Origin of the sequence: Sphingobium sp. SJ10-10 (assembly GCF_036038995.2) — a bacterium.
Classification (GTDB): domain Bacteria; phylum Pseudomonadota; class Alphaproteobacteria; order Sphingomonadales; family Sphingomonadaceae; genus Sphingobium.
This window is the reverse complement of record NZ_CP158132.1, coordinates 1361414-1419084: the sequence shown is the minus strand read 5'-3', so window position 1 is coordinate 1419084 and position 57671 is coordinate 1361414. Positions and strand designations below refer to the sequence as shown.

General features: G+C 60.1%; 49 protein-coding genes and 2 pseudogenes (2 of these 51 running past the window's edge). 33 read left to right on the top strand and 18 right to left on the bottom strand.

Annotated elements, in window-relative coordinates; all coding sequences use genetic code 11:
* Nucleotides 1-345: the 3' portion of a thermonuclease family protein gene (locus VVT58_RS06700; protein WP_327753670.1), read on the top strand. Its footprint begins 141 nt before the window's first position; only the last 345 of its 486 coding nucleotides appear in the window; its start codon lies off the left edge, out of view; the stop codon is at nt 343-345.
* A 160-nt stretch (nt 346-505) separates the two neighbouring features.
* A complete protein-coding gene (locus VVT58_RS06695; RefSeq protein WP_327753671.1) occupies nt 506-1270 on the top strand; it encodes a hypothetical protein in 765 nt (254 codons plus the stop codon).
* Between the two features lie 3 nt (nt 1271-1273).
* On the opposite strand, the gene VVT58_RS06690 is transcribed toward VVT58_RS06695, so the two are convergent.
* Nucleotides 1274-1474 (bottom strand): DUF5818 domain-containing protein, encoded by a 201-nt coding sequence (locus VVT58_RS06690; RefSeq protein WP_084677778.1) that lies wholly within the window; start codon nt 1472-1474, stop codon nt 1274-1276.
* A gap of 280 nt (nt 1475-1754) precedes the next feature.
* Nucleotides 1755-2399, bottom strand: coding sequence for a porin family protein (locus VVT58_RS06685; protein WP_327753674.1), 645 nt, complete (start codon nt 2397-2399; stop codon nt 1755-1757).
* Nucleotides 2400-2730: 331 nt separating this feature from the next.
* Between VVT58_RS06685 and VVT58_RS06680 the strand changes: the two genes are divergently transcribed.
* A complete protein-coding gene (locus VVT58_RS06680; protein WP_327753675.1) occupies nt 2731-4482 on the top strand; it encodes a sensor histidine kinase in 1752 nt (583 codons plus the stop codon).
* On the top strand, nt 4479-5066 hold the full coding sequence (locus VVT58_RS06675) for a response regulator (RefSeq protein ID WP_327753676.1): 588 nt from the start codon (nt 4479-4481) through the stop codon (nt 5064-5066). Before VVT58_RS06680 ends, VVT58_RS06675 begins: the two co-directional genes overlap by 4 nt.
* Before the next feature lie 518 nt (nt 5067-5584).
* Here VVT58_RS06675 and VVT58_RS06670 read toward each other — a convergent pair.
* Nucleotides 5585-6055 (bottom strand): Rrf2 family transcriptional regulator, encoded by a 471-nt coding sequence (locus tag VVT58_RS06670; protein WP_327753677.1) that lies wholly within the window; start codon nt 6053-6055, stop codon nt 5585-5587.
* A 104-nt stretch (nt 6056-6159) separates the two neighbouring features.
* On the opposite strand from VVT58_RS06670, the gene VVT58_RS06665 reads away from it, so the two are divergent.
* The 5 genes from VVT58_RS06665 to VVT58_RS06645 are packed head-to-tail and all read left to right on the top strand — an operon-like array spanning nt 6160 to nt 9490.
* Nucleotides 6160-6552, top strand: a complete 393-nt coding sequence (locus VVT58_RS06665; RefSeq protein ID WP_327753678.1) for a group III truncated hemoglobin — start codon at nt 6160-6162, stop codon at nt 6550-6552.
* 23 nt (nt 6553-6575) lie between these two features.
* A complete protein-coding gene (locus tag VVT58_RS06660) occupies nt 6576-6851 on the top strand; it encodes a DUF1971 domain-containing protein (protein ID WP_327753679.1) in 276 nt (91 codons plus the stop codon).
* Nucleotides 6852-6897: 46 nt separating this feature from the next.
* Complete coding sequence (gene hmpA / locus VVT58_RS06655; protein WP_327753680.1) at nt 6898-8109, top strand: NO-inducible flavohemoprotein; 1212 nt, start codon at nt 6898-6900, stop codon at nt 8107-8109.
* 11 nt (nt 8110-8120) lie between these two features.
* On the top strand, nt 8121-8435 hold the full coding sequence (locus VVT58_RS06650; RefSeq protein WP_327753681.1) for a hypothetical protein: 315 nt from the start codon (nt 8121-8123) through the stop codon (nt 8433-8435).
* Between the two features lie 56 nt (nt 8436-8491).
* On the top strand, nt 8492-9490 hold the full coding sequence (locus tag VVT58_RS06645) for a rod shape-determining protein (protein WP_327753682.1): 999 nt from the start codon (nt 8492-8494) through the stop codon (nt 9488-9490).
* A 96-nt stretch (nt 9491-9586) separates the two neighbouring features.
* Here the strand turns inward: VVT58_RS06645 and gdhA are convergent, their stop codons facing one another.
* The 3 genes from gdhA to VVT58_RS06630 all read right to left on the bottom strand — a co-directional run bounded on the left by gdhA (nt 9587) and on the right by VVT58_RS06630 (nt 12449).
* Nucleotides 9587-10936 (bottom strand): NADP-specific glutamate dehydrogenase, encoded by a 1350-nt coding sequence (gene gdhA / locus VVT58_RS06640; RefSeq protein ID WP_327753683.1) that lies wholly within the window; start codon nt 10934-10936, stop codon nt 9587-9589.
* Between the two features lie 88 nt (nt 10937-11024).
* Nucleotides 11025-11435 carry a nucleoside diphosphate kinase regulator gene (gene rnk, locus VVT58_RS06635; protein WP_327753684.1) on the bottom strand — a complete coding sequence of 137 codons (411 nt, stop codon included), beginning with the start codon at nt 11433-11435 and terminating at the stop codon, nt 11025-11027.
* Between the two features lie 270 nt (nt 11436-11705).
* Complete coding sequence (locus tag VVT58_RS06630; RefSeq protein ID WP_405053734.1) at nt 11706-12449, bottom strand: TerC family protein; 744 nt, start codon at nt 12447-12449, stop codon at nt 11706-11708.
* Nucleotides 12450-12681: 232 nt separating this feature from the next.
* On the opposite strand from VVT58_RS06630, the gene VVT58_RS06625 reads away from it, so the two are divergent.
* From VVT58_RS06625 to VVT58_RS06615, 3 genes are all read left to right on the top strand, one after another.
* The gene (locus VVT58_RS06625; protein WP_327753686.1) at nt 12682-12924 is read left to right on the top strand and encodes a YdcH family protein; all 243 of its coding nucleotides are present in this window, start codon (nt 12682-12684) and stop codon (nt 12922-12924) included.
* The gene (locus VVT58_RS06620; protein ID WP_327753687.1) at nt 12921-13211 is read left to right on the top strand and encodes a zf-TFIIB domain-containing protein; all 291 of its coding nucleotides are present in this window, start codon (nt 12921-12923) and stop codon (nt 13209-13211) included. Before VVT58_RS06625 ends, VVT58_RS06620 begins: the two co-directional genes overlap by 4 nt.
* Nucleotides 13212-13624: 413 nt before the next feature.
* Nucleotides 13625-14584 carry a TIM44-like domain-containing protein gene (locus VVT58_RS06615; RefSeq protein WP_327753688.1) on the top strand — a complete coding sequence of 320 codons (960 nt, stop codon included), beginning with the start codon at nt 13625-13627 and terminating at the stop codon, nt 14582-14584.
* 737 nt (nt 14585-15321) lie between these two features.
* Here VVT58_RS06615 and VVT58_RS06610 read toward each other — a convergent pair.
* Nucleotides 15322-20058 carry an autotransporter domain-containing protein gene (locus tag VVT58_RS06610; protein WP_327753689.1) on the bottom strand — a complete coding sequence of 1579 codons (4737 nt, stop codon included), beginning with the start codon at nt 20056-20058 and terminating at the stop codon, nt 15322-15324.
* A gap of 210 nt (nt 20059-20268) precedes the next feature.
* On the opposite strand from VVT58_RS06610, the gene VVT58_RS06605 reads away from it, so the two are divergent.
* Nucleotides 20269-21363 carry a LuxR C-terminal-related transcriptional regulator gene (locus VVT58_RS06605; protein ID WP_327753690.1) on the top strand — a complete coding sequence of 365 codons (1095 nt, stop codon included), beginning with the start codon at nt 20269-20271 and terminating at the stop codon, nt 21361-21363.
* A gap of 387 nt (nt 21364-21750) precedes the next feature.
* Here the strand turns inward: VVT58_RS06605 and VVT58_RS06600 are convergent, their stop codons facing one another.
* Nucleotides 21751-22383: a tyrosine-type recombinase/integrase gene (locus VVT58_RS06600; protein ID WP_119750059.1), complete on the bottom strand. Its 633-nt coding sequence runs from the start codon at nt 22381-22383 to the stop codon at nt 21751-21753.
* Nucleotides 22384-22631: 248 nt separating this feature from the next.
* Here VVT58_RS06600 and VVT58_RS06595 point away from each other — a divergent pair.
* The 4 genes and pseudogenes from VVT58_RS06595 to VVT58_RS06580 form a co-directional block, all read left to right on the top strand.
* Nucleotides 22632-23182: pseudogene (locus VVT58_RS06595) on the top strand (SDR family NAD(P)-dependent oxidoreductase); the annotation flags it as partial.
* The gene (locus VVT58_RS06590; protein WP_327753734.1) at nt 23165-23434 is read left to right on the top strand and encodes an SDR family oxidoreductase; all 270 of its coding nucleotides are present in this window, start codon (nt 23165-23167) and stop codon (nt 23432-23434) included. The pseudogene VVT58_RS06595 and the gene VVT58_RS06590, both read left to right, overlap by 18 nt.
* 10 nt (nt 23435-23444) lie before the next feature.
* Complete coding sequence (gene ygiD / locus VVT58_RS06585) at nt 23445-24293, top strand: 4,5-DOPA dioxygenase extradiol (protein ID WP_327753691.1); 849 nt, start codon at nt 23445-23447, stop codon at nt 24291-24293.
* A 48-nt stretch (nt 24294-24341) separates the two neighbouring features.
* Nucleotides 24342-24955: pseudogene (locus VVT58_RS06580) on the top strand (NADPH-dependent FMN reductase).
* Between the two features lie 405 nt (nt 24956-25360).
* Here the strand turns inward: VVT58_RS06580 and VVT58_RS06575 are convergent.
* On the bottom strand, nt 25361-26872 hold the full coding sequence (locus VVT58_RS06575) for a Fic family protein (protein WP_327753692.1): 1512 nt from the start codon (nt 26870-26872) through the stop codon (nt 25361-25363).
* Nucleotides 26873-27150: 278 nt separating this feature from the next.
* Here VVT58_RS06575 and VVT58_RS06570 point away from each other — a divergent pair, with 278 nt between their 5' ends.
* Together VVT58_RS06570 and VVT58_RS06565 are read left to right on the top strand one after the other, a co-directional pair.
* On the top strand, nt 27151-27549 hold the full coding sequence (locus VVT58_RS06570; RefSeq protein WP_327753693.1) for an antitoxin Xre-like helix-turn-helix domain-containing protein: 399 nt from the start codon (nt 27151-27153) through the stop codon (nt 27547-27549).
* A complete protein-coding gene (locus VVT58_RS06565) occupies nt 27549-28253 on the top strand; it encodes an RES family NAD+ phosphorylase (RefSeq protein WP_327753694.1) in 705 nt (234 codons plus the stop codon). Before VVT58_RS06570 ends, VVT58_RS06565 begins: the two co-directional genes overlap by 1 nt.
* 170 nt (nt 28254-28423) lie before the next feature.
* Here the strand turns inward: VVT58_RS06565 and VVT58_RS06560 are convergent, their stop codons facing one another.
* From VVT58_RS06560 to VVT58_RS06550, 3 genes are all read right to left on the bottom strand, one after another.
* Nucleotides 28424-29080, bottom strand: a complete 657-nt coding sequence (locus VVT58_RS06560) for a hypothetical protein (protein WP_327753695.1) — start codon at nt 29078-29080, stop codon at nt 28424-28426.
* A 120-nt stretch (nt 29081-29200) separates the two neighbouring features.
* Nucleotides 29201-29761, bottom strand: coding sequence for a hypothetical protein (locus tag VVT58_RS06555; protein ID WP_327753696.1), 561 nt, complete (start codon nt 29759-29761; stop codon nt 29201-29203).
* Nucleotides 29762-30146: 385 nt separating this feature from the next.
* Nucleotides 30147-32930 (bottom strand): UvrD-helicase domain-containing protein, encoded by a 2784-nt coding sequence (locus VVT58_RS06550; RefSeq protein WP_327753697.1) that lies wholly within the window; start codon nt 32928-32930, stop codon nt 30147-30149.
* Between the two features lie 396 nt (nt 32931-33326).
* Here VVT58_RS06550 and VVT58_RS06545 point away from each other — a divergent pair, with 396 nt between their 5' ends.
* From VVT58_RS06545 to VVT58_RS06520, 6 genes are all read left to right on the top strand, one after another.
* Nucleotides 33327-34667 (top strand): hypothetical protein, encoded by a 1341-nt coding sequence (locus tag VVT58_RS06545; protein ID WP_327753698.1) that lies wholly within the window; start codon nt 33327-33329, stop codon nt 34665-34667.
* Between the two features lie 73 nt (nt 34668-34740).
* Nucleotides 34741-35505, top strand: coding sequence for a hypothetical protein (locus tag VVT58_RS06540; RefSeq protein WP_327753699.1), 765 nt, complete (start codon nt 34741-34743; stop codon nt 35503-35505).
* A 164-nt stretch (nt 35506-35669) separates the two neighbouring features.
* Entirely contained in the window at nt 35670-36824 is a 1155-nt protein-coding gene (locus VVT58_RS06535; protein WP_327753700.1) for a hypothetical protein, read from the top strand.
* Entirely contained in the window at nt 36821-37741 is a 921-nt protein-coding gene (locus VVT58_RS06530) for a hypothetical protein (RefSeq protein WP_327753701.1), read from the top strand. The genes VVT58_RS06535 and VVT58_RS06530 overlap by 4 nt, the downstream gene beginning before the upstream one ends.
* A gap of 288 nt (nt 37742-38029) precedes the next feature.
* Entirely contained in the window at nt 38030-38572 is a 543-nt protein-coding gene (locus VVT58_RS06525) for a thermonuclease family protein (RefSeq protein WP_327753702.1), read from the top strand.
* A 220-nt stretch (nt 38573-38792) separates the two neighbouring features.
* Nucleotides 38793-39527, top strand: a complete 735-nt coding sequence (locus VVT58_RS06520; RefSeq protein ID WP_327753703.1) for a hypothetical protein — start codon at nt 38793-38795, stop codon at nt 39525-39527.
* A 580-nt stretch (nt 39528-40107) separates the two neighbouring features.
* Here the strand turns inward: VVT58_RS06520 and VVT58_RS06515 are convergent.
* Together VVT58_RS06515 and VVT58_RS06510 are read right to left on the bottom strand one after the other, a co-directional pair.
* Entirely contained in the window at nt 40108-40707 is a 600-nt protein-coding gene (locus VVT58_RS06515; RefSeq protein WP_327753704.1) for a hypothetical protein, read from the bottom strand.
* 20 nt (nt 40708-40727) lie between these two features.
* On the bottom strand, nt 40728-41144 hold the full coding sequence (locus tag VVT58_RS06510) for a hypothetical protein (RefSeq protein WP_327753705.1): 417 nt from the start codon (nt 41142-41144) through the stop codon (nt 40728-40730).
* 192 nt (nt 41145-41336) lie between these two features.
* Between VVT58_RS06510 and VVT58_RS06505 the strand changes: the two genes are divergently transcribed.
* The 4 genes from VVT58_RS06505 (at nt 41337) to istB (ending at nt 47735) form a co-directional block, all read left to right on the top strand.
* The gene (locus tag VVT58_RS06505) at nt 41337-41714 is read left to right on the top strand and encodes an excalibur calcium-binding domain-containing protein (protein ID WP_352000035.1); all 378 of its coding nucleotides are present in this window, start codon (nt 41337-41339) and stop codon (nt 41712-41714) included.
* A 128-nt stretch (nt 41715-41842) separates the two neighbouring features.
* Nucleotides 41843-45244, top strand: coding sequence for a TM0106 family RecB-like putative nuclease (locus VVT58_RS06500; protein ID WP_327753706.1), 3402 nt, complete (start codon nt 41843-41845; stop codon nt 45242-45244).
* Between the two features lie 261 nt (nt 45245-45505).
* Nucleotides 45506-47020 carry an IS21 family transposase gene (gene istA, locus VVT58_RS06495; RefSeq protein ID WP_176597709.1) on the top strand — a complete coding sequence of 505 codons (1515 nt, stop codon included), beginning with the start codon at nt 45506-45508 and terminating at the stop codon, nt 47018-47020.
* Nucleotides 47007-47735 carry an IS21-like element helper ATPase IstB gene (istB, locus tag VVT58_RS06490; RefSeq protein ID WP_327754306.1) on the top strand — a complete coding sequence of 243 codons (729 nt, stop codon included), beginning with the start codon at nt 47007-47009 and terminating at the stop codon, nt 47733-47735. Before istA ends, istB begins: the two co-directional genes overlap by 14 nt.
* A 253-nt stretch (nt 47736-47988) precedes the next feature.
* Here the strand turns inward: istB and VVT58_RS06485 are convergent, their stop codons facing one another.
* From VVT58_RS06485 to VVT58_RS06470, 4 genes are all read right to left on the bottom strand, one after another.
* Nucleotides 47989-48618 (bottom strand): hypothetical protein, encoded by a 630-nt coding sequence (locus VVT58_RS06485; RefSeq protein ID WP_327752080.1) that lies wholly within the window; start codon nt 48616-48618, stop codon nt 47989-47991.
* A complete protein-coding gene (locus VVT58_RS06480) occupies nt 48615-49139 on the bottom strand; it encodes a hypothetical protein (protein ID WP_327752081.1) in 525 nt (174 codons plus the stop codon). Before VVT58_RS06480 ends, VVT58_RS06485 begins: the two co-directional genes overlap by 4 nt.
* Before the next feature lie 206 nt (nt 49140-49345).
* A complete protein-coding gene (locus VVT58_RS06475; RefSeq protein WP_327752082.1) occupies nt 49346-49879 on the bottom strand; it encodes a hypothetical protein in 534 nt (177 codons plus the stop codon).
* A 178-nt stretch (nt 49880-50057) separates the two neighbouring features.
* Entirely contained in the window at nt 50058-52037 is a 1980-nt protein-coding gene (locus VVT58_RS06470; RefSeq protein ID WP_327752083.1) for a MobA/MobL family protein, read from the bottom strand.
* Nucleotides 52038-52550: 513 nt separating this feature from the next.
* Between VVT58_RS06470 and hsdR the strand changes: the two genes are divergently transcribed.
* The 4 genes in view from hsdR to VVT58_RS06450 are tightly spaced (at most 29 nt apart) and all read left to right on the top strand, a layout consistent with a single transcriptional unit that may run on beyond the window.
* Entirely contained in the window at nt 52551-54923 is a 2373-nt protein-coding gene (hsdR, locus tag VVT58_RS06465) for an EcoAI/FtnUII family type I restriction enzme subunit R (protein ID WP_327752084.1), read from the top strand.
* 20 nt (nt 54924-54943) lie between these two features.
* Nucleotides 54944-56509 (top strand): class I SAM-dependent DNA methyltransferase, encoded by a 1566-nt coding sequence (locus tag VVT58_RS06460; protein WP_327752085.1) that lies wholly within the window; start codon nt 54944-54946, stop codon nt 56507-56509.
* 29 nt (nt 56510-56538) lie between these two features.
* Nucleotides 56539-57654: a hypothetical protein gene (locus VVT58_RS06455; protein ID WP_327752086.1), complete on the top strand. Its 1116-nt coding sequence runs from the start codon at nt 56539-56541 to the stop codon at nt 57652-57654.
* A gap of 16 nt (nt 57655-57670) precedes the next feature.
* On the top strand, nt 57671 holds a 1-nt sliver of the coding sequence (locus tag VVT58_RS06450; protein WP_327752087.1) for a hypothetical protein. 794 nt of this gene lie beyond the right edge of the window; only 1 of the gene's 795 nt is visible here; the start codon is cut by the window's right edge — 1 of its three bases falls inside, at nt 57671; its stop codon lies off the right edge, out of view.

The window sequence follows — 57671 nt, the reverse complement described above, 5'->3', positions numbered from 1 at the left end:
TCCCGCACCTTTGCCCTCTGCCATACCGGCGGCGGCACCAATTGCGTGGTGGATGGCGATACGATCTGGCTTGATGGGGAGAAGATCAGAGTTGCCGATATTGATGCGCCAGAAACGCACCCGCCGCGCTGCCCAACAGAAGCAGAGTTAGGCGAGCGTGCGACGCGACGGCTTCACCAATTGGTCAATGCCGGGCCATTCACTGTGGCCACGCTTGATCGCGATACCGATCGATATGGGAGAAAATTGCGGGTGTTGACACGGGGCGGTCAGTCACTCGGTGATGTGTTGGTTAGCGAGGGGCTAGCCCGAACATGGAGCGGCAGGCGGGAGCCCTGGTGCTGAACGTCAGCGAATTCAGCCGCACGGGCATAATCGCCTGCCAGCTCAACCTTCATCTTTACGCTTAGGCGCTTATGACGACCTCAAGCCTGTGTTCGCCGCCAATCCGAAAGCCATCGTGTTTTCGGTCGGCGCAGCACCAAAATCATTAACGGGATGAACAATGATCGTGACACCGCTCTCACCAGCCGCCGCCGCTTTCCGTAACCGCGTTGAGGACGAAGCGGCCTTTCTCACGACGTGCGAAGGGGGCGACCCTGGCTCGCCCGAGAATCGGTCAATCTGGATGCTGGGAATCGAACCTGGCTGGTCCCTCGCCGACGAAGCCGCCGATACTAAGATGGAAGGTGAGCGAGCAGCAAAGTTGGAGGCCTACGCCGTCGAACTACAACTTGAATGGCCGTTCAATCGCAATGCTTTCAAGCTGCTCTGCGCGTTGGAAGGTGGGGATCCGGAGGATTTCCGCGCATTTGCGCAGCGCGCCCGTCCTTTCGAGCGCAGTTCGACCGGATATTTCAAAGCAAATCTCTTCCCTGAACCTTGCAACAAGGTCGGGGAGTGGGACGCACATTCGGCTGCAAAGACCGGCTTCACCCGCAAGGATGACTACCGCGCGTGGCTGCGGGAAAATCGCTTCCGGGTGATGAAAAGTTGGATTGAACACTGCCGACCCCGCTTGGTCATTGGCACTGGCCTGACCCACCTTGCAGATTTCCTTGAGATCACCGGTACACCCGGGACTCCGACAGTCCACACCATCACGGTGAACGGTCACGCGAAGAGATTACATGTCGCCACAAACGGGATGGTTCCCGTCGCCGTAATTCCTCACCTGAGCGGGGGACCCCACAGCCTGAACAGCAATGAAGCGATCAGACTGATTGTAGAGCAAATAAGAAGCGAAATCGGGGTTGAAAGTCCTGCTTAGGCATCACGCGGGTTCGATATGATCCACGGCGAGCAGATCGAACCCATCTCTTGTGCCGACCACTTTGACCCGCGTGCCCAGAAGATGCTTGTGCCGCTTCAGGATGTCCAACCGCCATTCTCCACCGTCCGGCACACGCAGGATTGGATAAAGACCGTTCTCCAGCAAGATGCCGGTTAGCTCGTGACGGGTTGGCCGATGCATGACGCTTTGTGCTCCCGATACTCAGGTCAAGAATTGGATCACAGCGTGATTTCTCGCTCAGAGAACCGCTGGACCGACTGTCGGCCTATTTTCCGAGGCCCACCATATGACCAAACGCCTTAATCTGGGCGTTTCGATCGGCGGAGTATGCCGCCCCCATTGAAAAAAGACTCCGCTCGACTGTGAAAAGCGGAGCCAGTCTGAGGAAATGCTTGTCGCGTGCGCAATGAAGAAAGGGGCGTTCGTCAGAACACCCCTTCCTGTTCATGCGGTTACGCGATCAGTAACGCCAGGAAATGCCCAGCGAAAGCTTGTTGTTGTCCACGCGGATGCCATTGGTATCCAGATCGCGGTTGAGGCCAGCGCTGCCATAATCTTCGATCAGATATTCAACGCGGATCGACGCCTGCGCGCCGACGCGCGTTTCCAGGCCTGCGCCGTAAACCAGGGCGTCCTGCATCGTCTTCGTGCCGTAGGTATCGACGCCGTCAAAAACCGTGGTCTTGAACTTGGTCGACTGCCAGCCGCCACGCGCATAAAGGGCGGTGCTGTCGGCGATCATTGCACCCAGGCGAGCGCTAAGGCCGAACGATTCGCGGGCCTTGACCTTGCCGCTGATGCTGTCCGTGCCGTCGTCAAGCTCAGCCGAAATGCTGGCGCCCGAGAAATTGGCGTTAGCTTCCACGCCGAAGAAGACGTTGTTCGACAGGGCATAGTCATAGCCGACATACACGCCGCCGCTGATGCCGTTGCCGCTCAGACCGTCGAGGTCGAGCGTGCCGATGCCGATGTCGGTGCCTTCGGCCTTCACTTCATACGCGTCGCGGCTGATCTGCGCGCCGATGAACGGACCGGAAAAGGTTTCTGCATGGGCGGAAGTAGCTCCGGCGACGATCGCCAGAAGCGTCAAAGAAATTTTCTTCATAGTTCCCCTGAATTGGTTCGCGGTGATTTTTTGTTTCGGTTGCGACCCGATGCGGCGGGTAGTCGAGCAAGCAGATCAGGTCAAGCTCACAGCGATAGTTTCGGTAAAACTGTTGTTTGATTACAACAGGTAAGCTTGCACGCGGCATGTGAGACTCACACGATGTGCGCCCTCGAAATTTTAGATCCAAGGCGGCTCGCTGCTGAACAACGGCTGCGGAAAAAGTGACCCGGCCGGATGGCCGGGTCAGGTAAAGGAAACTAAAGTTCCCTTCGGGTCGCAGGGGCCTGCTGGCTGAATTAAGCCATTTTGCCTATCCGGGTTTTTCCCGGTGCTGCTCGCCGGATGGATCGACCGGGCTCGGTGCCTGGCGCAGCAGGTGCGTTTGGCCGATGATTACAATGGCTTGATCTGCTCAATGTCTCCTCAGGGAATTTCCCTGCTTCACGACCTTCAACGAACTCGGCAAGGCAACCGCATGATGATCCCTTCAGGCCAGGCACGATATGATGGCACGCGGGCGCCAATGGCTGATTTGTTACTGTTGCTGGCCTACGGCTTCGGCTTCTGGCTGACACTGGGGCTGGCAGCCTATTGGGGCGGTAGAGGTTTTTATTCCGTCTGGTTCCCGGCTGCGGGCCTCCGTCTCGCCCTGCTATGGCACGCCGGGCCGCGCCTTACGACAGCAATCGCCGCCGTGGAAATCGTGGTCAATTTGATCATGGGGCGTTTCAATCCGGGCGCGCCCGACCTGGCGATGACGCTGTGGGGCATCTTGCGGCCAGTTCTGGCTTACGGTGGCGTGGTAGCTGTCATCCGCTGGCTATCCACCGGCAGAAGAGCGGGCGTCATGGCTCCTCCGATGCCCTTCGGACTTGCCGCCGTTGCCGCACCTGGGGTCGCAGCGTTCAGCGCTCTGCCAGAAGCACTGCTGCGGCCAGACCGAACGGCAGTTGAAAGCGTTCAGGATATCATGATCTCGCTCACGGCTTTTGCTGTCGGCGACCTGTTGGGCGTGCTGATCATCGCGCCGCCGCTCCTCTGGGTGGCCGAGACGATCAGCCAGCGCCGAAGCGGCATGATTGCGGCTTTCCGCGAATGCGCAATTCGCGGGAGCGCAACGCTGGAGGCTGCGCTCCTACTGGCAGGCGGGATCGCCACGACCTGGCTCCTCAACCGAATTGGACTGGGGTCCCAGCCAATGCCCCTCATCCTGGCTGTCGCGTGGATTGGTTTGCGTTCTGGGCGCTTTCCTGTGTGGGTTGCTTTGACAATCGTTAGCCTTCTTATCCTGCCGGAGACAGCAGGCGCGTTCAGCACAATTGATCGGCTGCACCTGCATCTTGACCTCGCGACCGTCGTGGTGGTCGGCTATCTTGCGGGCAGCTATTGCGACGCCCAGAAGCAGGCCCGCACGGACATCGAGCGGCGCGACCGGCTGCTCTTCCAGGCCGAGCGACTGAAGACCCTGCGTGCGATGTCGGTGGCAGTTATCCATGAGATCAGCCAGCCGCTATCGACCTTGGCGATCGAGGCGAAACATCTTCACGAAATCACGGACGGGGCCGACGACGAAATCATGCGGAGCGCTGCACTGGTGGATCGCAAGGCCGCGACATTATCCAACCTTGTGCGCCGCCTGCGACGGTTCGGCGGGGCGGCGGTGGACGAGCCGAGCGCGCTGCCGGTTTCGGCGCTGATCGAAAGCGTGGCCGCAATTGCAACTCCGGAAGCCAGAGATCAGGGTGCGTTGCTCAAGATCGGCCCGATCAATCCCGATCTTGTCGTGTTTGCGCAGGAGGTGGAACTGAGCCAGGCGCTGATGAACCTCCTGCGCAATGCCATCCACGCGGCGAATGACGGACAGGTCGAACTGACCGGCGAGAAGGAAGGAAAAAGTGTGCGGATCATGGTCACGAACCGCGTTGGAACCAGCCATCGCGCCAAGGCAGGCATGCGGGTCGGCGCTCTGGTTGCGCAGGCCATAGTGGAAGCGCATGGCGGGCATTTGGAAAAGGCGAAGGTTCATGACGGCGTGGCCCACGCTTCAATCATCCTGCCGCTTGCCGGAGACGATGCATGAACGCAGACGATCCCAAGGTCTACGTGGTGGATGATGACGCCGATCTGGGCGCCACCGTGGCGCGGTTGCTCTGTCGGCATGGCTTTAGTGCGCAGTCTTTCCTGGACCCGGTCCGGCTTCTCGATATTTATGCACCGGCGCCTGCAGCCTGCGTCGTCACCGACGTGATGATGGATGATCTCGATGGCTTCGGCTTTGCCGACCGGGTCCGAGTCATAGATCCGGCAGTCGCGATCATTTTCATGACGGCATGGCCGACGACCGCAAATGCCGTCGATTCGGTGCGTCGCCATGGAGGGATTGATTACCTTGAGAAGCCGCTTGATGAAGCGCGGCTGCTTGCTGCGGTCAGTGAAGGTGTGGATTGGTCGGTCCGGAAAAGACAGCAGCTCGCCCGCACCGCCACATTGTCTCCGCGCGAAAGAGAAGTGTTCGACCTGCTCGTGCAGGGTCATAGCAACAAGGTCATCGCTGCCATGCTGGAGCTCAGCCCTAAAACGGTTGAGGATCACCGGGCGTCGATCATTTCCAAAACGGGCGCTAACGGGTTGGCCCAACTGATCGCTCTGGCATCGCTGGACTAATTTTCATGGACCCACCCGCACGCTTCGGGCTTAGGCCGCGGACCTGGACGCCATTCTCATTAAAGCGCCGCTGGTGGAAGACGAGCTCATGCTAACCCTGAACCCACTTCTACAAAGCCGGACGCCAGCGTCATGACGACCGAAATCAAGGAGACGATATCGCGCGCCTCGTCGGGGCTTTTACTAGCGGGTCCGACAAAGATCCGGGGCTGGGGCCGATCTTCGATGACCAAATTGGCGTTCACCGGGCAAGCCTTAAATGGCAGGTCCCGCCAGGACCTTCCGGCGGCATCCGACCAAATTATGTCGTTCGCCAACCGGGCTTTGAACGGCAGCCTGTGCCGGAACCTGCCGCTGGCCCATACAATGCTGCCAGGAAGCAACGCGCCAATGCCGGCCGTTCCAGTGTGCCGATCATGATCCCGATAGTGGCCGTCCATTGTCTTTCAGACCTGGGCTACGGTGTTCGCCTTCGATGTCGGCTGCCCGTAGGACACCCAGCGTGATCGGCAGCCGATCTACGAGAGACGCGAAGGACAATCCTCAAGGTTTGCCGGAGCGGGACCGGATAGGTTTTTGCCGAACAATCGCCCGAATTCCTGGCGTTTGTCTGCAAGATCGCTGAGGGTGTAGCGGTCAAGTACGGCCAGAAATGCTGACAGCGCCTCTTTGAGCACACCCGTCATGCCGCATGCAGGTGCGATCACACAGCTTCCGCAATCGACAAGATCAAGCCCTTCTTCGGTATGACGGATGAGTATGCCGATATTGATTTCTTCAGGAGGCTTGCCGAGCCGAATACCGCCTCCGCGGCCGCGCACACTCTCGATATAGCCTGCACGAGCGAGATCATTGACCACCTTCATGAGATGGTTCTGAGAAATGCGATAGGCGTTAGCTATCTCCGCGATAGAGCACAGCCGTTTGTTGCGCGAGGCAAGGTAGAGCAGCGTCCGGATCGAATAGTCTGTGAACAACGTCAGTTTCATTTCGGGTCCAGCGCTGGTTCGGCCGTGCTATAATATGCAAATTGCTTGCATGTTTCAAACCGTCATTATAGATGCATCCTAGTTGCATGATTGGAGCCTGAGTCGTGGACACAGGGATCACCGAAGCAAATCTTGAGCAGCTGGTGACAGCTTTCTACGCTCGCGTCCGAGCTGACGCCAAACTGGGACCGATCTTCGACGACGCGATCGTCGATTGGCCAGAGCATTTGATCAAGCTTAGGGATTTCTGGTCATCGGTGATGTTGGGCAGCGGCCGCTATAAAGGCCAGCCTGTCCCCGCGCACTTCAAGCACAAGGATCGGATCACCCCAGCCCTGTTCCAGCGCTGGCTGGACCTGTGGAATAGGACCACGGGGGAGTTGTTGGAAGCCGATGCAGCCTCTGCCCTGCAAGCCAAGGCTGCGCGGATCGCCGACAGCCTTCAGCTCGCTATGTTCTTTCGGCTGGAGCGCGAGCCAGAGACGCATCAGCGCTGACGAGCAAAGAGGACTTCCTGATTATGCCTGCCCCTCTTCCTTATCGGTCCACGCCCGTCTTCGACCAGGACACGCTTCCTGTGGCGTTGCGCGCACGTCACAACACCAAGGCAGGGGTGTGGGGACTGGTACGTATAATCGAAGGCGAAGTGAAACTTACCTACCTAGACCCGCCTTTGGAAATGGTGCTGAGTCCTGACAAACCTGGCCTCGTACTCCCCCAACAGCCGCACTTTGTCACGCCGCTCGGTCCCATGAAGATGCAGGTCGATTTCTATGATCAGGCGCCCTGCCTCTGATCGGCTGAACCGCCATGATGTCCATGCTCAACAGAGAGGAATACTGATGACGCAGCCCCTAAGCGAACAGACCATCGCGCTCGTGAAGGCCACCGTTCCTGCGCTGGAAGCGCATGGCCTCGACATCGTGCGCGAAATGTATTCGCGCATGTTTCAGAACCCCGACATTCGCGACCTGTTTAACCAGTCCCATCATGGCGACAGCGGCTCTCAGCCGCGGGCACTGACGGGTGCGATCCTCGCTTACGCAAACAACATAGACAATCTCGGCGCGCTGGCGCCTGCGGTGGAGCGCATCGCGCAAAAGCATGTCGGACTTCAGATCCTGCCGGAGCATTATCCGCATGTCGGCGAAGCGCTGCTAGGAGCCATCAAGGCGGTTCTGGGGGATGCTGCAACCGATGAAATCCTGACAGCTTGGGGCGAGGCCTATTGGTTCCTTGCAAACATTCTCATCGCTCGTGAGGTCCGAATCTATACCGCACAGAAGGATACGACCGGGGGCTGGAACGGCTGGCGCGATTTCCGGGTCCAGGAGGTCGTTCGCGAGAGCAGCGTCATCAACTCTTTCATCCTCCGTCCGGCCGATGGCGGAGCAGTAATGGCGCATCTGCCGGGACAATATCTGACCTTCTGGCTCGAGATCCCTGGTCACCCACCGGTGAAGCGCAACTACTCCATCTCCTCGGCACCCAACGGGGAGACGTATCGCATCTCGGTCAAGCGTGAACCACAAGGGATGGCTTCCGGCTGGCTGCACGATGAGGTTAAGCAGGGCACCATCCTTAAGGTCGCTGCACCCGCTGGCGAGTTCTTCCTTAGCGAGCATGTTGAGCGGCCGGTCGTTCTGCTCTCCGGCGGCGTCGGCCTGACCCCGATGATCGCCATGCTGGAGTCGCTGGTGAAAAAGGGCGCCGATGTGCCGGTTCAATATATTCACGGCACCCATAATCGGGACACGCATGCGATGCGTGATCATGTCCGTGCACTAGCGGCCACCGGCAAGGCCGTTCAGGTGACGGACTTCCATCAGACACCCCTGGCAGGCGAAGTGGAGGGCCGCGATTACGATGCGGCCGGGATCATCACCGACGAATGGCTGGTCGCGAACACGCCAGTCGCCCATGCAGTTTATTATATCTGCGGACCGCGGCCATTCCTTCGCCACGCCGTCTCCACACTGTCGCTAGCGGGCGTGCCCTCCAGCCGCATTCATTATGAGTTCTTTGGGCCAGCTGACGAACTGCTCGCCGCCTAAGGATACCGGGAATGGACGACATTACCATAGCGCGGGCAGTCCACGTTCTGTCAGTCCTGCTGTGGATTGGAGGCGTCGCGTTTGTTACGCTCGTGGTAATGCCGTCCATCGCTCATGCCCATCCGTCTGATCGGCGGCTCGGCACCTTTCACCAACTTGAAGGACGTTTCGCGCCGCAAGCTCGGATTTGGGTGCTGCTGGCGGGCTTGAGTGGCTTCTGGATGATTTATCGCGGTCATATGTGGGACCGGTTCGCCGATCCTCGCTTTTGGTGGATGCACGCGATGCTTGGCATCTGGGTCATCTTTACAGCGATGCCTTTTTGATCGAGCCGCTGTGAAAAGGAAGGGACAAAGCCAGAGCGGCGCATTATATCGCCTCCATGTTTTCCTTTTCGTCGTGGACTCGGCCGGAACTTGCGATCGATTTCGGGACTGCTAATCTGCGGGTCATCACTCGCGATTCCGGTGTTGTGTTCGATGAGCCGTCGTTGTGCTGTTTTACGGATCTCGCGACCCTCCCTCGCTTGGTGGCGGCTGGAACGGCTGCTCAAGCCATGGTGGACCGAACCCCGCGCATGCTATCTGTGCGGCGCCCACTGCGGAGGGGTGTGCTGCAGGACATTCCTACTGCTACCGAATTGCTTCGTTACGCTGTTCCAAGGGAGCTGAGGCGAAAGCCCTGGCGCAAGGCACGCGCTCTGATTGGCGTTCCGGCGGACGCCACCCAAGCGGAAAGAGGGGCACTGTTGACTGCCGCTACCGATGCCGGCCTGAGCCCTGAACTGGTTCTGGAGCCTTTGGTAGCAGCTCTCGGCGCTGGCATTCGAGTGGATGAGCCGCGTGGCGCACTGGTTGTGGATTGCGGCGCCGGCACCACCGAAGTGGCACTCATCTCACTTGGAGGAATTTGCCTCACGCGTTCAGTCCGCGCGGGTGGCGCAGCGCTCGACCAAGCGATCACCGACCATCTGCATTTCCGACACAAGATTTTGATCGGCCGCCAGAGTGCCGAACGCATCAAAAAAGATTATGCCGCTCTTAACGTTGAAGCACGGTCAGACGATGGGCTTATCGAAGTCAGAGGGCGAAGCCTCGTGTCGATGTCGCCCCAATCAATGCAGATATCATCCGCCGAGATTGGGCGCGTGGTAAAAAAGCACGCGATGAAGATCGTTAAGGTCGTACGCGACGTTCTCAACGAAACCTCGCCGGAACTCAGTCATGATCTGTATTTAAACGGCATCCTGCTCACCGGCGGCAGCGCAGTTGTACCACGCTTGCCGCAGATGATAGAGCACGAGACCGGCTTGCCGGTGATCTTAGCTCAAGACCCGTCTCTCTGCGTGGCTCAGGGCTTGCACCACATCCTACAGGGCTAAGCGTCGGCCGTTCGGCGCTCGGTCAAGCGCATGGGTCATAGGTAGTAGGAAGATGAAGACAAAGCGTTGTCGGGCAAAGCCATCTCGCAGCTTCGATTAAATGACTCCCATGGCCTGCATCGCTTCTGCCACCCGGACAAAACCCGTGACATTAGCGCCCAACACATAGTTGCCCGGCGCGCCATAGGCTTCCGCGGTTTCAGCGCAACTATCGTGGATGCGGCGCATGATCACGGCGAGCCGCGCTTCGGTCTCCTCGAACGTCCAGCTATCGCGGGAGGCGTTCTGCTGCATCTCCAGCGCCGATGTAGCGACGCCGCCGGCATTAGCGGCCTTCGCCGGGCCGAAGAGGACGCCCTCGCTCTGGAAAAGCCGCACCGCTTCGGGCGTGCAGGGCATGTTCGCCCCTTCGCCCACGGCCACCACACCGTTGCGGATCAGCGCAGACGCATCGTTGGCGTGCAGTTCATTTTGAGTGGCAGACGGGACCGCCACGTCGCAGGGGATTTCCCAAACGGATCCCTTGTTGGAAAAATATGCGCCGGAGCCTTTCAGACCGACATAGTCCGAAATTCGTTGGCGCCGGACCAGCTTTATCTCCTTCAACAGGCCTAGGTCTATCCCGCCGTCGTCGACGATGAAACCTGATGAATCCGAACAGGCGACGACCTTGCCGCCAAACTCGTTGACCTTCTCAACAGCGTAGATGGCGACATTGCCTGATCCGGACACCACCACCCGCTTGCCGTCCAGGCTGGCGCCCTTGGTCTTCAGCATCTGGTCGATGAAGTAGATCGTGCCATATCCGGTCGCCTCGGTTCGGGCCCGTGATCCGCCATAGATCAATCCCTTGCCCGTCAACACCCCTGCTTCATAGCGATTAGTCAGTCGCTTATACTGGCCGAACAGATAGCCAACCTCCCGCGCCCCTACGCCGATGTCCCCCGCCGGAACGTCGGTATATTCACCCAGATGCCGATAAAGTTCGGTCATGAAGGATTGGCAGAAGCGCATGACTTCGCCATCGGACCGGTCCCTTGGATTGAAGTCCGACCCGCCCTTGCCGCCGCCGATCGGCATGCCGGTCAGCGCATTCTTGAAGGTCTGCTCGAACCCCAGGAACTTGATGATCCCAACATTGACGGACGGATGGAAGCGCAAGCCGCCTTTGTAGGGGCCAAGCGCCGAATTGAACTGGACACGGAAGCCGCGATTGATCTGAATCTGGCCGTTGTCGTCCACCCATGGGACGCGGAAAATGATCTGCCTTTCAGGTTCGCAAATGCGCTCAATCAGTGCATTGTCAAGATATTCAGGATGCTTTCCGATGACGGCGCCCAGGCTTTCGAGAACCTCTTCCACCGCCTGATGGAATTCGGTCTCTCCCGCATTCCGTCGCAGGACATCTTCATAGATGGGGATTAGCTTTTCATCGATGCGGGGCAAAGGGCAGATCCTATTCTAAGCTGAAAATGCAAGTACGTGCCGCGATCTTTAAATATAGAGTCGCAGCGTATGATGATGCCGTGTGCGGTTACTCTCGACCGCGCTGTGTGACTTTCAAAATGGTGAGCGGCCGCTGGCGCCCATTGCGGTCTGGCCAGTCGATGACATGACTTTCACTCAGGCCAATCAAACCTGCGCCCACCGGTGTCAGTATCGACATACGCCCTGCCGAAATATCTGCTTCGGCCGGATAGACGAGCTGCACCGTACGGCTTGTGCCGCTCGCGGCGTCCTCGAACTCGACCATGGAGTGCATCGTGACGACGTCGGCGGGAATCCGGTCAGCCGTGAAGGTAGAAGCCCGCGCGATTTCCTCCAGCAACAACTCGCCTGCTTGCGCGGCAGGCCCCGATGCATTGAGGGCGAGGTTGGTCAGAATATCGGCTTCGGTATTGATAAGGCGGACAACGGGACGTTTCGTCCTTGTTGGGCTGGACATAGCGCTGGCTTTCGAAAAGGAGGAGACGCGCGCCTAGACGGCGGGCGTTATCAGTCCATCGATGTGCCCCGAGTTCGAGGCATGCGCGCCAGAACCCGGGGCTATATGCCCGCGAGCAGCTGTCCTCCCTGGTAGCGAAAACGCGTAAAGTTAGTCGGCAAGTGCATCAAGGAAGGGTGGCAGACGGCGGCACGTGAGTCAAATGCTGTCCTCCGCGACTCTCGATGGGTGCCAACGACGGCTAAGCCGTTGGCGCGATAGAAGGCCATCCTAGTGAGCGTCCAGCTTCGGCCGCCGTCCCCGCGCCAGAATGTTGAGCGCCTCCACCGCCGCCGAAAAGGCCATGGCAGCATAGACGTAACCTTTGGGCACATGGACGCCGAACCCTTCTGCGATCAACGTGGTGCCGATCAGCAAGAGGAAACTGAGGGCGAGCATTACGACGGTGGGATTGGCGCTGATGAAATTTGCCAGTGGCGTCGCCGCAAAGAGCATCACGGCAACAGCGGTAACGACCGCGATCACCATGATCGCGATATTGTCGGTCATTCCGACGGCGGTGATGATGCTGTCGATGGAAAAGACCAGGTCTAGCGCGATGATCTGACCGATGGCCGCCCCGACGGTCAACGTCGACCGGCTGGTGTCATATTCATTCTCGTTGGGATGGGGATCGACATTATGATGAATTTCCCGCGTCGCCTTCCAGACAAGGAAAAGGCCACCAGCGACAAGGATGATGTCCCGCCAGGAAAAACCATGTCCAAAGGCGGTGAAGATCGGCCGCGTAAGTTGCACGATGTAAGCGACCGATGCCAGCAGGAGCAGCCGCAGAACAAGAGCCAGTCCGATGCCGAGGCGTCGTGTGCGGGCGCGATGTGCTTCAGGCAGTTTGTTCGACAGGATCGAAATGAAGATCAGGTTGTCGATCCCCAACACGATCTCCATGGTAACCAGAGTGGCAAGCGCGATCCACGCGGCAGGCTCATTCATGAGCGCGTTCAGCCCCTCTATCATTCGTCCCTTCCTCCACCTTGCCGAGAGCTTGAATATCGTTGTTCGGTACAGGCGATCGGCTCGCCGTGCGCCTCGCTCGACTTATGCGGTGTCACAGCTCGTGGCAACCAAGACGCTGGACTGCACCTTGAAAGAACACACAGCCATGCCATATTGAACCTGCGGGCCGGGCCCCTCTGGCGATTGCCGCGAATGCGATCGTGATGTCGGACCGCATCGGGTCAGCTCGGTGCAGGTCAGCGATATTCTTCCTTCCTCGCAGCTGATCCGATCGATCCATTTCGATTGGAGAGAGGCGTTGAATACTTTTCTGTATAAATTGACCAGATTGCACGGACAGCTCGAGGAGGAGATCCGGAGCGAGCTCAAACGGCGTTTCCCTGATAGTTTGCGGCTGCTGAGGCTCAAGAAGGTGCGGCTGCATGTGAAGGACCGGCTGCACGCGCATGTTCTCAGGGAAAGGAGGGCATGACCGTGGGACGACAATCTGCGGAGGGCATGCCTTGCCCTGTCTGCCGCACAGGGCTGACAATGTCCGAACGCCAAGGTATTGAAATCGATTACTGCCCTAACTGCCGCGGCGTCTGGCTTGACCGGGGCGAGCTAGACAAGATCGTTGAGCGTTCGGCCGCGACACCGGCCCGCCCGCCAGAGCGGGACCGCCCAGATGCGTGGGTGCGATCGCGTCACGATACCGTGCACGACGGCCGCTACCGATCGCGGAAGAAAAAGTCTTTCCTCGAGGAGCTGTTTGATTGAGCAACGCCGCCCGGCCGTCGACCCTTGAAGATGAAAGCCGGGCGGCTCGCATCAGTGCACAGGATCGCGAGGCTGTTGCGGCAGTAGAACGGTCGACGAGCCGGGCCTGTTGCATTTGAAGGACGGCACGCTATCCTCTCACCATGCGGGCCGGGCCCCTCTGGCGATTGCTGCGAACGCAATCGTGATGTCGGACCGCATCGAGTGCGCTCGATGCTGGTCGTTAACTATTGTGCCCGATCATCTGCGCTGCTCGTTCGGTTGGACTGGAAACGAGGAGGCGCCTTTGCCACAACAGAAGCATCGTCTGCATAGTTCGCAATTGCGAATCACGGCCCTGCTGTTTGCGGCATCCACTGCCCGCCACGTCGATCCCATTTGAGCAACTTGGTTTATGGCCAGAAGGATCCCCAATGATTGGAACTAAATATCGCAACGCCGGCGCGATCGCGATGAGCTTGGCGGTCGCTGTCATGGTGGCCAGCCCTGCCGACGCACGGCGTGGCGGCAGTTTCGGCAGCCGGGGCTCGCGCACAGCTGTTGCGCCCCCTGCCACGAAGACCGCGCCCAATCAGGCGCCGGCAGTGCAGCGGACGACGACGCAGAACCAGGCTCCTGCACAGAACAGCGCCGCAGCTGCGCGTCCGGCGCCGAATTCGCCGAACCGATTTGGCGGTCTCGCGAAAGGCCTGATCGGCGGCCTTATCGCGGGCGGTCTGCTCGGCATGCTGCTCGGCAATGGTTTTGGCGCCTTGAACGGCAGCGGCATGCTCATGGCCTTGCTGCAGATCGCCTTGCTGGCTGGCCTGGCATGGTTCGCATTCAAACTGTTCCGTCGCCGGCCTGCGATGGCTGCGGCCGGAGCGATGGCGCCCTCCGGGTTTACGACCAACGCGTTTACGGGAACATCGCAGGGCGGGTTCGGCGGGGCTGCCCCCCCGACCGCTCCAGCAGCTTCCGTGTCGTGGGAGATCGCCATCACCACAAGTGACCAGCAGAGCTTTGAACGTCTACTCACGGAGGTGCAGGATGCCTTTGGTCGTGAAGACTATGCCCGGTTGCGCGCATGCACGACGCCGGAAATCATGTCTTATCTGGCCGAGGAAATGAGCCAGAACGCGACCCGCGGCCAGCGCAACGAGGTGTCCAGAACTGAACTGCTCGACGCGGACGTTGCCGAGGCCTGGACGGAAGATGGGACGGACTACGCCACCATCGCGATGAGGTACCAGAGCATCGACGTCATGCGCGATCGCAACAGCGGCGCAGTGGTGAAGGGCGACCCTGATCATCCGACTACGACGACCGAGCTTTGGACCTTTGTCAGGGACGGACGGAGCGATTGGCGTTTGTCGGCCATCCAGGAGGCATGAGCAAGGCGATGCGGCTGCCGTGACAGTTTGCCAATTCTCATGCATGCCCGGGCGGCCAGCCCCTAACAGCTGCGTCTTGGCGGCCAGCTCATCATATCGGGAAAGGACAAGACTTCCATCTGCCGCCCACCTCAAAACTCGACTAGGATTGGCGTGACTTACGGCTCCAAACGTTCTGCCGATGGCAGCTAAACCCTGTTATTCTTTCCTAAGCCGCCGTTCCGGTTTTCGGCCAGGTTCTGTCCTTCTGATATGCCAGCCGGGTGAACGTTGAACGTCAGCTTCTGAAGAGAGCCGTCGTTTGATACGGTGCGTGCGAACGTCGGGAATGTCCCAAAAGCCGGAGGTGGAACCGGGGGGTGTCGACCAACTCAAGCCGGTCCGGTGAAGCCCCAGGAATGTCGGCTCACGCTGGAACCGGTCATCGTAGGGCGAAACAGCGGTCGAGCAGGTACGCGCCACTCCCTGACATTCCCGGATCAAGAGTGCGGGTCGAGAAGCGGGTCATTCAGGGAACAAGAAAAGGTCGCGGCAACGGCAACAGTGATGGTCTACTCGTATTCGAGCCATTGCTATAGGTCACACATATAGCTTAGCAGGCGTTCGGCGGTCGCGGGGGCGTGCTGATTGCCGTTCGACGTTGAAGTGAAGTTCGGTCCTTCCACAAAAATAGGGCCGCCGGTTTCACCCCCAGCGGCCCTATCGTTTAAGCGGCTTTAAGGATGCCGGCTGTCACATCAGAATTCGAAACGCACGCCGACGTTGACGTTGTGGCTGTGGCCGCCCCCGAACTCGCCCTGATAGGCGCCGTACAGGCTGAGGCCCGCACTGAGATCGTAGCTAGCGCCAGCTCCGGCCGTCGCCATTGTTTGCTTGCGGCCGGCTCCGAGCACGGTGAAGCGTTCGGTGTTGCCGACGAAGCCCGCACGAGCAGCGAACCGTTCGCCTTCCAGCTGGTGACGTACGCCAAGCGACGCCCAGGGATGGAACATCGCACCCTCGCCCATGCCGCCTTTCAGCTTGATGCCGCCATCGATGAAGGTCGCATCAGTCTTTGCCCGATCAACCGTCAGCGCGAAGGCGGTGCTGCCTGTCTCTCTTGTCGCGCCCCGGCGCGTGGAGATATGGGTCACACCGGCTTCGGGCCGGATTGCCCACGCGCCCATGGGAAAGCTGTAACCCACCGTGCCATCGAGCACGAGGCTACGCAGGCGGTAATCGCCTGAGCGCGCGGTCGCGCCAGGCACGCTGCGGCGGGTGTTGGCTTCGCTCCAGTCATAGGCGACCGTTACCGTGCCGTCGAAGCCGCGGCTCATGAAGTGGCCAGATACGCCCGCGACCATGCCGTCGGAGTTTGTGCGCGCGCCCCTGCCAGCGATCGTTTGCCGGCTGTCGATATATCCGACAAATGCCGCGACAGAAGCGTTTGCGCTGCCGAAGCCGATGCCGCCTACGACGCCATAGCTGTGGCTCTTCGCCGAGGATGTGCCAATCGCCCCATCTCCCTTCAGCGTGCGCCAATCACCCAGCCCTTGCGCGAAGCTGAAGAGGCCCGCTGTTTCCCGCGTCGTGATCGCAAGGCCAGCGCGTCCGGCCCTCGCGATCGCCAGCCCCTGTTCGACGCCAAGTTGCGACGCGCTGGCATAGGCTTCAGGCGTCAACTGGCCAAACGCCGCTGCATTTGCGGTGCTGCCACTCAACAGCGTGGGAACGGCATTGACCAGTGCTGTGCTGGCAGTGCCGGCAATCAGGAGATCGTTGACATAGTCGATCGCTGCGTCCGTCTGTGTGGTGGTCCCGGTGGGCGCGACGAACGTGCCAAGCAGCTGCAACACCGTACCGTTGTTACGCAGCACGCCGACGATGCCGGGATCACGATTGACGATGTCGAAATCGCCCGTAATGCCGCCGCCGCCATTGACGACGATCAGATCCCGGGAAGCGCCGGGGGTGAGTGAGCCCGTCAGGTTGACGGTGGTATTGTTACCGATCGTCACCGCACCGCCGTTGACCACGATCTGGTCGCTCTGGCCGACCGGCACAAACTCGAAGGTCGTGGTCGTACCGTCAGCGATCCTCAAATTGCCGTTGATCGTCATGATGCCCGGCGATGCGCCCGGCGAAAGTGTGCCGCCCGTGCCAATGGTGACGTCGCCGCTGACCGTACCTGCCGTACCGAAGGTGCCGCCGCTGGTGACATCTACCGACCCGGTCAGGGTTGATCCGGCCTGGCCGATCAGGCGGCCGCCGGTGACGTTCACTGCCTCGACGCTCAGATTGCCGGTGAAGCTGTTGACGCCCGCGCTGTTGTTGACCTGCTCAAAGCCGGTGAAGCTGGATCCGTCGATCGTCGTCTGCTCGGCATAGGTACTGCCGGTATTGAATGCGAGAACGTCGACGCCCTCGCCAGCGGTCACCGTGCCGTCAAAGTCAGCGCCGGAGCCGATCGTCAGCGTGTCGGCGCCCCCGCCCAGATCCACGTTGCCGGAGATGGCGCCGCTATTGATCAGGCTGTCCGAGCCGCTTCCGGCAACGATGTTTCCGGTGATCGTCCCGCCCGCTGTATTGGTGAGCACATTGTTGCCGCCGCCAAGATCGACGTTGCCGACCACTTCGCCGCTGTTGGATACGGTGACGCTTTCCGTGCCGCCGTTGATTGCCGTCTCGCCTGGGGCGACAATGATGCTTGATCCTTCGGTGAGGTTCAGCCCGCCGCCGCTGGAAACCTGAACCGTTTGCTGGACGACGACCTGACCGGTGCCGATGATCTTCTCAACCTCGAAGCTGGCGAACAACTGCCGCAGCGCCGGATCGATGGATCCGGTGTAGGTCGTGCCGGTAATATCGAAGGCGAGCGTGTCCTCTCCTGCGCCGCCATCGACCGTTCCATTCAGCACAGCCGAAGCGAGTACGTGGGTGAAGCTGTCATTGCCGTCTCCCATCTGCACCGTCCCGCTGATGGTCCCGGTATTGACGACAGTGTCATTGCCCTCGCGCATGTAGATGTCGCCGCTGATCTGACCGGCATTGTCGATGCGATCGTCGCCCGCGTTGAGATCGATCGATCCGATGATGACGCCCGTTGCGGTGTTCGTCACATGATCGGTCGAGGGCAGGAAGCCGCTGTCATCTTCGAGCTGATCGCCACTGGTGTGGATTGCGCCCGCCAGATAGCCGTTGGGCTGACCGATCGCGTTGTCGATGACCGGCGTGTTGGGGAAGTAATTGGTTCCGGCGCCGCCCTGAATGGTGCCGCTGTTGACGATGTTCACCGCCTTGGCTGCGACTGCAACCGCAACCGTGTGAGCCGCTTCGGTGTTGGCGATCGGGCTGTAAACCCAAACCGGCTGCGTCGTTCCCGGAGGCGACCCAGCCACGACAGCGGTGAGACCGCCACCGGCCTGGATTACACCGCCTTCGAGATTCTGGATATTTACGACGCCTGCGCCTGAGCTTTCCACGTCCACGCCCAGGGCGGCGATTTGTGACACATAGGCCGTCCCCTGGCCCAGGCCGATGAACTGACCCGGCGTGAAGGTTGCGCCGCCGGTGGCCTTGATAGCGCCGCTGTTGACCAAGCTGATGGTGGCATCCGCCGTGGGAATGCCCGGCTCGTCGCCATCGCCAGCTTCCACTTCAAGGACCAGGCCGGAACCGCCACGGTCTTGCCCGATGATGCTGCCGCTATTGTTGAAGGTGATGGATTGGCTTTCGTCCGTTTCCGATTCCACGTCGAACGCGGCAACGCCACCATATGTCGGCGGGTTGCCTTGATTGATGGGAAGCTCGGTCCGCGTCACAGAGCCGCTATTGGCGAAGGTCGCGACGCGATTTGCGACGTTGACCTCGGCAGCGCCATCGATTGTTCCGCTGTTCGTGAACGCAAAGCTCTGGGCGGGAATGTCGATGACATCGACATCTTCCGGACCATCATCCTGCAAAAGGCCGGTTTCGATGACGAGTGCGGTGCCCCCTTCGCGCGCCGAGGCAGCGATCAGTCCATGGTTTTCGAACTGCATGTTCTGGGTTGCTGCGCCAGCGTAAAAGCCATCGCGAATTTCACCATCGGCGGTGTTGATGAATGTGGCCGTATCGGCGTTGAACTCGTCATTGGCATTGGGCAGGACAAGGTCGAGTTCGCCAACCTTCAGCGTCAGTCCGCGCTGGAAATAACCGTTGGCGTCGATGCCAGCGATCGAGCCGCTATTGGTGAAGGTGAAGGCATTTGCCGCCACATTGGCGTCCAGGCCGCCAACGATGCTGCCGCTATTCTCGATCGTCACCCCTGCTGTCGCGGTGGTTTCCAGCGCCTGACGGATGCGGACTGCCGCGTTCACGCCGTCGTCGAACCCGCGCTCGATATCGGTGGTGAAGGAACGTAGGCCGTTGAACGTCATCTCGATCGTTCCGGTATTTTCAAAGACAAAGTCTTCGCCAGCCGATGTCGTGATGACCGAACCGATACCGCCGGTGGTCAGGTTGATCTCGTCATTATTAACGAAGGTCGCGGACGCAATCCGGATGTCTCCGTTGACGGTGCCTTCATTGATGAAGCTGGTCAGAGCGTCACCATAGCCGGGCGTATAGAGCGGAAGGGTGCCGGGCTGCACGTTGGAACGCTGGAAAGTCGCGAACCGCTGCTGATAGTAGCCGATCGCTGCCGGAACGATGGTCACGCCCTGCGGATACAAACCGGCGGTGTTGAGGAGGCTGATCGTCCCATTATTCACGACATGGCCGTCGCCCATCAGGGTGATCGAGCTTCCCTGTCCGGTCAGCGTGAGCGTGGTAGCGTCGCCCCGTGCCTCGAACCCCTCGATCTCGAAGGTCGCTGGCAGCGCTCTCGCGCCAAGCTCAAGCGATTGCGACTGGCTGTAGCTGCGCGTGTAGATGTCGATACCGCCGCCCGCCGTGATCGTGCCAGTCACGCCGTCATCCGCGCCGCGCTGAATGAAGTTGGCGGTACTAAGAGCAGTGCCCAGCTGCAGATTGCCGTTCAGCGTCCCGCCGTCGGAAATGTAATAATAGAGGGCTCCCGGCAGCGGATTCTGGGGAGCAAACGGGGTGGGTTCGACATAGGAAACATCGCCGTTGATCGTGCCAGCGTTCGTTACGTTGAAGCTGAGCAGTGGGATGCCAGTGCGGGCAGGGGAGATGATGGCGTTGGCCCCGCCACCGATGACGCCCCCGCTCGCGTTGTTTACCGAAAGGACGACCGCCTGGCCTGCGGCGATGGCCGGATCCCCTGAAATCGTGCCGCTATTGTTCACGACGATGGCGGTGCCGAGCGTTCCGCTGATCGGTCCGGTTGAGCCGGCATTGCTGATGATGCAGAGGGGGCCAGCGCTACCGTCGGGGCAGATCGTTGACGGAGCCTGCTGCGCAAACGCCCCGCTTGCTCCGAGCGCGAGCACGCTCACGCCGATACCAAGTCCAAGACGAATAGGCGAACGCACAGAATTACGGCCGATCATGGAAACCCCCTCCAGACGAATATCAAGGCGATCTAGTCCAACCGTGCATTCGGCCGCATCCCCCGATTAGGGTATTTCCGCGCGCCAGCTAAAATATTGTGTTTCCGACCTTACCTGCCTAAATCCGATGTCGTCCGGGGCATGCACGATACTCCGCGACCAATGAAAGTAGGATGTTCTGACCGGGTCGCGGTACAGGAATGAAACAGGGTGGATGAAAAGATCTGGGCGTTGGGCGAGCGCTTCTCGCTGGCTGCCATCGATGGGAGTGAGTGGCTCGGCGCTCTGAAGGCCATGGCAGAGATGACTGGCGGTACTCACGGCCAGCTAGTCGGCTTTGTTCCTGGGGAGGTTCCGTTCAACTGGATCAATGATATCGATCAGGATCGCATAGCGCACTTTGTCGAGCAGGAGCGAGGTGATCCTGCCATCAATGTCCGCGTGCGTGCTTCGCTGACCGATCCGGCCTTCGTCATTCGGAGTGAAGCAGATTATCAAGCCGTGGGACGGAGTTCCGGTTTCGATCTCTACCGGGAAATGTGCGATGCCTATGACATTCTGGATGGCTGTCAGACAAAGCTGCTGGACGAGGGTGGTAGCTTTATCGGGCTTGCCGTTAATCGTAGTCGCAAGGATGGCAAAACCGACGCCGACACGCGGGCTCTTTTTGCCGCTATAGCGCCCCATGTGCGTATGGCCGTCAAGGTGCAACTCGCGTTGGAAGACCGTGGCCCCACTCTCTTGAACGGCGCGCTGGAACATGTGGGCTTGCCTATTTTCATTTGCAGCGATGCAGGCCAGGTGAAGGGCAACACCAGCGAGGCTGCGGCTCTGCTTTCCGCCGGTCATTTTCGGCTGGTGGAAGGGAAGCTTGGCCTTCCTCATCCGAGCGACGAAGCCGCGCTATTACACGCAATTACGCGGCTCCATCGTCAGCCGGTGGCGTTCGAAACCCTTATGTTCCGCGGCGACGGTAAGAAAATGCCAATGGTGGTCGATATCTGCCGGCTTCCCGCGCAGCCGCTGCGCCTGAGCTTCGGTTCGCAGTTGCTTGTCATCGTGCGTTCTGGCCGCCGCTGGCACTGCGCCGCTCCAACGATCCTGCGTATGGCATTTGGCCTTTCCACCGCCGAAATTGACGTTGCTTTGGCGCTCGCCCGAGGCGAGACCCGAGACGAGATCGCTGCTGCCCGCAGGACAAGCGTGCAAACAGTCAGGGCTCAACTCAAGTCCATCTTTGCCAAGCTGAGCATCACGCGAGAAATCGAATTGGTGACGATGTTCGGGGAGATGCTTCGAACATAATGGAAAGGGCTGATCGGGGGAGCCGGCACATGCTGAATATGAGCGAACCTACCCTGATCGGGGTATGACGTTGAACCGCAGAGTTGGTAGGATCCCGCCTGCGACCCGAAGGCTCAGGCCTCTATGGCCACTGAGACTTCTCCTAGCTCGACTGTCCCCGTGACAGTCGGGCTATTTTTGCCAAGAACGGCAGCTTACCGCGCGGGTCAAATGCTGAGCCGCCATTCTGGAATTCGGCCAATCCTCGTCATTCCCCGGTCAATGTTTCGCGGATCACGAATGGCTGGCTTATAGGAAACCCGCCATTCAAGCCGTTCGCTGGGTACGGCAGTCAAGTCCCAAAGTGCCGCGAAGTTGGCCCCTCGCCGAAGGCGAGGAGCCGATTGGTCAAATTTCAGTATTCTCGGCTAGGGCAAGCGCATCTTCCACGTCAATCCCGAGATAGCGCACCGTATTCTCAATCTTGCTATGACCGAGAAGGATCTGGACCGCACGAAGGTTGCCGGTTGCCCTGTAGATGATCGATGCCTTCGTTCGCCGAAGTGAATGCGTGCCATAGTCGCTTCGCATCAGACCGACCCCTGTCACCCATTCATCGACAAGCCGGGCGTACTGGCGGGTGCTAAGATGCCCGTTATGGTCAACCCGGCTGGGAAAGACATAATCGTCCACCGTGCCGCCCCGCCGATCGAGCCAAGCCAGCAGGCTAGCCCGTGCGTCGGGGAGCAGTTCGAACTGAACGGGTCGACCTGTTTTCTGCTGCATGACGATCGCACGCGTTCGGATCTGTCCGCCACTGACGATGTCGCCGATCTTCATCTGCACCAAATCGCAGCCCCGAAGTTTGCTGTCGATCGCCAGGTCAAATAGTGCCCGATCTCGCAAGCGGCGGCGCTGATTGAGGTAGAATCGGATCTCCCAAATTTGCTTCGGTTTCAGCGCGCGTTTCGCGCCGACGGTTCTTCCCGCATTCCAGACGGGGCGTTTGGTGGTGGTGGGTTCAGTTTCAGGCATCTCCATGATCATTCTCCAATGGCCGGATTGGCCATCTGAAGAACGTTCGCCAGTACAAAGGAGAGGAAGGTCCCCAGGCGCCTGGCGACCAAATGTCGGTCGCTCGGGGGCAAGGCACCGTACGTCTGCTCCTGACAAAACCGGCCATTTAAATTCCGTAAGCAGCCGATCGGCAATGCGCCCTCTCTTTGGCCATTCCGCGCGCAAGGCCGCACCGCTAAGAGCTGTCGTCGGTTATCGACATTGCTGTCGTAATGCGCCAGCCGTGCTATATGCGACGCTTGGTCGCGGAGCATGCCATGCCAGCAAGAGTCGTCATCACCGCACGCGCATCTGGTATTGGCCGCGCGATAGCGGCAGCGCTTATCGCGTCCGGGGCGAGGGTCTACACCTGCGACATAAATGAGCCGGCGCTCGAAGAGGCGCGAGCCGGGCTGCCGGGACTGCTTACCGGCTCATGCAATGTCGGCGACCGCGCGTCGGTCGAGGCGATGGTGGAGCAGGCAGCGGACGCGCTAGGCGGCATCGACGTGCTGGTGAACAATGCGGGCATCGGCGGCCCCACCGCGCCGGTGCACGCGCTTGACCCCGATGCTTGGGAACAGGTTCTCGCGGTCAATCTCACAGGGACGTTCAACGTGACGCGGCTCGCCATCCCGCACCTTATCCGGTCGGGAAACGGCGTGATCATCAACATGTCTTCGGCGGGTGGCCGGTTCGGCTATCCCGACCGCAGCCCCTATGCGACCAGCCAATGGGCCTGATCGGCTTCACAAAGACCCTGTCAATGGAACTGGGCGAGCATAATATTCGGGTGAACGCGATCGCGCCCGGCGCCATCGACGGCGACCGCATCCAGCGCGTGTTCAAGGGCCGTGCCGATGCGACCGGCCAATCACTCGACGAAGTGAAGCGGATTGCCATGGCAAATCAGTCGCTCAAATATCTGGTCGATCCCGCCGACATCGCTGCGCTGGCGGTGTTCCTGGCCTCCGACGCTGCCAAGTCGATTTCGGGTCAGGTGCTCCCGATCGACGGCGATTATCAGCGCAACTGAGGAGCAGACCATGGAACGAATGCCTGCGCTGTTCATCGGACATGGCAGCCCGATGAACACCCTGGAGCTCAACGGCTTCACCCGTGCGTGGCGTGCGCTCGGCACCGCATTGCCGAAACCACGCGCGATCCTCGTCGTCTCGGCGCACTGGTACATTGGCTCGACCGCAGTGACAGCGATGGCGCGTCCCCGCACGATCCACGATTTCTACGGCTTTCCTCAGCCGCTGGTTGACTTCGAATATCCCGCTATCGGCGCGCCGGACGTCGCAGCAGAGGTAGTGGAGGCGATCAAGCCGGATTGGGCGGGACTCGATCAGGATCAATGGGGGCTTGATCACGGGACGTGGAGCGTCCTCGCCCATCTCTACCCGCACGCCGACGTGCCCGTCCTTCAGCTCTCGATCAATGCGTTGAAGCCGTTCGACTATCATCTGGCGTTGGGTGCGCGATTGTCGCCGCTTCGCGATCAGGGCGTGCTCATTCTGTCGAGCGGCAACGTCGTTCACAATCTGCGGCTCGTGGATTGGGACCAGCCCACAGCAGGCGCCGACTGGGCGCAGCGCTTCGACGAAGCAGTCCGGGCGCAGATGGCCGACGATCCGTCGAAGATGCTCAAGCTGAGCGAACATCCCGATTATGCGAAGGCCGTGCCGACACCGGATCACTACATCCCGCTGCTCTACACCGCGGGCATCGCGGCGGCGGAGGGCTGGTCGCAGTCGCTGATTCAGGGCTATTCGCTCGGCTCGCTTTCGATGACCAGTTACAATGTCGGACCCAGGCTGGATTTGCCCTGCGAGGCCGAAGGCACCGCTGACCTTCCCGCCGATGTCCCGGCGGATCAAACCAACATCTAGTTCGTTCAATGGCGTTCGTAGGCACTCTCAATTCCAAGGACCAGCACCGTGGCAGACACCCCGACCCGCCATAAAATCGCGATCCTGGTAGGCAGTCTGCGCAAGGGCAGCATCAACCGAAAAATCGCGCGCTCGATCTGCAGCCTCGCGAGCGACAAGCTCGACTGCGAGATTATCGAAATCTGGGCGCTGGCGCCGTTCAATCAAGATGAGGAAGCCGCGCCGCCGGCCGAATATGCGCGGTTCCGTGAGCGGGTCGCGGCTGCCGATGGGTGCTGTTCTGCACGCCGGAATATAATCGCGGCGTGCCCGGCGTCCTGAAGAACGCGATCGATGTCGGCTCACGCCCCTACGGCCAAAGCGTGTGGGACAAGAAGCCGGCCGCTATCATCAGCGCGTCGCCAGGCGCAATCGGCGGCTTCGGGGCCAATCACCAACTGCGCCAGGCTTGCGTGTTTCTCAACATGCCGATGATGCAGCAGCCCGAAGCCTATCTGGGTGGCGTCACGGATGACAAATTCGATGACGAGGGCTGCCTGACGGACGGGCCGCTCAAGCAGGTTGTGTTGAGTCTCGCCACGGCCTTCGCCGATTGGGTCGACTTGATTGTTCGCTCCCGACGCCTGATTGCGGAAGATGCTGCACACGCACAGAGAGAGTGAGCGCGCAGGGTCATCTTAAACCCAAAATACAGTTTGATTTTCGCCAGTGCGATTTGGCCGATTGGCTTGAAGAGGGCCGCGACGAGTCCCCGGCCACTTCAGACCTAACTATGCGCAAACGGCTAGGCTTGCTGGATCCCGGCTGAGCAGCGCGGCCCCGCGAACTGCCGCTTCAGCCGAAACCCGCCGCTCGCGATGGTGCTCAAGAACGGCTGTTATGTCCCAACTCTGGTCGTTCCCGCCGGCCGATCATCGCGTGCCCAGAATGTTCGCTCCAAGTATAAGGAAATCACACTGGTAGCTCACCGTTAAACAATGGCCCCCGATGCGGCCAAGGCTTCAACTTTCCCGTAGGCAAATTCGATCGGCTGCCAGATATCTAATCGTCTCAGATCGATATCGCCCTCATATGCCCACCACGTCCGCCAGCGCCCGCTGCACCGCCTGCTCCATCTCGGCGATCTCGGCATCGGTCAATTCGTCGAACTGACGGCGCTTGCTATTGGAAAGACGTCCGCCGTTCTGAAGCATCAGGCGGATCAGCAATGCGGCGCGGCGGTCCGGCATATCGACGATTGCGCGCACCCTTTCCATTGCGCGGTCAAACATCGCCAAGAAGCTTAGTTCTTCGCGCAAATCCGTACGGACGGTATCGACCACGCGGTCATAGAGATATTCGGCGACAGAGGTGGCGTCGAAGAAGCGATAGAACAGCGCACTGTCGCTGCGGACCGCGATCTCGCGCTCGCTGGTCCAGCCCCAATCGATCGCGCTTAACAGGGGTCTTGAGAAGCTCTCCAGCACCGCGTCATAGCTGCGCCGATCTCGGACGATGGCGGCCGACACAGGGAAGATCATGCTCTCTGGGCTGAAACCTGTCTTGCTCAGCACATGATGAACGATGAAGCGGTGGATGCGACCGTTGCCGTCCTCGAACGGGTGAATGAAGACGAAGGCGAAGGCCGCGACTGCCGCTGCCACGACAGGCTCGATTTCGTCAGCGAGCATCCGCGCCGTCAGCGCCATCCAGCCCATCATCAGCGAGGGAACGTCTTCAGGTCGGGGGCAGATGAAATGCACCTCCTCGCGGAAATCAGCGGTCGTCTCGCCGACGAAATTCTGAAAGCTGCGCCAGTCGGTCGCGGCATAGCGGCGATCGACGATCGCGTTTTGCAGCCGAACAATCGGTTCCTTGTCGCCCGTGTCAAAGCTGGCGGCGGCGCGCAGCGCCGCGACGAACCGCTCGGTCCGATCCGGACTGGGCGTCTCTCCCTCGATCGCGAAGGACGCGCGCGTCTCCTTGGTGAAGAGATGCCACACCGCGCGGGCGAGCAAAGCCGGGTCATAGCGTTCGATGATCGCCCGTGCCTCGGCATCGATACGGACGCCGATCTGGCCTTCCAGCTTCGCCGTGCGGCGCACCGTGGGGCACAGGTCCGGCGTGCCGAGCAGATTATCGATAACGCGGTGCCGGGACGAGTTCCGCCTTGCCCCCGTGACATGCTTCTGCGGATCGAGCGCCTCGACATAATTGCCGACTGCGGCGTCGGGCACGTCGAGGCGTTCGCCGGTCAGATACTCATAGAAGAACCAGGCGCGCCGCGCGTAGCTGCCGCTCGGCTCGGAGCGCACCCATGCCGCGACGACCTCGGCGTCGATGGCAGCGAAAGTTGCGGCCAGCACGCCCAGATCCAGGGGTTCATAGCGCAGGGCAAAGCGCAGGTTGGCAATGACATTGCCACCGGTTGCATAGGAGCGCGGGTAGAACTCGACAGCGCGACCAGCGATCACTCCGGTGCGCCGCGCACCCGATACAAGGTAGCTTTCGGTTTGGGGCGGCGGACTTTGCGGCGCGAACGCCGACCGCAGCCACATATGCCCCAGCTTCGACCGATCGTCGGCTATGTCTTCGTTCATGTAAAACACTTAGCGCGATACGAAAACGATTACCAAAGGCATCTGTTATCCAAGATTGCTTATGAAATCGGACTGATGACTTCCGTAGCACAAACGTTTTCACGGCTGCTCCTTCGTCAACGACGATGTGCGGCCCGCCCGCCAAGTGGCAACATGGACGCCGCGCGCTGCCGTCGCGGAGGATCAAACCTGGTCAAACATCTTCTGTATGATAAATGATCCATTATTGACATGAAGTACACATATCATACATAGTCCTCGAGAGAAGGAGATCGCAAATGGCCACTGCTGCCCATTCCGGAGCCCAAGCCAAAGCGCGCAGCCGTAAGGACCTGACCGGTCCGGCGCTGCGCACCTTCTTCCGCATTGCCGATGTCTGGGGCCTCAAGGAGGCCGAGCAGATGAAGCTGCTCGGACTCGATAACCGCTCCACTTTTCAGACCTGGAAACGCGGCGCCATCGCAGCCATTCCCAAGGACGCGCTCGAAAGAATTTCCTATGTGCTGGGTATCTACAAGGGGCTCAAAATACTCCTGCCTCGCACCGCCGACGAATGGGTACGCAAACCCAACGATGCGCCGCTGTTCGCCGGACGTCCAGCGATCGAACGGATGACTTCGGGCAATGTCGCTGATCTTTATGTCGTGCGCCAATATATCGACGCGCAGCGCGGATAATGGATGCCATTCCGAAGGCGCGTGTGCGCTGGCACCCATGCTACCGGATTATCGCAAGCCGCTTCCCCCCCATATCGCTGTTCGAGGACGTCACCCATCCCTCCGATCTTGAAGCGGTCTACGCGATTGAGGCGATGACCAACGACCGCCTGCGCGAGGAGGTCGGTGACCTTGCACTCGTGCCGCCGGAGGATCGCGTATCGGGGCCAGGGACCTCTGTCATCATGGCCGCCTTCACCCATCTCAATCCAGACGGAAGCCGCTTTTCCGATGGCAGCTTCGGCTTATTTTATGCAGCCAGAGAGATCGAGACCGCGATCGCCGAAACCAGCCATCACCGCGCGCGGTTCATGGCGCTCACTCGGGAACCGGCGCAGGATCTGGACATGCGGGTATATGCGGTAGATCTCGACGCAGAACTGCATGACATCCGGGATCTACGCGAGGCGCAGCCTGACCTTTACGCCGCAGACAGCTATGTCGCCGGTCAGGTGCGTGCAATCGAGCTGCGCAGCCAAGGGTCGGACGGCATCGCCTATCAGAGCGTGCGTCATCCGAGCGGGGAATGCGCCGCAGTGTTCCGCCCCCGACTGCTGACCAATTGTCGGCAAGAGCGGCATCTGTGCTATGTCTGGGATGGGCGGGCGATCCTTGCCGTCTACGAGAAGAAGGCGTTTAACCCGCAAAATGCCGACCAGCGATAATGCGGGTTAAAAGTTTTCATTAGATTGCGCACGATGATCCTTGGGGCGCAGGGTGGCTGCCCGGTTCGGGCCGATAGGCGAATGTCCGGTTGAGAACTGGGATGTGGCGATAGCTACCGTTCGCGCGCGTGGCCTGGACTAGCTGCAACCATAGGTAGCTGTGCCAAACCTCACTCGCTCCGCTGATCAGGTGGGACCCAGTTCTTGACAGGTGCGCAAGCACGAAGAAATTTCCCAGTCTCTGGGTTGGCCGTAGATAGGTCGAAATCAACAGAATCTGCGCGGGAGAGCGCACCTACGTCGCCGATTTGCGCAGTGAGAGGTGATGCACCGTAAACGAAACGAAGTTGAACGCTGCGATAGTTGTCATTTTCATCACGGCTAAGTAGGTATCCAAGGTCGAGCGTAGCATCTTGGAAGGTTGAAAGCACTCTTCCATCAGGGCCATGACGGTAAACCTGAGGAGCCTGCCCTCCAGACTTGAACAAGACAGCATCCAGATACCGCGCTGAGCCACTGGAGATGGCCGGATCGACATTGGAGTTTACAATCAGATTTTGGTCGATTGAGAGCTGCGCTCCGGAATGCCTGAAGCACTGGAATTGCAACGCAAGAAATTGACCACTTTCTCGGTCGATCCAAACTTTGGCGTCGAGATAGTAGGCGTCCATCTCCGTAAAGTCATCCTTCTTTTGCCAGAAGACAGGTGCAAAATCGTCATCCACACTGGCGTTGATCTCGCCACAGCCAGCAAGTCCGCTCAGAATCCCCGCGGCTGTTACGATTTTTGTCCAATTGGCGATTTTGAGGAAACTAATACTCGACATGAATTTATTCCATAGGACTATTTGATATTTTTATTATGATCTGGTTATTGCACCGGCGCGTGACAATTTCGCACATGCAGTGGACTAAAAATAGAATAGGTAAGGAACATTTCTTCATCGTTATTTCATCTCGGCACGATAAACGCGTTGCAGCAAATCTATCGCCTTATCCAACAGTTTATTGAGCGATGCATTCGGTTCGTTCTTCTCAGTAGAAAAGATGCTGTCCTCACGCAGTTCATGCACGATGCCATGGACCTCTTTCACATCCGCGCAGGCTCTCGCGGACACCATACCTTCGAGCACAAGAACACTATGCTTTATCTCTGCAATCCTTTTTCCGAGCCGGGTCACCTCTCCGTCCGCGGCGCCAAGCACAGGCCGACCCGCGAGCGATTTAAAATAGTAAAGTTGCTGCAAGAGCTTAACAATTTGCTCTATGTTGGCAGCCTTCAGCAGCGAATTTCTTTGGAAAGAAAAGGTGTTTTTCGCCACCCATAAGGAGGCGATAGCCGCGACTGCGGAAGCCAATGCCGCAACCGTCTGCAAGGTCGTAGATCCATCAGTCATCGTCTTTTTGGGACGCCAAAATCCAAGAAACATCATCGATTTAGCCGGCGAGATGCCGATCTTGCAAGCGCAGATGATCGATAAAAATTCCGGCGGTCTGCCCCTGCGCATCGCGAGTTCGCATGTGCAGCGTTCAACGTCGACGCCATCCGACCCCCTGTGGCGTCTGCCACCAGGATGGTAGAGAGACCGGTGGAATAGGCCACAGGGTCACGAACGGCTAAGTCTCAGTCCCGGCCCTTCGGGCGACCCGCGCCAAATTCCGAGACGGAAAGTTTTGGGAGAAGCTCCTAGCCAGAGGAACGGCTCGCTTTGGCGCGGTGCAGTCAGGCTGCTGATCGGCTCCAGTTGGCCGATAGGCCAATGTCATGTTCGAAGCCGGGCTGGGGGGATGGCTGCCGTTTGCGCGGCGTCGGCTCGCGACAAGAGTTGGTCGTCCATCCCAGCTTAAGCAAACGTCCGGTCCTGACGGATGATGCCGATCAGCATTCGGACCTCACCGTCTGCTTGCTATCCGTGCATTCCCACCAGCGGTGGACTGCGGCACGGGCATATCGATGGTGTGGGTGCAATTCGGATAGCGACTGCAACCCAGGAATTTGGAATCATTCGGCCCCGATCGCTCAACCATCTGTCCAGACATGCATTTTGGGCACATGCGGATTTCGCGCCCTTTTATGGTTTCGAACCGCAGGTCCGAGCCTACGATTTCCTGCATCTCACGGATGTAGCGGGATGGATCACGGCTATTATAAAGAAGGTATGATCCTCGGCTAGCCCGAGTCATCGCGACGTAGAAGAGTCGGCGCTCCTCCGCATACGGAAACGTCTCGGGCCGCGGGATGACCAAGTTGAGGAGTTCGTCATCCTCGATGCGACTTGGAACTCCATAATCTCCCTCGCTGACATCGAGAAGGATCGTATAGTCCGCCTCGAGCCCTTTGGAGCGATGGAAAGACAGGCCAGCAACATCGATGTTCGTATAGGTCGGGCGGTGACCATGGAACGGGTCAAGGTGATTGTAGCGCCATAGCACCAAGACCTTCAGCCTTTGACGATCCTGTGTGCGCCACTGGTCGGCGATCCCATGAAGGAAGCCGTCAAGGCGTTTGAGAAGTTCGAAGCACGCTTCCTGGAAGCTGGGCTTGCCTCTCTTGACGGTGATCGGAATGGCGCGGATCGATTTCGGGATGGCCGGTCGGCTGGAACGAACGGTTTTTGTGATCTGTGCAGGGTTCTTCTGCACGAAGGTCGCGGATGCATCCGCTATAAGCTGATTGCAACGATAGGTCTGCTCGAGCCGACCCTGCCAGGATGTGCCGAAATTCGCCTCGAACTGGGTGAACATGGTGATGTCGGATCCAGCGAACCGATAGATCGACTGCCAATCGTCGCCCACGGCGAACACCTTGCTGAAAGCCTTCTGATGCTTGAGCGCTTTGATGAGGTTCGCTCGGGGTTCAGATATGTCCTGAAACTCATCGACGAGAATGAGGGAGTAGGGGCTCTGATATCGCCCGGTCTCGACGAGGCGGACAGCGTCTCCGATCATCGAATCGAAGTCGATGCGGCCTTCCTGCTCGAGCCTGCCTGAATAGGCCTGCGTGATGGCCCAAACCGCCTTTGCGAAACTCGTGGCCCGCCGCTGATCCTTGAGGGTCTTGGCCTTTTCCAGAAGCATATTGAGCGTGAGACGACTCGATCTGATATGCTTGATGCATATGCCGATAACCTTGTGATAGTGGGTGATCACGACCGGTTGGACAGCTTTCAGGATCTCCTCGGTGGTCTTCCGCTGGAGCGGCACCTTGCGCCTGACGAGTTCGGCTTCGAGCCGGCTCAACAGCGAGCCGTCAGTCGCTTGGGCTGACGTCGTCTCGAAGATGTCTATTCCAGCCCGCTGATACCCAGCGCGCTTCAGGGCCGTATGGTGGACATAGTTCTCGAATGGCGACGTCCCGTCAGCGTTTATCGCGAAGTGCTCGTGGTAGGTGCCGGTCAGTGGATAGTAGAAGTCGGGCTCGACGTGCCGGATCGTGCCGTCCTTCTGCGGCAGCCCGATTTGCCGTTCGTATTCAAAGTCAATGGAATGGATCCACAGCCAGTTGGCGATCCGCTGCTCCTGCAGCGAACGGACGAAAATTTGCGACAGGGTTCCGACCATATCTCCGTCCGTGGTGACCCGGTCGGCGATGTAGCGGCGATAGTCTTCTGCCGTGTCAAAGTCTGCCGGCGCCAGATCGGCTTTCGCCTGCAGCGTGAGCAGATCGACCCAGAGATTCCGGAATTCCTCGTCCGTATCGACGAGGTGATCGACGATCTCGCTGATGACCCGCGCTTCTCCTGCTGGATGCTCGATCCAATTGGCGAGTTGGGGCGGTCTTCCTTCAACCTCCTGTATGATGCCACGTCCGAGGGCGTGAAATGTGGTGACGCGCGCGCCCAGCGCATCCTTTTCTAGACCCTGTTGACGAGCTATGCGCTCTTCCAGTTCTTCCGCAGCCTTGCGGTTGAAGGCCAAGACCAGGATATCCTCCGGTGCGTACAGGCCCTTGGCGAGCGCGTATCCCACCTTTCCAACCATGGTCGCGGACTTGCCCGACCCTGCCGCCGCCACGAGAAGGTTGCTATCCTCTAGGCGGATGCATGCCTCGCGCTGCTGATCGGAAAGAGAGACCCCGCCAAGATCGTCGAAAAAGGTCTTCATGCCCGCCAACTCTTGGGTCACGAAGTCGTCATTGTACTTCGCTCGGACAGCTGGATCCGTAAGGAGGGCGAAGGACGTCGGGAGGAAGGAACGTAAGGCCGCGGGAATCAGTCTTGCGGTGAATAACGGGTGCGAGAGGGCTCGAGATGCGTTGCCTGGGACGTCCGCGATCGCGCGGCTGACATCGGCTTGTGCCAGATATTGGCGGCTTGTCTCGGTCATCCGGCGGATCGCCTGATCGACGTCTAGAAGCCGGTCCTTATCGGCGGATATCAGATCGGCCAGATGGTGATTGACGAAGCTTAGGATGCCGGCGGCCGCTTCCGCGGCGCCTTTTGCGGTAAGGCCTGACAGACTGATCGTGCGGGTCTTAGATCGCAGCTCGACCGTGTGCCAAAGCAGAGCCTTGGTGGTAGAGACCGACGTGAGGTCGAGGCATCGGATGATTTCCTCGCTCGCCGTCTTTACATTGATTTGGTCGCGGTACGAACCATTGAGCGTGACTTTCCAGTCGCCGACGAGGAGGAGACGGGCCCAGATGCTCGGCCGGTATGATCTGGAGCGAATCAGCATGGATCCGCGCGCTACCATATGGTTGACCGGTAAAGATGATATTTAAGTATTTCCGTGGTCTGCTGATAAAATTTAAGCGCCCCTGCGGCAGAGCCTCTGGAGAAAACTTGCATCCGATCTGGTAACCCTCCCGAATCGTTGGCCAATGAATTCCACTGGGTTCGGGCAAGTGGAAACCTTGGCTGTCTAAGTTGAGTATTGATACGGCCATCTGATCCGCGAGAGGGGATCGCGCCAGTGCGGTACCTGGCCTGCAGAGCATTCAACTAACAAAATTGCGTGAGTCCGACGAATGTCACTTGGATTCGCGTCGTCTCCCCGGCTAGTGGTCAACTCATGGGGGCATGGTCTAAAATGCGGGGATACTTCGATCGGGGCGAGCAGTTGCGCGCTCCGATGGACGATCCGTTCATCCAACTGGATAGGGACGCGCTGGCAAGCGAGCTGCGCCTGCGCGAGCGAGGTACCGAGCAAGGGTCGCTTGAACTTCCCGACTCGTCGATGCAGGCGGCCGATGTGGTCGAAGCCGACATCGAGGCGAGGATCCGGGATCATTTCAAGCGGGCCCAGATCGATGCCGCCAACAGCATCCGCACGTACGATTCCCGTCTGAGCGGCTTGGCGCTGATCGCCAACCTCAGTTCGATACGGACACAGGCCAGCGTTGCGGTGGGCGAGTTTAAGACCGAGGTGGTCAATCGCCGTGGAAAGCTGACCCCGAGCCGGGATGCGATTCGGGACAGCTACGAAGAATTGCGCGACTTCCGCAATGACAACGGACTGCGGCGTCCCGCCCATGACGTTCCTCCTGCGAGTGCGACCGTCGGCTCGATGATGATATTTTGGCTGCTGGAGACGATCGCCAACTCCATGTTTCTGCGTCTTGGCGACAGCATGGGCTGGCTGGGTGGTGTAATAGCGGCCGCTGTGGTCGGTGCGATCAACGTCGGCTTCGCGGCCGCCGTGGGGCGGCACGTCTGGCCGAAGATCAATCACCGTGAGACGAGTGTGCGGGTTCTGGGTTGGATCGGCAGTGCCGTGTGGCTTTTCCTGACCGTAGGCTGGAACCTCATGGCCGGCCACTATCGCGACGCGAAGTCGCTCGGCATGGCCAATCCGGAGGCGGCGGCGCTAGGGATGCTTGGTTCTGGACTGGAGAGCATCTATTCCTACGGCCTCCTCCTGGCCGGCCTTATATTTGCCTTCGGTGCCGCGATCGCGGCTTACAAGATGGATGATCCCTATCCGGGCTACGGACCCGTCTGGCGCCGGCACGCTAAGCGGTGCGAGGATTATGTCGCGGATGTGAAAGCGGCGACAGACGAGTTGCTGGACATCCGCGATGACGCCATCGGGGAAGCCACCGACATCCGCATGGAGCTCGGGCGGCAGCTTACGCAACGGCAGCAGATTATGTCGGCGCGTGACGCGTTCCGCCGCCGCTATGAGGAATACGCTGAACAGCTAGAATCCACTGCGAACGCGCTGCTTCAGGAGTACCGCGCGGCGAACCGGGCTGCTCGCTCGACGCCGGCTCCGTCCCGTTTCGATCAATCCTGGAAGCTGTCCCACGAACCTCTTCCGATCGCGCCGGGAGAGGACATCCCTCGTTCCGCAATCGACGCCGCAGAGCAAGATCTTGAGGCGACGGTGTCTCAGATCTCAGCGGCCTTCGACGAAGCGATCGAGAGCTTCGAACCCTTGGACGAACTGAAGAGGAAGATGGGCGATGGCTAGGGGTCGCGATCGTGTTCGTAGGCGCGATCGTGGTAGCTCCGCAGCTGCACAGCGCGCGTTGTCTGAAAGACGTATGGCGACGCTGAAGATCGTATTCGTTGTCGCCGTCGTGCTCTTGGTGGGCGGGATATACTTCTGGGCGGCATCGTCTCGCCGGTCGCTTGACGATCAGCTGTGTCCGACGACGCCGGACAGCGTCACCGTACTGCTGGTCGATGTCACCGACCCCATGAACATGGCACAGCGGCAGGATTTCGATAACCAGCTCACCAAGCTGAAGAACTCAATACCGCGTTACGGGAAGCTGATCGTCGCCAAGGTCGATGCTACGGCGGACCGCCTGTTGGCACCGGTGATCACGCGGTGCAATCCAGGAACGGCGGATGACGTTAATTCGGCGACCGGCGATCCCGCGTCGGTCCAGAAGCAATGGGATGAAGGCTTCGATGCACCTCTGACTGCGGCCTTCAAGCGGCTCGACAGCGCGACAGGTGCTGAACAGTCGCCGATCCTGGAGAGCATCCAGTCGGTGGCGCTGACCGAACTCCAGAAGCCGGGGCAGGAAAAGCTGCCGAAGCGGCTGGTCGTGGCCTCTGACCTTCTTCAGAATACAGCGGACGTTAGCTTCTATCGTGGACTTCCCGAGCCAAAGACCTTTACCGATAGCGCCGTTTTCAGACGGCTTCGAACCGATCTTCGCGGCGTCGAAGTGGAACTCTGGATGCTGGAGCGGTCTGATGCAGCCACGACGCAGCCGCGTTCGCTCGCCGATCTTTGGGAGCGCATTATCGGTGCCGAGGGTGGCGATGTGCGACGTATCTACAATGTGAGCGGGTGACGATGAGCGAGGGGGCGGAATTTCAGCGGGATGTGCTTGAAGACCGGAGCTGGATCGATCGGTGGGGGTTCCTGCTGTTCGCTTTCGGCGGGGGCGCTGCGATCCTTATCGCCAAGTCGATCGGCCTGTCTGCCATTCCGGTGGCGGCGTTCGCAGCGGGGGCGATGGTGGCCTATGCCTTCATCGTGCAAACGTCGGGGACGGGTCGGCTGCGCGCGGATCAGGCTGGCGACAACTGCTACTACCTCGGGCTGATCTACACGCTGATCAGCCTGGCCTATGCCATCTTCTTTTTTGACCCCGCGACAACGGCCACTACCGTCGTCCAGGGCTTCGGGATCGCGCTCGCCACCACAATCATGGGCCTCGTCCTGCGCGTCTTCTTCAACCAGACGCGGGTCGATCTGGTTCAGACCGAGGACACCGCCCGCATTGAGCTCGCGGACGCGGCAGGCCGCTTGAAGGCGGAGCTTCAATCGATCACGGTCAGCATGAGCGATTATGGCCATGAGACCCGCCAAGCGCTCGAGGAACTGCGTGGCCAGGTAGTGGAAGCGCTCAACGCCGTGCAGGGAGATGCAACCAAGTCGATGAGCGAAACCGCTGCGGCGGCCAGCGAGGCGATCAGATCCGTTTCGATGTCAGCGACGGACGCGCTGTCGATGATGTCGTCGGCCGCGACGGCAACCGTCACGCAGCAGGCGAACGAGGCGGTGGCACGATCGCGCCGGCTGTCCACGGCAACCGACAAGGTCATCACCGGAATCGAGAAGCATTCCGAGGCTATGTCCGGTATCGAGCGCTCGACGAAGGCGATCGGAGCAAGCTTGATGACCTTGGAAAGCGCTGCGGAAAGCACGCAGAAAAATCTGGGTGAACTGTCGGCCCGCGCAGTGGAATTGGCAGGAACCCAGACGTCGTTGGTTCAAGCTGGCAGCGATCTCCGGCAGGCGGTCGCCGACATGGCGACACAGGTGAAGAGCTTCGACGAGACGGCGACCCGCTTCGACACCAATGTCAACATGCGTCTGGAAGAGGTTAAGGAAGTTCCGGCGAACACCGCGAAACGCACCGCTGAGGCTTTCGCGAAGGCGGCCGAGGCGATGGAGGATCAATTCGCTACGATCGCTCGCGCCCAAGAGAGGTTCGTCGAGGACCTCTCGCGCCGCGCGGAGGAAAGCACCGCGATGCTCGACCGACACAACGCCGCTCTTGAGCAGGATCTCGGACGGTCGCGTGAGAACGTCGGCAAGGTTCACAAGGCGCTGGTCGAGATGACGGGTACGCTGGTCAACCGCGTCCAGGCCTCCGACGCGTGAGCGATCAGCAACTCGATCTGCGACAGGACAAGTCCTATCGTCGCGGACTAGTCCTCGGCCTCACGATGGCCGAGATCATGATCTTACTGCTCTTCGTGCTGCTCATGGCGTTGGCTGCCGCATTGCAGAATCGCGACGCGCGCATTCAGGCGCTGGACAATGGCGGGGCATCCCGGCTCGTGGAGGAGCTTCAGCGTGCTTATCCAGAGGCCAAGAATTCCGACGAGTACTTCAAGGAACTGAAGCGCGCCATCGAAGCACGGCGTCAGGTGGAGGCAGCGGGCGCCAAGGACGGGGCGGCTAACCTGATGGCGGACGCGGAAGTCGGGCGACAAGTGCGCGAGGCCGCCAAGGCTAGCGGCGTGAAGGACCCGGAGAAGTTCGTGAAGGAGGTTGTCGCGGCGTCGTCGAAGGGCCGCAAGGGGCAATGGCCGCCGTTTTTCAGCCTGAGCGAGGCGGGCGGGTATTTCTTCGACAGCGGCAAGGCAACGCTGCGTCCCGAGTTCGACCACAACCTGCGGGGCGAGGTCATCCCGATGCTCGCAAAGAGCGTGGCGGACTACGACGTCGATGTCGTCGAGGTGATCGGCCATACCGATGAAGTGCCGATGTCTGGGAGCAGCAATCTGGACTCTTCACTCATCGCGGCATCCGTGGGACGCTCTCCGATCTCTGGCCTGCGTTCCACCGACAACGCTGGCTTGGCCATGGCTCGGGCCGTTGCGGTGGTCCATGTGCTTCGATCCGATCCACGCCTGCGGAACGTCGCGATCCTCCCGCTTTCGGGGGCGCAGATGATCGTTCCCGTCGATAAGGTGGCCGATGGATCCGCTCGCGGTGACGATCAGCGACGCCGGCGCATTGAGATCCGCATGCGGCGTTCGACGCAGCAGGCTTCGCCGTCGATCCGCCGCTGATGGACCAGCTGGACAAGAACATCGCCGCGCTGAAGGCAGCGATTGCAATGCGGAAGCGACGGGCTGAACTAGCGCGGATGCGAGTTCGGCAGCCAGCTCAGGATGCGATTGGAACGGTAATGCCAGGGCCGTCAACATCGACGGGCGAACTGCCGCGCGGATGGTTCGCGCGTATCTTCGGCGGCTGACAGGGTGGGACAGCGTGGAGACGATCGGCGTCGAGGGCGTCGATCAAAAGGGCGGCCGCCCGAGCCTGGCCGGATCGGACCAGTCGAAAGGATCCTGCTTGTGATCGTTTCTCTGGTTTTCATCGCGGTGTTCGCCGCGACGTACAGCTACTCCGATCTCATGCGCCCCAAGGCTGTCGAGCGGGCGATCGAGCAGATAGCGTCGGACAATGCGCCCGTAGCGGTGACTCTGGCGCCGCTGAGCGCTGCCGCTCCGCCAACGGCGCGCCGGTCTGTTGAGCCCAACAGAGCGGCACTTTCGGGCAAGTTCACCATTTGCCACACGGGTGGTGGTGTGAATTGTGTCGTGGACGGCGACACGGCGTGGATCTCGGGGATCAAGGTGCGAATTGCAGACATCGACGCACCGGAGACCCATCCCCCTCGCTGTGATGAGGAGGCCAGGTTGGGCGCACGGGCGACTGAGCGATTGGCCGAGCTGATGAACATGGGTCCGTTCAATGTCGTGGTGAACGGTCGGGCGGAGGACCGCTACGGACGGCAACTGCGAGTGTTGATGAGGGACGGCCGTTCTCTAGGCAGGCAACTCGTCGATGAGGGGCTGGCCCGCCGATGGGGCGGTGAGCGCCGACCTTGGTGCTGAATTAGTAGCCATGCCGCCATAACCGGAACGGTAGCACCAAAGTATCGGTTTTTGCGGGTTTCCAGCTCTGGACCAGTCTTCCAAAGACATATTCTAAGGAGCGCAGAAGCGTGAGTGTGGAAGCAGTTGTATGCCGATTATTGACGTATTGGTCACACTTCCGCACTAGCTCCTGCAGTGCAGTTGCCACGATGACCGTGCAAGAAGTGAGGATGTTGAAGTGCTGGAGTTTGACGCGCCGTTTTTCACTAGCAATGCGCCAGAGGTGGAAGCCGACTATCTTGCAGGCGTGGAGGCATTACAGCACGGGGAATTCACTAAAGCGAGCCGCCTTTTTGTCAGGGCCGCCGGATCAGGGCACATATCTGCACTTTACAACCTGTCACTGATCTGGGGTGGGGGCAATGTAACGCCCTATGATTTCGACTTAGCGGCAGACTGCTGGTATAAAGCTGCTGAAGCCGGTCATCCACGAGCAAAATCCACACTGTGGCATATCGAGGCCGCGGATCGAGGTGGGTACGGTGCCGACAATCTTGCTAAGTTTGTCCTGCAAGAAGAAAGCGGTAACACACTCGTCGCCCCTCTAATGGTCTCCGCTGCTCGCTTCTATGACGTCATATGTCGAAAGTATGGAGCGACAGTCGATGTCATCGCTTATGAACTCGATGCAGCTGCTAATAGCGACCTACCCTTCGTCCATGCCTTTATAAATCGGACGGGTATTCCTGAGGAATTTTATCGAGGAGGCTTTGATCGGCTTAAATCCGGGTCGGCCGCCGATCAGATCACCGATGGCTTGAATAAGCTGCATGTCGCGATGAGACAGGCAGGTGCCAGTGACGAAGTGGCGGTGATGGCTCGTTGCTCAATTATAGGTCACGTTATCGCAAAAACACCCTATGGAGACCAATCACAGCCCCTTCTTGGTCTCGACCAATTTTTCAACTATTGATGGAATTTCTGGAACAGGGGGCATTATTTGAAGGAACGCAATAGTCCATCATTGACCGACCCGCTCGGCAATAGCCTTCCATGTATCCATACCAGTATCGTCAACCGCCATGATGCGTTCACCGACGCGGCTAGCGATGTGCAGGCGCACCTCCGCCATATCGTTTGAGAACCTGTTGAGCGCGGCTCAGAGTTCCCAGTTCGTCAGCACCATCACCCCCTCGATATTCCGGTCTCGTCCTCTTGGCAGCGCAGCATGACCGCATCTCGTTGAACCTGTGCATGTCGGCAAGGAGCCGAGGTTTGCCAAATCACCTAACCAAGCAATGATTTGATCGCGCTACCGGCAGCCGCAAGAATTGCGGCAGCGAGAATGATTGCTTCGATACGCAGCGGCCAGGGACTACGGCGGCTCAGAAGGTCCTCCTGCCGGTCCTTCCATCGATAACGCGGGCGCATCAGAATCCTTGTTGGGGTGGCAGAGCAATCTTCCACCCCTTTTTTTTACTGAACAGCCACGCGAAGGCTCCCATGCAAGGACGCGCAGTCCCGCGAAGGTGCCGCCTCCATGCCCCGACATGTCAGCGGGCGTTGATCTCCAGCGATTTGTCCACCATCGACGTCGTCGTGGGCTTCGCCGCGGGCGCGGCTGGCGTGACGGGTGATGCTGCAGGCTGAGCAGGTGCTGGAGCCGAGGTTGTCATACTGGCGCGCAGGAAAACAGCTTGATTGATCTTTTCGAAGGCGTCCTTGTAGGTCGCGGCGTCCAGGATTGGCTCTTCATCTTGCGGCTGAGAGCCATAAAGCGTGCTCTTGACCTTACCCATGACGAAATTGATCCGCACGCGCGTGATTGCGGGACTGGTCTGCTCGATGAAGGCCGAGACTATCGGAGTTTTCTTGGATTTACCGAAGCCCGTCCACAGATTGTAGGTCATCTTACCGGTCGATGATCCCAGACCCGTGATCAAACCGGTGTCCTTGTCGGCCGCCTGAATGCGGTAGCCAGCATCCTGAAGCACGGACATGACGGCACCGAACACGAGTTCCTTCGATCCTTCGATATCTCGCGCCTGCATTTGCTGAAGTTCAAGTCCACTCATCTGCGGTGGCTTCTTAGCGTACGCCACAGGCGCGACGAAACAGCACGCCAAAGCGGCGCCGGCAAAAAATGTTTTCATGGAAACCCCCTATTACCCGTTTAGAAAGAACTGCTACGGCTGCGGAAGTCAGAGACCACTTTCCGCGCATCAAATTTAAGCACCAAGGTCATTGTTCGGCTCGACTGAGTGGACTTTGACTTGGACTTCCCGAAGCCTAATCCCGCTCCACCACCAACGCCGCTGCCACCCGCGCCAAGAAGCATACCGATGGAAAAGCCAGACGAACTGTCAGCAGTCACCGTGGCGTGCCGATCATAGACCCACATCTCTTGGCCACTGCCATCGATCGTCGTGATGTTCGGCGCTCCGAACGTTTCCAGCACCTCTGCCTGGGTAGTTTGGCCTACGCGGACGGTCATCTGAACCATGCCATGCGTGAGCGTGTTCGCGCTATCTGCTGCGAACGCCTCCGGCGATACCGCAGCGAGCAGCAGCGGCAATGCGTAACGAATCATGAACCCCCCTATTTCCCGCGACCGCGGTGCGGACAGTAAGCATAAGACTGCCTAAATTGCGATGAACAAACGTAATTCGGCAGCCTTGAGCCACCCAATGTGTGACAGCCTCATTTCGGAATTGGGGTGACGAAAATGCAGAGAAAAATCTCCGAAAGGCATACTGTGTTTACCTGTGTGCCTTAATTTCGAATGATGTCGTTTCTGAAGCCATTTAGGGCTGTCCCTGTGAAGCCCTCACCTTACTATCAACGCAGACGTCGTGCGGAGAGGCGAACAAGCGCGCTACGCATCCTTCTGGCTGGAGGCGTCTTTGGTATAGTCGCGGGAGTCGCAAGTATCGCAATAACTGCGGATGGTCGAGCAAGGATCGTCGACGTGATTAAGCCGGTGGCCGTTCGTGTCGGCTGGATGCGCGCGCGAACACCTCGGCTTGGCGACTATTGGGCGGGGTGCGATTCTGCGCGCGCTGCTGGAACTGCTCCGATCTATTCGGGCGAACCCGGCTATCGTGAAGAGATGGACGGAGACAGCGATGGGATTGCCTGCGAACCCCATTACCGAAACTGACGTTCGCTTCGGACCCGACTCCACACGATGAGTGTCGAACTCGCTTCCGGGCAAACGGTCATCCATCAATTGCGGCGGCTCACGCTTGAGTATGCCGAGGCTGGAATGTACTGATGTTTTAGGGGGATATGGTGCAAATTCAAAATGGAACGCTGCGCCTTAGTGCCACTGATCTGGTGGGATATCTGAACTGTCGGCACTTGACCCAACTGGAGCACGCGGCAGCGCGCGGTGAGCTTGCGCGTCCGAAATTCTTCGATCCAGCACTTGAGGCACTCTGGGAGCGTGGCAAGCAGCACGAACTGGCCTATGTGGACCATCTGCGCGCCCAAAGCCTTTCATGCGTTGTGATCGACGGCGTGGACATCAGCGAGGAGGCCGTCGCCCAAACCATCGCCGCCATGCGGGCGGGCGTTGACGTGATCGTTCAGGGCGCGCTGCGAGGCGGATCCTGGGCCGGCCGTGCCGACATTCTGCAGCGCGTCGATACGCCAAGCGGCCTCGGCAACTGGTCCTATGAGGCCGCCGACACCAAGCTCGCCCGGGAAACGAAAGGCGGCACTGTCCTTCAGCTCTGCCTCTACTCCGAACTCATGGGCGAAGTGCAAGGCACAATGCCGGTCTTCGCCAGCGTCATCCTGCCTTGGACCGACTTTGAACCGGAGCGGTATCGGCTCGCCAATTTCGCCGCTTATCATCGTCAGGTGAAGCAGGGATTGCTTGGAGCGATCGGAAGCGAGAAATCCGGTCCGACTTACCCGGAGCCGACATCAAACTGCGATATCTGTAATTGGAGCGCGCGCTGCGACAAGCAGCGCCGGGATGACGATCACCTGTGCCTCGTCGCGGGCATCTCCTCGATGCAGATTGCCGAGCTCAAGGATCACGGCGTCACCACGGCAATGGCGCTGGCGAAACTGCCACTGCCCCTCCCATGGAAACCGGAGCGCGGCTCGAAAGAATCCCTGACCCGGGTCCGCGAGCAGGCCAGAATCCAGCTCGAATCCAAAGCCAGTGGCGAATTGCGCTACGAACTTCTGGCACCGGTGGCAGGTTTCGGTCTCAATTGTCTGCCCGAGCCTTGCGAGGGCGATATTTTCCTCGACTTTGAGGGAGATTCCTTCGTCGGCCAGCATGGGCTGGAATATCTCCTGGGCTTCCACTTCCGCGAGAAGGGCGAGCCACATTACCGCGGGCTCTGGGCGCTTGATCGGACTGACGAAAAGGCAGCCTTCGAGACATTCATCGATTTCGTGCTCGATCGGATGAAGGCCTTTCCGCAACTCCATGTCTATCACTACGGCGGGTATGAGTCCGGTGCGCTGAAGCGGCTGATGGGGCGATATGGCACGCGCGAAGACGAACTGGATTCGCTGCTGCGTGGTCTCGTGTTCGTCGACTTGCTGAGCGTGGTCCGACATTCGTTGCGCGCGGGTGTCGAAAGCTATTCCATTAAGAAGCTCGAGCCGCTTTACGGCTATGTTCGCGACACCAGTCTTCCCGATGCCAACTTGGCGCTTAACCGGCTGCAGGTGAGTCTGGAAATGAACGACGCGGCCGGAATTCTGCCGGAGGATAAGCAGACCGTCGAAGCCTACAATCGCGACGACTGTGTCTCGACCGAGGCTCTGCGCGACTGGCTGGAGGCCGAACGTACCAAGTTCATGGCTCGGGGCATTGAGGTAACGAGGCCGGAGCCAGGTGAGGGCGGACCCAGCGAAGGCCTTTCCGAATGGCTCGAGCGGATTACGCCGCTGATTGAGCAGCTGACTGCCGACGTCCCTGTCGACCCGGAAGAACGCACCGCCGAGCAGCATGCGCGCTGGCTCCTTGCCAATCTTCTCGAGTGGCATCGCCGCGAGGAAAAGGCGACCTGGTGGGAATATTTCCGCCTCAGCGACCTCTCAGCAGACGAACTCATCGACGAGCGCGCCGGCCTCGCAGGTCTCACCTTTCTGGAAACGGTCGGCGGCACAGCCAAGTGCCCGATCGACCGCTACAGCTTCCCGGTGCAGGAAGCGGATATCCGCGCAGGCAAAGGGCTGAGAGCGCAGGGCGGCCAGACGCTGGGCACCGTTGAGAACATCTCTAGGGAACAGCGTGCCATCGACATCAAGAAGGCCTCGGCGATGGCCGACGAACATCCTGCCGCCGTCTTCGTGCATGAGCATGTGCCGTCCAAACCGATGCAGGAATCGCTGGTCAGATTGGCGACCCATGTTTGCGAGCATGGCATGGCCCAGGGTGAAGCCTACCAGGCAGCGCGTGACATGCTGATGCGCGTGGCGCCACGAATTGCAGACGGCAGCGCCGTTCGGCTTGACGGTGAAAAGCCCCTCGATGCGGGCGTGCGCATAGGCCCGCTCATCTCAGCAGGCGTGTTGCCGATTCAGGGACCGCCTGGCACCGGCAAGACCCACACGGGTGGACACATGATTTGCGAGCTTGTCCGGCAGGGCAAGAAGGTGGGCATCGTGGCCAATGGCCATGAAGTGATCCGCAACCTCTTGAACAAAGTCATTGAGGTTGCCGAGGAGACCGAAACTCCCCTTATCTGCATCCAAAAGCCGAAAGCCGGGTCCAAGGAAGACGCGACCAATTGGCTGCGGTTCGCGAAGAAGAGCAACGCGGAGATCTTCGCCGCGCTTAACGCGGATTGCAGCGTTGCAGGAGGTACCGCCTGGCTGTGGTCGACGGAGGATGCCTTCGAAAGTCTCGACGTTCTCTTTGTCGACGAGGCGGCACAGATGTCGCTGGCGAATGTGCTCGCCGTTTCGCAGGCGGCAAAAACCTTGGTTCTGCTCGGAGACCCGCAGCAGCTCGACCAACCCATGCAAGGCAGCCATCCGGACGGAACCGGCTGCTCTGCGCTCGACCACCTGCTTTCGGGCAAGCAAACCATCGCACCCGACGAAGGCCTGTTTCTCGACGTTACCTGGAGGCTGCATCCGGATATCTGCGCTTTCACCTCCGAGCTGTTTTACGACGGCAAGCTGGGCGCGAAGACAGAAGCCGCCGGACAACGGGTGAACGCGAGGGGGATCGCCAACGGCACTGGTCTGAGGTTCCTTCCAGTCGAGCATTTCGGCAACCAGAATTGCTCATCCGAAGAGGCTGAAGTCATCGCCGAATTCGTCGCCGATCTTTTGGCACAGGGCGCATCCTGGACCGATCGCGAAGGTAACGACAGGCCGCTCGGGGTCGCCGACATATTGATCATCGCCCCATACAATGCACAGGTGTTCGAGATCCAACGTAGGCTACCCCAGGCGCGGGTCGGGACGGTCGACAAGTTCCAAGGCCAAGAGGCGCCCATCTCGATCTATTCGCTCGCCAGTTCCTCGCATGCCGATGCGCCGCGTGGGATGGAATTCCTATACAGCCCCAACCGGTTGAACGTTGCGACCTCGCGGGCAAAATGCGTCACGATCCTGGTCGGCACGCCGAAGATATTCGAAGCCGAATGCCGCACCCCTCGTCAGATGCAGCTCGCCAATGCATTCTGTCGGTATCTCGAATTGAGCTTATGAAGAAGCAGCGGGCACCGCTTGGAGCCCGTGCTTTTCAAGCATCAAACCGCAGAATATCTCATGGCGAATCAATGACCTGGGCTGATCAAAGCAAACGCTTTGAAGATTTCCGGCGTGTCGAAGCGAGAAGTGGGCCGGCAGAAGTGTGGAGCGGCGTGCAAAATTGACCCCCTTAGCGGGGTGATCGGCGTCTAAAATTGACCCCCATCATTCCAGAGTGTGAGGCGTCGCGGCTTGGACTTCCAGGCGGCGAGGATGGGGATGTTGATTGTGGAGACTATTGCCAAGATTCGCAGGGAGCACAGGGAAGGTAAGCCGATCAAAGAGATCGCGCGTGATTTACGGTTGTCGCGCAACACGGTGCGCAAGGCGATCCGTGCGCCGGAGGCGGATTTCAGCTACGAACGCAAGGAGCAGCCTCGACCGCAGACCGGGCCATTTCGCGAACGGCTGGACGAGTTGTTGGTGCAGAACGAGGAACGGCCCCGGCGTGATCGGCTACGGCTGACACGGATACACGATCTTCTGGAGCGTGAGGGTTTCACCGGCTCTTACGATGCGGTTCGGCGCTATGCGGCACGCTGGAAGCGCGAACGCCGGACCGACGGCGGCGATATGAGCAAGGTGTTCATCCCGCTCATGTTCCGGCCAGGCGAGGCCTATCAGTTCGACTGGAGCCACGAGGACGTGGAGATCGCTGGCAAGCCGATGCGGGTGAAGGTGGCTCATATGCGGTTGTGCTGGTCGCGGGCGCCGTATGTGCGGGCCTATCCGCGCGAGACCCAGGAGATGCTCTTTGACGCGCATGCCCGGGGCTTTGCCTTTTTTGGCGGGGTGCCGACGCGCGGCATTTACGACAACATGAAGACCGCGGTGACGAGCGTGTTCACCGGCAAGGAGCGGGTGTTCAACCGGCGCTTCCTGATCATGACGGATCATTATGGCGTCGAGCCTGTGGCTTGCAGCCCGGCGGCAGGCTGGGAGAAGGGACAGGTCGAGAACCAGGTCCAGACCAGCCGGGAGCGGCTGTTCAAGCCCCGGTTGCGCTTTGCCAGCCTCGAAGAGCTGAACGCCTGGCTGGAGGCCGAGTGCCGACGGTGGGCCGAGCGTTATGCCCATCCAGATCTGGAAGACATGACCATTGCGCAGGCGCTGGAGATGGAACGATCCTCGCTGCAGTCATTGGCCACGCCCTTTGACGGCTTCTTCGAGAGCGAACATGTGGCGAGCGCAACCTGCCTGGTGAGCTTCGATCGCAACCGATACTCGGTCATGGCGAGTGCGGCCCGGGAGGCGGTGCAACTGCGCGCCTATGCCGACAGGATCGTCATCCGTTGTGCAGGCCAAGCGGTTGCCGAGCATGCTCGCGTGTTCGGCCGCAACCAGACGGCGTTCAACCCTTGGCATTATCTGCCGGTCCTGATCCGCAAGCCGGGAGCATTGCGCAACGGCGCTCCCTTCCAGGACTGGGATCTTCCGCCGGCCCTGGCCCAACTGCGCCGCAAGCTGGGCAAAAGCGATGACGCAGATCGGCGCTTCGTCCGGGTGCTGGCAGCAGTGCCCGAAGATGGGCTGGAGGCGGTCGAAGCTGCCGTCCGCGAAGCTATGATGGCGGGTACGGCCAATGACGAAGTGATCCTCAACATCCTGTCGCGCCGACGCGAACCCCAGCCCACCCAGGCCATCAGCGTCCTGGTCGATCTGAAGCTCAAGCATCCGCCCATCGCCGACTGCGCGCGTTATGACATGGTGCGAGGCCTCGATGCAGCGGCATGAGATGTTGGCAGCCCTGAAGAGGCTGGGCCTAAAGGGCATGATCGCCGCGTTCGACGATGCCGTTACCAACGGCGTCCGTCGTGACCGGACCGCCATGGAGATGCTCGGCGACCTGCTCCGCGCTGAAGGCGCGCATCGAGAAGCCGCTTCGATCCGATACCGCATGACTGCGGCCAGGCTGCCGGCCATCAAGGATCTCGACGGCTTTGTGTTCGCCGATACACCGATCAACGAAAGCCTGGTGCGTTCACTCCATGCCGGTTCATTCCTGCCGGAAAGGCGCAATATCGTACTGGTTGGTGGCACCGGCACCGGCAAGACACATCTCGCGCTTGCCATCGCCGCTGCCGTGGTTCGTGCCGGGTCGAGAGGACGGTTCTTCAATACTGTCGACCTGGTCAATCGTCTGGAGGAGGAAACCCGGCAGGCCAAGGCTGGCAACCTGGCCGCCCAGATGGCCCGCCTGGACGTCGTGGTGCTGGACGAACTCGGGTATCTGCCGTTCGCCCGTTCAGGAGGGCAGATGCTGTTCCATCTGATCAGCAAACTCTACGAAAAGACCTCGGTGATCATCACCACCAATCTCGCCTTCGGCGAATGGCCGAGCGTCTTCCAGGATGCCAAAATGACAACGGCGCTGCTGGACCGCGTCACCCACCACTGCGACATTATCGAGACCGGCAACGATAGCTGGCGGTTCAAAAACCGAAGCTGAGACGAGGAAAAACCCCTTCCCCCGGACCCCCATCCCCGGCGGTTACCCCGGTGGGTCCACAGGTACCTCCCGCGGACGCCGCCGCCAGCGCTCCTGACGGCGCGCGGCGGCGTCCGCGGGTCCCTCCTATGGACTACCGGGATAACCGCCGGAACTCACGAAAAGGGGGTCAATGTTGGGCGCCGATAGGGGGTCAACTTTGCGCGCCGGTTGACACGGCAGAAGCGCGCGCAGTGTGTCGCATTGACCGGTCTCACTCGCTTCTCTGTTGATGGCGGTCAACTTGGACCGGTGCTGGGGTCTGGACTGTCTGGAATTCCATCCAGCTATTCAACCCATCTTTGAAACCTTGGTCCGAGCAGGTCGACCGCGCATGCGCTCCAAACCCGTCCGGGCCAATTCGACGTGCGGGGATCAGGATGTGAATATGGCTGGCATTCGCGGATCCCGCGCGAAACGGCATGTGCAGAACCAATAGGGCAGCAAGCTGCAACTCGCGAACGAAATAGGCCATCACCCATTCCCGAACCAACTCCCAACCAGCGTGGACCGGCCGATCCGATAACAAATCGATCGTATACTGCACATAGCCATTGCGTTCGATGAGCGGCTGCGTCGCATCGTAGCGCGTGAGCAGATAATCAAGATCCGCATATTCGCCGGCCGCTGCGGCAGGCAGCAGCAGGTCGTGACGAGCAGCTGGGTGACCCGCGGGCTGGAGCTTTGCCAGGACGGCGGTTGTTATCCCGCATTTCGGGCCATTTTCCCTCCAGAAATACCGCGCGTATCTAAATCCAGGATGTTCGCTCGCATCGGCGACATAGCGGGACAAGGCTTCTGGCTCGGGCTTCGCCACTACCTTTGTTTTGGTCTTCGTGCTCACGCTCGGAGCTCCTTCGGCGCATTCCATGGGCAGGCAGCGGCGAGCCCCGCTTCGCGCTGCCGGGCGCTGGCAAAAGGTGGATGATCGGTAAGAAGGAGACCATATTCACTGGCCTTCACATAGGGACTGCCATCATCGACAGGCGGAACGAACCAGAGTTCTCCGTCGGTCGACCAGCCGTGATAGTGGCTGAGCCACGAGCTGAGGCTGTGCATGCAGATGTCGAAGGTCGCCTGGTAAGCGTCGAAACGGAGCAGCAGGATATCTAGGCCGTGCCGCACGGCGATCTCTTCTGCCAGATCCCAACCGAGCGGCCGAAACTGTGGCGTTCCCAGGACGAGCAGGTTCCGCTCCATAAGCAGGATTCCGCCTTCAGCGCCGGGAAGCCTCTGCTGCGGCTGGAAATCGATCAGTCCCCCGATCTGATGCGCAATCGCAAACAAGCGACGGCGCACTGCCTCACGGACGAACGGAAGGGTTGGCGCGTCCCCGGTGGGACGCAACATGATGGGCATGTTCATTTGATGTGTACCTTATTTAAGGGGGCACGGTCGCCGAGCCGGGCCACGCCTTCCCCTGATTTCATTTCATTGCGCTCAGCTGCCTGAGCTTCCTTTTTTCAACCCTTTTGCTGACCGGAAGCGAGCAGCTGTTGTCTTTTAAGCCGTCGGAGGCGAAGCCGTGCTTGTGACTCCTCGTTGTCGCCGGCCGAATTCGCGGCCCAGGCTCATACGAGGTGGCCTCCCGCCATAGCCTTCCACCGGATACCGCCGACCAGCAGGCCGAGGTCGCGTGTCTCATCATCGCCGAAGGGTGGTTGTTCGTCGGGCGTCAGTCTCTTCAGGCTGAGGTCGAAGCAGCGCGGATCGAGATCACGGTCGCCGGGATCGGGAACCAGCCAGTTCGGCCCGTCAAGATCAGCGGCCCACAGGCGCAGGCCCCGAAACACATGAGTCTCGCCGGCGCGGCAAAGGATGGCGGAGATCCGATAGTCGGCCCCCAGGCCGATCCACGCGGGCTCCACCAGCAGAAGGTCCAATCGCGTTTCGCGCGCGGCGGTGAGAAGCCGGCTGAGCGACACATCCCTGCGCCAATGGGCGAGAACGAGGTCAGAATTTGGACAGTAGAGATATCCGCCGAACACGGGAGGCAAGATGTTGGGGCAAGGCTCTGTCTGCCAGCCTGCGATGGTGGGGAGGGCGACCGCACCATCCTTTGCCAGGGTCTCGCGTTGCCGGTTTTCTTCGTTCAGGTAGATCATGCAGTTGGTACTCGCTTGTCAGCACCGGGGCGGCTGCGATCCCGGCGCTTGGAATGTCTTTCACTTTTCAGCGACAGCCACTTCCCTCATCCAAGCTTCCCATGGGTCAGTGCTGCTCATCGCCCGATGGCAGCGGATACCGGTTGCTGGCGATCACTGCCGGCAAAATGCCAGATCCTTACAGGCTGGGCCCGCCTTTGAACCGTCCCGACATGTAGAGTTGTTCGACCAGCGAAGGCCCTTCTTCTGTGGCTTCGACCGGGCGCGCGGCGGCCGAGACAGCTTTTCCCCGCGCTTTCGCCGGGCGCGCGCGTCCCACGACGAAACGTCTGAATGAGGCGTCAAGATCGGTCGGAGGAGCTGGGCTCTTGTTCAGCAACGCCAGAAGAAAGGGCGCGCTTGCATCATCACTGGAGAGTTGCTGATATGCCCGCACCAGACCGTCATCCTCAGCGTAGACCAGCCGGGCGCCATCCTCCTGCCGTTCCACGAAATATTTCGGCACAGGACTAATGAACGCGTCACGAACGACCTGGAACGCCTGAGTGTGGAGAAGCGCGCCTTTGCCAGACAACTCCAGTTCCATTGCGGCATCGTGACTTGCCTGACGTCGCTCACCTAGTCTCAACGGCTGCGCCGCGTCGAACCAGTCGCTGAAGCTCGTGTTATCGATACGCCTGACCAAAGGCTTCTGCTGACGCCTCCTGCGATCTTCGTCCATCAGTTCGCGTGCTCGCACAGCTTCCGCCATGGATGAGTTTTCAACCGTTTGGGACGGTTCTGACGCGGCGTAATTTTGTGATTCGATCTTCTCGACCGCTTCGGTGTGCTCCCGCGATCGCTCGGCTGCAGCAATTTTCTGCGTCATGCGGACCGCGGTAGCATCCGCTTTCGCCAGCCGGTCCATCGCTCGCTGGTTGGCGTCGTTTTCGACCGCAGCCTTTGCGGATAGGGCGTTCGTGATCGCGGCTAATTGTCCATCAGCGTCCGCGAGAGTGTTGAGCTGGCGTTCCGTTTCATCCACTTCGTGCGAGACCGTCTCAAGCAGGCCTGAATGGCCTTGTGCGGATCGAAGTCCGCCATCAGCCATTTCATTTTTTCTTTCCAGCCTGACCTCGCTCTCAAACTTTTTCGTGTTGCCGGGGGACGCCTGTCCCCGGTCTCCGCGGGAAAGATGTGTGTATCGGGCGGAGCTGCGTTCGGCGGCAAGCGCGCGGTTGAATGATCGGGCTATGAAGCGGCGTTGCAGCTTGAGACCGGCAGGCGTTTCAAGCGAACGGCGTTTGAAGGCGGCGAACGTCCATTCGTGATCTCCGACTCTGGTCATGGGCCGGAGATTGACAAGGATGTGCGCATGGAAATTGCGCTGGTCGCCTTGCTCGTCCGGCTTGTGGAGGGCGGCCGTGAACGGCAGACCCATACTCTCCAGCGGCTTAACGAGAGAAGCCAGGAGGCGGGCTCGCGCTTCCGGTTCGAGCTCATGGGGCAGTGCGATAATAACGTGGCGATAGACGCCCGCATTGTCGCGATCCAAGGCCTCGAGTTGTTCAATCTGTCGTGAACAAGCGACCCGCTCTTCCAGATGGTCACCCATGCTGCTGATGATGTTTCCCTCGACCTGCTCGAGTGCATCGGCTCGTTCGATATATCGCAGTTTGCGGCCGAATTCGCCAGATTTCCAGCGGGCGGTTCGGGCATTGCTACGCTTCTGCTCCTTGCGAAATTGCCGATCTTTCCCCGAACTGAACCCACGGGGAATCCACTCGAAGAATAGATCGCGTGGCATAGCACCGGCGTGCGGCGAGGTGCCGACACCGCCCTTGCCATATTCGAAATGCCGATACAGCTTGGCAGGACAACTGGCCTTCAACCGCAGGCGTTCAGATTTCTTGATTGCGGCCCGCAATTTCTGACCGTCGCGCTTGGCGTCTTCCTCTTCGCGCCGACGCAATCGTCGGGCGAACGCACGGCTTTTCTTTGTTTCCCGCTCTTCGAGCATCGCAGCTCGAGCCGTGTCCCCGCTCGCCTTCAGTCGCTGGACTTCGTGACGGATTTCCTTGCCCGCCTGGCGGCCCTCTTTCTGACGTGCGCCATGGGCTTGCGTCAGAACATGAGCGGCGAGTTTTCGGTCAGTTGACCAGCCTGTCCAGGAATCCATGGCCCTCCGTGGGCCAGGAACGTTAATATATCTATGCATGAGGGGGGAGGCGCGGGTCTTGTTTTCGAACAAGACGTTGACGCGCCTCCCCCCTCTTACTCTCTTCTTCTAACCTCTATCCTTTCCCAGCTTGCTGGATCAGACGCGGTAGCGTCTGCAGTGCTGTGCCTGGCCCCTGCGGTGGCACTAACGTCGCATCCCCCATTGCGAGCTCGCAATCGCGTGGATTGAGGCTACCTCAGCTAAGCCTTCACAGACAATTGGGTGGGGGGCGGCGCTTCCCCGGAACGCCGTACATGGCAACCAAGAGGCACGTGTTGGCAAATGTCGGGCTTGCAAGGTGGGGCAGTCGCCTCGGAGATAGTCGTAGGCAACGAAATCAGTTCTCGTGAGGGGCCTTTATGCCCGGTTCGCTTGACCGTGTCGCACCGGAGAAACCGACATTCCTGCCGTCGAGTGTTTCTGAAAATCATTGCTATGCCAGTGCGCGCCCGGCAGAACACTGGCTAAGTCATGGTCACGGAAGCAGATACCTGTCGAAAACTGATTGTCCCCCGCCTGCAGGTCGCCGGTTGGGACGACGCGCCGTGCGCGATCCAGGAGCAGCGCACCTTCACCGATGGCCGCGTTATGTTCGTCGGCGGAGCGCCACGCCGCGGGCAGAAGAAACGGGCTGACTATATCCTCCGCTACCGGCCGGACTACCCGATTGCGGTCATCGAAGCAAAGGCCGGTTATCGTTCGGCTCAGGACGGTGTGCAACAAGCGCGCGACTATGCCGAAGTGCTGGGCCTGCGCTTCGCCTACTCCAGTAACGGGCATGAGATAATCGAGATCGACATGGTCGCCGGGACCGAGGCCATCCGCGCCGACTTCCCGACGCCCGACGAGTTGTGGGCGCGATTGCGCGACCGGCTCGACCTGCCCGAACCGGCGGCAGACCGCGTCCTCGAACCGGGCTTTCCCGACGCTGACCGGCCATTGCGTTACTATCAGGAAATCGCCGTTAATCGCTCGCTGGAAGCGATCCATAGTGGCCAGCGGCGGCTCCTACTCAATCTATGCACCGGGGCGGGTAAGACCGCGGTCGCATTCCAGATCTGCTGGCGCCTTTGGGCTGCGGGGTGGAACAAGCGCGGTGACCATCGCCGCCCCAAGATCCTCTTCCTCGCCGACCGCAACATTCTGGTCGATGATCCGAAGGACAAGACCTTCACACCCTTTGGCGACGCGCGTTGGAAACTCGGCGCCGGATCAGTCAGCCATGGACGTGACGTTTATTTCTCGACCTATCAGGCGATCGCGGCAGATGAACGCCGCCCCGGCCTCTATCGCGAGTTCGCGCCGGATTTCTTCGACCTTGTCGTCATCGACGAATGCCATCGCGGCAGTGCCCGGACGGACAGTTCATGGCGCGAAATCCTAGATTGGTTCGAGCCTGCTTATCAGCTTGGTATGACGGCGACGCCGCTGCGCGAGGAAAGCCGCGACACCTACGCCTATTTCAGCAACGCGCTTTATACCTACAGTCTGGCGCAGGGGATCGCCGATGGCTTCCTTGCACCCTATCGCGTTCACCGCATTGTCACCGATCTCGACGCGGTTGGGTGGCGGCCAAGCGCTGGCGAAGTGGATCGCTACGGCCGCGAGGTACCTGACGAGGAATATCAGACGCGCGACTTCGAGCGTACGGTCGCATTGCGGGCCCGGACCGAGGCGATCGCTCGTCACTTGACTGACTTTCTCCGGAACACCGATCGCTATGCCAAGACGATAGTGTTCTGCGTCGATCAGGACCATGCCAGCGAAATGCGCGCAGCGCTCGTTCGGCTCAACGCAGACATGGTTGCCAAGCATCCCGATTACGTGGCTCGCGTTACGGCAGATGAAGGTGATATCGGCAAAGGCATGCTGAGCCGGTTCCAGGATCTGGAGGTCGAATCGCCTGTCATCCTGACAACATCGCAGTTGCTGACCACTGGCGTCGATGCGCCGACCTGCAAAAACGTCGTACTCGCTCGCATCGTCGGTTCGATGGCCGAGTTCAAGCAGATCATCGGTCGCGGCACGCGCCTGCGCGAGGATTACGGCAAGCTCTGGTTCTCGATCCTCGATTACACCGGCACTGCGACGGAGAAGTTCGCCGACGCAAGCTTCGACGGGGAGCCGACGACCGAGACAAGCACAGAGATCGACGAGACTGGCGCAGTGATCTCGACCGACGTCGAGGAGCACGAACAGCCCGAAGTCGGTGACACCGCGAACGGACAGGATGCGGGGCCAACCTTGTTGCCACCCGATGCCGAAAGCGACGGGATGCCTCGCAAATTTTACGTTGATGGCGGCGACGTGGAAGTGGTGGCCCACCTCATCTATGATCTGGACAGCGACGGCAAACGGCTAACCTGTCGCAAGCTCACCGACTGGACCGGGGAGAAGGTGCGGACTCTGTTTGCCACCCCGGCCGCGTTCCGTGCGGAATGGGCGATGCCTGACAAACGTAGCGCCGTGATCGACGCGCTGGCTGAACGCGGGATTGACCTGCACGCGCTCGCCGTTGAAGCCGGTCGCCCGGACGATGATCCTTTCGACCTGCTATGCCATCTCGCCTGGAACGCACCGCTCACGACGCGGGCCGAGCGTGCCCGCCGCCTGCGCGATGCGGACCTGTTCGACCGCTATGGCGACGACGCCCGCGCGATCCTCGATGCGCTGCTTGACCGCTACGCCACCGGCGGCGCGGACGAGCTTGCCTTGCCCCAGGCGTTGAAGGTGCAGCCGGTGTCGGATTTTGGCAACCCCAGCGAGATCGCTCGGCGCTTCGGTGGCCCACAGCCAATGCGTGAAGCTGTTGCCGAACTCACCGCCGCCCTCTACGCGGCCTGACACGACACTGAAGGAAGACGATGGCTCGCCAGCCGAAGAAAACTGCTGCCCCTCAGACTACCGCGCAGCGCCTCGATTCGATCGTGAAGTCCGCGCGCAAGATCATGCGCAAGGACAAGGGGCTGAACGGGGACCTTGACCGGCTACCCGTGCTCACCTGGGTCATGTTTCTCAAGTTCCTCGACGACCTTGAGCGCGTGCACGAGGATGAGGCGGAACTGGCCAGTGAACCGTTCCACGCCGCGATCGAGGCGCCGTATCGCTGGCGTGACTGGGCGGCCGACAAGGACGGCATCACCGGACCGGATCTGCTCGCCTTCCTGAATGCCGACGAACCCGTCCGCCCCGATGGCACCAAGGGCGCCGGCTTATTCGCCTATCTGCGCGGCCTGCGCGGCACCAACGGTGGGCGCGACCGGCGCGATGTGATCGCCACCGTTTTCCGCGGTGTTCAGAACCGCATGGAAAGCGGGTATCTGCTGCGCGATGTCATCAATCTGGTCGACGGCATTCATTTCGACAGCTCGAACGAGATGCACACGCTCGGCCGCCTCTATGAGACGCTGCTGCGCGAGATGCGCGACGCCGCCGGTGACAGCGGTGAATTTTACACTCCGCGCGCGGTTGTGCGCTTCATGGTGGAGCGTATCGATCCCCAGATCGGCGAAAAGGTGCTCGATCCGGCATGCGGCACCGGCGGCTTTTTAACCGAATCCTACGCCCACATGACCGGCCAAGCCAACAGCGTGGAGAAGCGCCGCCAGCTTCAGGCTGGATCGCTGATCGGCGTCGAAGCCAAGCCGCTGCCTTATCTGCTGGTGCAGATGAACCTCCTCCTCCACGGACTCGAGGCTCCCAATATCGATCCCGGCAATGCCCTCCGCCATCGGCTGGCAGACATTGGCGAGCGCGACCGGGTCGAGGTGATTCTGTCCAACCCGCCCTTTGGCGGCGAGGAAGAGGCCGGCATCCTCTCCAACTTCCCCAATGATCGTCGCACGGCAGAGACGGCCTTGCTGTTTCTGCAGCTCATTATGCGGCGGCTGAAGCGCAAAGGTAAGGGGCGCGCCGCCGTCGTCGTGCCGCACGGCGTGCTGTTTGGTGACGGCGTTGCCGCGCGCATTAAGGCCGACCTGCTGGAGAAGTTCAATCTCCACACGGTCGTCCGCCTGCCCGAAGGCGTGTTCGCGCCTTATACCGATATCGCCTCAAATCTGCTGTTCTTCGATACCACCGGGCCGACCGGCGACATCCATTACTGGGAGCAGCCACCGCCCCAGGGCCGGAAGAAGTATAGCAAGACTGCCCCGCTACAGACTGCAGACCTCGCCGATCTGACGACATGGTGGGCGGATCGCAGCGAGGATGCGCGTGCCTGGGTGGTGGACGGCCCGTCCCTGATCCAGCGTGACGAGGGTGGGGCCGTCCGCACCGTCAACCTCGACCAGAAGAACCCCAATGCCAAGGCAGCCGAAGACCATCGCGCACCGGCGGAGATCGTCTCCGCCGCGCTCGCGAAGGAACGCGAGGTGCTGGCGATCCTCGAAGAATTGCACATGCTGGTCGCGGAGCGCGACGCGGCATGACCAGGCAAGCGGTTGCGCTTGGAGACGTGATGACACTCGACCTCGATCCGCACCGGATCGAGGCGGGTCGGACCTATCCAAACATCGGTATCTACAGCTTCGGTCGCGGCACATTCGGCAAGGAGGCCATCGACGCAGCCGAAACCAGCGCCTCCACTCTCTATCGCATCCGAGCCGGACAGATCATCTATAGTCGTCTGTTCGCCTTCGAGGGCGCCTATGCGTCCGTTCCGACGGAGCACGACGGCGCGTTCGTATCGAACGAGTTTCCGACGTTCACGGTCGATACCGCGCGCGCTGACCCGGCATTCATCGGTTGGCTTTTCCGCTGGTCCGAGACGTGGCGAAGCCTCCGGGCAGGTGCGGTGGGGATGGGCGATCGGCGTCAGCGTGTTCACCCTGATCGCGTGCTGCGGTATCGCTTTGACTTACCCCAGCTAGCCGAACAGCGGCAGATCGTGGCGCGGCTGAATGCGGCAGCGGCGGCGATCACCGCACGGGCAGAACACGCGATCAAGGTGGAAGCGGAGATTGCGGCAACCCTCGCTGCCGCCTTCGGCCGCATCACCACAGACGCCCCGCTTAGGCCGATGGGCGACGTCGCGCCCCTCGTCCGCCGCCCGGTCAAGATCGATCCAGACGCCAGCTATCTTGAAGTCGGTGTGCGCTCGTTCGGGCGTGGCACCTTCCACAAGCCACCGCTGCCCGGCATCGAGGTCGGATCGAAGAAGCTGTTTTCTGTCGAGCCTGATGACCTGCTCTTCAACATTGTATTCGCGTGGGAGGGCGCTGTGGCGGTGGCGCAGTGTGAAGATATGGGCCGCGTTGGATCACACCGTTTTCTGACTTGCGTGCCAGAACCCAGTACGGCGACCGCAACTTTCTTACGTTTCTGGTTCCTGTCAGCGGATGGGCTGCTCGCGCTTGGTCGCGCATCTCCGGGCGGGGCTGGCCGCAACCGGACACTGGGCGTGAAGGCCCTGGAAGCGATCGAAGTGCCCGTTCCATCGCTTGATGCACAGCAGTGGTTCGACAACCTTCAAGCCAAGGCGAGTGCGGCGCGGAACGCTCAGGGGGGCACAGCAACCGAGCTCGCCGCGCTTCTTCCCGCGATGATGAACGAAGCCTTCGGCGGGGGCGAATGAACCAGGGGGAACGACTG

What these genes read in the sequence shown, in the direction of transcription:
- VVT58_RS06695 (WP_327753671.1), top strand. Translation starts at nt 506, where the DNA reads ATGATCGTGACACCGCTCTCACCAGCCGCCGCCGCTTTCCGTAACCGC.
- VVT58_RS06690 (WP_084677778.1), bottom strand. Translation starts at nt 1,474, where the DNA reads ATGCATCGGCCAACCCGTCACGAGCTAACCGGCATCTTGCTGGAGAAC.
- VVT58_RS06685 (WP_327753674.1), bottom strand. Translation starts at nt 2,399, where the DNA reads ATGAAGAAAATTTCTTTGACGCTTCTGGCGATCGTCGCCGGAGCTACT.
- VVT58_RS06675 (WP_327753676.1), top strand. Translation starts at nt 4,479, where the DNA reads ATGAACGCAGACGATCCCAAGGTCTACGTGGTGGATGATGACGCCGAT.
- VVT58_RS06670 (WP_327753677.1), bottom strand. Translation starts at nt 6,055, where the DNA reads ATGAAACTGACGTTGTTCACAGACTATTCGATCCGGACGCTGCTCTAC.
- VVT58_RS06660 (WP_327753679.1), top strand. Translation starts at nt 6,576, where the DNA reads ATGCCTGCCCCTCTTCCTTATCGGTCCACGCCCGTCTTCGACCAGGAC.
- hmpA (WP_327753680.1), top strand. Translation starts at nt 6,898, where the DNA reads ATGACGCAGCCCCTAAGCGAACAGACCATCGCGCTCGTGAAGGCCACC.
- VVT58_RS06650 (WP_327753681.1), top strand. Translation starts at nt 8,121, where the DNA reads ATGGACGACATTACCATAGCGCGGGCAGTCCACGTTCTGTCAGTCCTG.
- VVT58_RS06645 (WP_327753682.1), top strand. Translation starts at nt 8,492, where the DNA reads ATGTTTTCCTTTTCGTCGTGGACTCGGCCGGAACTTGCGATCGATTTC.
- rnk (WP_327753684.1), bottom strand. Translation starts at nt 11,435, where the DNA reads ATGTCCAGCCCAACAAGGACGAAACGTCCCGTTGTCCGCCTTATCAAT.
- VVT58_RS06620 (WP_327753687.1), top strand. Translation starts at nt 12,921, where the DNA reads ATGACCGTGGGACGACAATCTGCGGAGGGCATGCCTTGCCCTGTCTGC.
- VVT58_RS06615 (WP_327753688.1), top strand. Translation starts at nt 13,625, where the DNA reads ATGATTGGAACTAAATATCGCAACGCCGGCGCGATCGCGATGAGCTTG.
- VVT58_RS06610 (WP_327753689.1), bottom strand. Translation starts at nt 20,058, where the DNA reads ATGATCGGCCGTAATTCTGTGCGTTCGCCTATTCGTCTTGGACTTGGT.
- VVT58_RS06600 (WP_119750059.1), bottom strand. Translation starts at nt 22,383, where the DNA reads ATGGAGATGCCTGAAACTGAACCCACCACCACCAAACGCCCCGTCTGG.
- VVT58_RS06590 (WP_327753734.1), top strand. Translation starts at nt 23,165, where the DNA reads ATGGAACTGGGCGAGCATAATATTCGGGTGAACGCGATCGCGCCCGGC.
- ygiD (WP_327753691.1), top strand. Translation starts at nt 23,445, where the DNA reads ATGGAACGAATGCCTGCGCTGTTCATCGGACATGGCAGCCCGATGAAC.
- VVT58_RS06575 (WP_327753692.1), bottom strand. Translation starts at nt 26,872, where the DNA reads ATGAACGAAGACATAGCCGACGATCGGTCGAAGCTGGGGCATATGTGG.
- VVT58_RS06570 (WP_327753693.1), top strand. Translation starts at nt 27,151, where the DNA reads ATGGCCACTGCTGCCCATTCCGGAGCCCAAGCCAAAGCGCGCAGCCGT.
- VVT58_RS06565 (WP_327753694.1), top strand. Translation starts at nt 27,549, where the DNA reads ATGGATGCCATTCCGAAGGCGCGTGTGCGCTGGCACCCATGCTACCGG.
- VVT58_RS06560 (WP_327753695.1), bottom strand. Translation starts at nt 29,080, where the DNA reads ATGTCGAGTATTAGTTTCCTCAAAATCGCCAATTGGACAAAAATCGTA.
- VVT58_RS06555 (WP_327753696.1), bottom strand. Translation starts at nt 29,761, where the DNA reads ATGCGCAGGGGCAGACCGCCGGAATTTTTATCGATCATCTGCGCTTGC.
- VVT58_RS06550 (WP_327753697.1), bottom strand. Translation starts at nt 32,930, where the DNA reads ATGCTGATTCGCTCCAGATCATACCGGCCGAGCATCTGGGCCCGTCTC.
- VVT58_RS06545 (WP_327753698.1), top strand. Translation starts at nt 33,327, where the DNA reads ATGGACGATCCGTTCATCCAACTGGATAGGGACGCGCTGGCAAGCGAG.
- VVT58_RS06540 (WP_327753699.1), top strand. Translation starts at nt 34,741, where the DNA reads ATGGCGACGCTGAAGATCGTATTCGTTGTCGCCGTCGTGCTCTTGGTG.
- VVT58_RS06535 (WP_327753700.1), top strand. Translation starts at nt 35,670, where the DNA reads ATGGTGGCCTATGCCTTCATCGTGCAAACGTCGGGGACGGGTCGGCTG.
- VVT58_RS06515 (WP_327753704.1), bottom strand. Translation starts at nt 40,707, where the DNA reads ATGAAAACATTTTTTGCCGGCGCCGCTTTGGCGTGCTGTTTCGTCGCG.
- VVT58_RS06510 (WP_327753705.1), bottom strand. Translation starts at nt 41,144, where the DNA reads ATGATTCGTTACGCATTGCCGCTGCTGCTCGCTGCGGTATCGCCGGAG.
- VVT58_RS06505 (WP_352000035.1), top strand. Translation starts at nt 41,337, where the DNA reads ATGATGTCGTTTCTGAAGCCATTTAGGGCTGTCCCTGTGAAGCCCTCA.
- VVT58_RS06500 (WP_327753706.1), top strand. Translation starts at nt 41,843, where the DNA reads ATGGTGCAAATTCAAAATGGAACGCTGCGCCTTAGTGCCACTGATCTG.
- istA (WP_176597709.1), top strand. Translation starts at nt 45,506, where the DNA reads ATGTTGATTGTGGAGACTATTGCCAAGATTCGCAGGGAGCACAGGGAA.
- istB (WP_327754306.1), top strand. Translation starts at nt 47,007, where the DNA reads ATGCAGCGGCATGAGATGTTGGCAGCCCTGAAGAGGCTGGGCCTAAAG.
- VVT58_RS06480 (WP_327752081.1), bottom strand. Translation starts at nt 49,139, where the DNA reads ATGAACATGCCCATCATGTTGCGTCCCACCGGGGACGCGCCAACCCTT.
- VVT58_RS06475 (WP_327752082.1), bottom strand. Translation starts at nt 49,879, where the DNA reads ATGATCTACCTGAACGAAGAAAACCGGCAACGCGAGACCCTGGCAAAG.
- VVT58_RS06470 (WP_327752083.1), bottom strand. Translation starts at nt 52,037, where the DNA reads ATGGATTCCTGGACAGGCTGGTCAACTGACCGAAAACTCGCCGCTCAT.
- hsdR (WP_327752084.1), top strand. Translation starts at nt 52,551, where the DNA reads ATGGTCACGGAAGCAGATACCTGTCGAAAACTGATTGTCCCCCGCCTG.
- VVT58_RS06460 (WP_327752085.1), top strand. Translation starts at nt 54,944, where the DNA reads ATGGCTCGCCAGCCGAAGAAAACTGCTGCCCCTCAGACTACCGCGCAG.
- VVT58_RS06455 (WP_327752086.1), top strand. Translation starts at nt 56,539, where the DNA reads ATGACACTCGACCTCGATCCGCACCGGATCGAGGCGGGTCGGACCTAT.